At 66.4% G+C, this 56,359-nt stretch carries 49 protein-coding genes, 1 tRNA gene, 1 pseudogene and 1 riboswitch (1 of these 52 cut by a window edge); of the genes and pseudogenes, 32 read left to right on the top strand and 19 right to left on the bottom strand.

Annotated elements, in window-relative coordinates:
* The 3 genes from OEJ36_RS24900 to OEJ36_RS24890 form a co-directional block, all read right to left on the bottom strand.
* Window positions 1-618, bottom strand: the 5' portion of a protein-coding gene (locus OEJ36_RS24900; RefSeq protein WP_411861051.1) for an aldo/keto reductase. 213 nt of this gene lie to the left of the window's left edge; only the first 618 of its 831 coding nucleotides appear in the window; the start codon lies at window positions 616-618; its stop codon lies beyond the left edge, outside the window.
* Window positions 600-1,772, bottom strand: a complete 1,173-nt coding sequence (locus OEJ36_RS24895; protein WP_263403799.1) for an NAD(P)/FAD-dependent oxidoreductase — start codon at window positions 1,770-1,772, stop codon at window positions 600-602. The genes OEJ36_RS24900 and OEJ36_RS24895 overlap by 19 nt, the downstream gene beginning before the upstream one ends.
* Before the next feature lie 65 nt (window positions 1,773-1,837).
* Window positions 1,838-2,170, bottom strand: a complete 333-nt coding sequence (locus tag OEJ36_RS24890) for a DMT family transporter (RefSeq protein WP_021219791.1) — start codon at window positions 2,168-2,170, stop codon at window positions 1,838-1,840.
* An 86-nt stretch (window positions 2,171-2,256) separates the two neighbouring features.
* On the opposite strand from OEJ36_RS24890, the gene OEJ36_RS24885 reads away from it, so the two are divergent.
* Both OEJ36_RS24885 and waaA read left to right on the top strand, forming a co-directional pair.
* The gene (locus OEJ36_RS24885; protein ID WP_021219790.1) at window positions 2,257-3,141 is read left to right on the top strand and encodes a LysR family transcriptional regulator; all 885 of its coding nucleotides are present in this window, start codon (window positions 2,257-2,259) and stop codon (window positions 3,139-3,141) included.
* A 33-nt stretch (window positions 3,142-3,174) separates the two neighbouring features.
* Window positions 3,175-4,443: a lipid IV(A) 3-deoxy-D-manno-octulosonic acid transferase gene (gene waaA, locus OEJ36_RS24880; RefSeq protein WP_263403798.1), complete on the top strand. Its 1,269-nt coding sequence runs from the start codon at window positions 3,175-3,177 to the stop codon at window positions 4,441-4,443.
* An 18-nt stretch (window positions 4,444-4,461) separates the two neighbouring features.
* On the opposite strand, the gene OEJ36_RS24875 is transcribed toward waaA, so the two are convergent.
* Window positions 4,462-5,058 (bottom strand): cupin domain-containing protein, encoded by a 597-nt coding sequence (locus tag OEJ36_RS24875; protein ID WP_263403797.1) that lies wholly within the window; start codon window positions 5,056-5,058, stop codon window positions 4,462-4,464.
* An 83-nt stretch (window positions 5,059-5,141) separates the two neighbouring features.
* Window positions 5,142-7,091: an FAD-dependent oxidoreductase gene (locus OEJ36_RS24870; protein WP_263403796.1), complete on the bottom strand. Its 1,950-nt coding sequence runs from the start codon at window positions 7,089-7,091 to the stop codon at window positions 5,142-5,144.
* A 155-nt stretch (window positions 7,092-7,246) separates the two neighbouring features.
* On the opposite strand from OEJ36_RS24870, the gene OEJ36_RS24865 reads away from it, so the two are divergent.
* Both OEJ36_RS24865 and OEJ36_RS24860 read left to right on the top strand, forming a co-directional pair.
* Window positions 7,247-8,317 carry an ABC transporter substrate-binding protein gene (locus OEJ36_RS24865; protein ID WP_263403795.1) on the top strand — a complete coding sequence of 357 codons (1,071 nt, stop codon included), beginning with the start codon at window positions 7,247-7,249 and terminating at the stop codon, window positions 8,315-8,317.
* A gap of 69 nt (window positions 8,318-8,386) precedes the next feature.
* Window positions 8,387-9,178 (top strand): class II aldolase/adducin family protein, encoded by a 792-nt coding sequence (locus tag OEJ36_RS24860; RefSeq protein ID WP_263403794.1) that lies wholly within the window; start codon window positions 8,387-8,389, stop codon window positions 9,176-9,178.
* Here OEJ36_RS24860 and OEJ36_RS24855 read toward each other — a convergent pair whose 3' ends face one another.
* From OEJ36_RS24855 to OEJ36_RS24845, 3 genes and pseudogenes are all read right to left on the bottom strand, one after another.
* A complete protein-coding gene (locus OEJ36_RS24855) occupies window positions 9,179-9,511 on the bottom strand; it encodes a type II toxin-antitoxin system HicB family antitoxin (RefSeq protein ID WP_263403793.1) in 333 nt (110 codons plus the stop codon).
* Window positions 9,508-9,761 (bottom strand): annotated as a pseudogene (locus OEJ36_RS30735) (type II toxin-antitoxin system HicA family toxin). The gene OEJ36_RS24855 and the pseudogene OEJ36_RS30735 overlap by 4 nt, the downstream one beginning before the upstream one ends.
* A 128-nt stretch (window positions 9,762-9,889) precedes the next feature.
* Window positions 9,890-11,329, bottom strand: coding sequence for a TolC family outer membrane protein (locus OEJ36_RS24845; RefSeq protein WP_263403792.1), 1,440 nt, complete (start codon window positions 11,327-11,329; stop codon window positions 9,890-9,892).
* A 218-nt stretch (window positions 11,330-11,547) separates the two neighbouring features.
* Window positions 11,548-11,654, top strand: a riboswitch (TPP riboswitch).
* A 93-nt stretch (window positions 11,655-11,747) separates the two neighbouring features.
* On the opposite strand from OEJ36_RS24845, the gene thiC reads away from it, so the two are divergent.
* Together thiC and cytX are read left to right on the top strand one after the other, a co-directional pair.
* Complete coding sequence (thiC, locus tag OEJ36_RS24840) at window positions 11,748-13,631, top strand: phosphomethylpyrimidine synthase ThiC (protein ID WP_263403791.1); 1,884 nt, start codon at window positions 11,748-11,750, stop codon at window positions 13,629-13,631.
* A gap of 79 nt (window positions 13,632-13,710) precedes the next feature.
* The gene (cytX, locus tag OEJ36_RS24835) at window positions 13,711-15,009 is read left to right on the top strand and encodes a putative hydroxymethylpyrimidine transporter CytX (RefSeq protein ID WP_263403790.1); all 1,299 of its coding nucleotides are present in this window, start codon (window positions 13,711-13,713) and stop codon (window positions 15,007-15,009) included.
* On the opposite strand, the gene OEJ36_RS24830 is transcribed toward cytX, so the two are convergent.
* Complete coding sequence (locus OEJ36_RS24830; RefSeq protein ID WP_411861053.1) at window positions 14,966-15,688, bottom strand: RsiV family protein; 723 nt, start codon at window positions 15,686-15,688, stop codon at window positions 14,966-14,968. The two genes, cytX and OEJ36_RS24830, sit on opposite strands and share 44 nt — an antisense overlap.
* A 200-nt stretch (window positions 15,689-15,888) precedes the next feature.
* On the opposite strand from OEJ36_RS24830, the gene OEJ36_RS24825 reads away from it, so the two are divergent.
* The 9 genes from OEJ36_RS24825 to OEJ36_RS24785 all read left to right on the top strand — a co-directional run bounded on the left by OEJ36_RS24825 (window position 15,889) and on the right by OEJ36_RS24785 (window position 25,116).
* On the top strand, window positions 15,889-16,506 hold the full coding sequence (locus tag OEJ36_RS24825; RefSeq protein WP_263403788.1) for an NUDIX domain-containing protein: 618 nt from the start codon (window positions 15,889-15,891) through the stop codon (window positions 16,504-16,506).
* Complete coding sequence (locus OEJ36_RS24820) at window positions 16,497-16,949, top strand: DUF1249 domain-containing protein (RefSeq protein WP_021219768.1); 453 nt, start codon at window positions 16,497-16,499, stop codon at window positions 16,947-16,949. The genes OEJ36_RS24825 and OEJ36_RS24820 overlap by 10 nt, the downstream gene beginning before the upstream one ends.
* A 95-nt stretch (window positions 16,950-17,044) precedes the next feature.
* Entirely contained in the window at window positions 17,045-17,884 is an 840-nt protein-coding gene (cpdA, locus tag OEJ36_RS24815) for a 3',5'-cyclic-AMP phosphodiesterase (protein WP_184490550.1), read from the top strand.
* 45 nt (window positions 17,885-17,929) lie between these two features.
* Window positions 17,930-18,562: a YqiA/YcfP family alpha/beta fold hydrolase gene (locus OEJ36_RS24810; protein WP_263403787.1), complete on the top strand. Its 633-nt coding sequence runs from the start codon at window positions 17,930-17,932 to the stop codon at window positions 18,560-18,562.
* A 12-nt stretch (window positions 18,563-18,574) separates the two neighbouring features.
* Window positions 18,575-20,473, top strand: coding sequence for a DNA topoisomerase IV subunit B (gene parE / locus OEJ36_RS24805; protein WP_263403786.1), 1,899 nt, complete (start codon window positions 18,575-18,577; stop codon window positions 20,471-20,473).
* Window positions 20,470-21,453, top strand: coding sequence for an esterase-like activity of phytase family protein (locus tag OEJ36_RS24800; protein WP_263403785.1), 984 nt, complete (start codon window positions 20,470-20,472; stop codon window positions 21,451-21,453). Before parE ends, OEJ36_RS24800 begins: the two co-directional genes overlap by 4 nt.
* Entirely contained in the window at window positions 21,450-21,974 is a 525-nt protein-coding gene (locus tag OEJ36_RS24795; protein WP_263403784.1) for a TIGR02281 family clan AA aspartic protease, read from the top strand. The genes OEJ36_RS24800 and OEJ36_RS24795 overlap by 4 nt, the downstream gene beginning before the upstream one ends.
* Before the next feature lie 7 nt (window positions 21,975-21,981).
* A complete protein-coding gene (gene parC, locus OEJ36_RS24790; protein WP_263403783.1) occupies window positions 21,982-24,246 on the top strand; it encodes a DNA topoisomerase IV subunit A in 2,265 nt (754 codons plus the stop codon).
* 165 nt (window positions 24,247-24,411) lie between these two features.
* Window positions 24,412-25,116 (top strand): PqiC family protein, encoded by a 705-nt coding sequence (locus OEJ36_RS24785; RefSeq protein WP_031287800.1) that lies wholly within the window; start codon window positions 24,412-24,414, stop codon window positions 25,114-25,116.
* A 77-nt stretch (window positions 25,117-25,193) separates the two neighbouring features.
* On the opposite strand, the gene OEJ36_RS24780 is transcribed toward OEJ36_RS24785, so the two are convergent.
* Window positions 25,194-25,733 carry a metal-dependent hydrolase gene (locus OEJ36_RS24780; RefSeq protein ID WP_263403782.1) on the bottom strand — a complete coding sequence of 180 codons (540 nt, stop codon included), beginning with the start codon at window positions 25,731-25,733 and terminating at the stop codon, window positions 25,194-25,196.
* Between the two features lie 24 nt (window positions 25,734-25,757).
* Entirely contained in the window at window positions 25,758-27,296 is a 1,539-nt protein-coding gene (locus tag OEJ36_RS24775) for an AhpA/YtjB family protein (protein WP_263403781.1), read from the bottom strand.
* A 133-nt stretch (window positions 27,297-27,429) separates the two neighbouring features.
* Between OEJ36_RS24775 and serB the strand changes: the two genes are divergently transcribed.
* The gene (serB, locus tag OEJ36_RS24770) at window positions 27,430-28,644 is read left to right on the top strand and encodes a phosphoserine phosphatase SerB (protein ID WP_263403780.1); all 1,215 of its coding nucleotides are present in this window, start codon (window positions 27,430-27,432) and stop codon (window positions 28,642-28,644) included.
* Between the two features lie 63 nt (window positions 28,645-28,707).
* Here serB and OEJ36_RS24765 read toward each other — a convergent pair whose 3' ends face one another.
* From OEJ36_RS24765 to OEJ36_RS24745, 5 genes are all read right to left on the bottom strand, one after another.
* Window positions 28,708-30,777 (bottom strand): EAL domain-containing protein, encoded by a 2,070-nt coding sequence (locus OEJ36_RS24765; protein WP_263403779.1) that lies wholly within the window; start codon window positions 30,775-30,777, stop codon window positions 28,708-28,710.
* Between the two features lie 63 nt (window positions 30,778-30,840).
* On the bottom strand, window positions 30,841-32,664 hold the full coding sequence (locus OEJ36_RS24760) for a molecular chaperone (RefSeq protein ID WP_263403778.1): 1,824 nt from the start codon (window positions 32,662-32,664) through the stop codon (window positions 30,841-30,843).
* A gap of 201 nt (window positions 32,665-32,865) precedes the next feature.
* Complete coding sequence (asd, locus tag OEJ36_RS24755) at window positions 32,866-33,729, bottom strand: archaetidylserine decarboxylase (RefSeq protein ID WP_263403777.1); 864 nt, start codon at window positions 33,727-33,729, stop codon at window positions 32,866-32,868.
* 24 nt (window positions 33,730-33,753) lie between these two features.
* Window positions 33,754-34,569 carry a thiosulfate sulfurtransferase gene (gene rhdA / locus OEJ36_RS24750; protein WP_263403776.1) on the bottom strand — a complete coding sequence of 272 codons (816 nt, stop codon included), beginning with the start codon at window positions 34,567-34,569 and terminating at the stop codon, window positions 33,754-33,756.
* A 46-nt stretch (window positions 34,570-34,615) separates the two neighbouring features.
* Entirely contained in the window at window positions 34,616-36,139 is a 1,524-nt protein-coding gene (locus OEJ36_RS24745; protein ID WP_263403775.1) for an HDOD domain-containing protein, read from the bottom strand.
* Between the two features lie 115 nt (window positions 36,140-36,254).
* Here OEJ36_RS24745 and motA point away from each other — a divergent pair, with 115 nt between their 5' ends.
* Both motA and motB read left to right on the top strand, forming a co-directional pair.
* The gene (motA, locus tag OEJ36_RS24740) at window positions 36,255-37,106 is read left to right on the top strand and encodes a flagellar motor stator protein MotA (protein ID WP_263403774.1); all 852 of its coding nucleotides are present in this window, start codon (window positions 36,255-36,257) and stop codon (window positions 37,104-37,106) included.
* Window positions 37,107-37,119: 13 nt separating this feature from the next.
* On the top strand, window positions 37,120-38,190 hold the full coding sequence (motB, locus tag OEJ36_RS24735; RefSeq protein ID WP_263403773.1) for a flagellar motor protein MotB: 1,071 nt from the start codon (window positions 37,120-37,122) through the stop codon (window positions 38,188-38,190).
* A gap of 63 nt (window positions 38,191-38,253) precedes the next feature.
* Here motB and rsgA read toward each other — a convergent pair whose 3' ends face one another.
* The gene (gene rsgA, locus OEJ36_RS24730; RefSeq protein ID WP_263403772.1) at window positions 38,254-39,285 is read right to left on the bottom strand and encodes a small ribosomal subunit biogenesis GTPase RsgA; all 1,032 of its coding nucleotides are present in this window, start codon (window positions 39,283-39,285) and stop codon (window positions 38,254-38,256) included.
* Window positions 39,286-39,383: 98 nt separating this feature from the next.
* Here rsgA and orn point away from each other — a divergent pair, with 98 nt between their 5' ends.
* The gene (orn, locus tag OEJ36_RS24725; RefSeq protein ID WP_021219749.1) at window positions 39,384-39,926 is read left to right on the top strand and encodes an oligoribonuclease; all 543 of its coding nucleotides are present in this window, start codon (window positions 39,384-39,386) and stop codon (window positions 39,924-39,926) included.
* 6 nt (window positions 39,927-39,932) lie between these two features.
* Here orn and queG read toward each other — a convergent pair whose 3' ends face one another.
* The gene (gene queG / locus OEJ36_RS24720) at window positions 39,933-40,997 is read right to left on the bottom strand and encodes a tRNA epoxyqueuosine(34) reductase QueG (protein WP_263403771.1); all 1,065 of its coding nucleotides are present in this window, start codon (window positions 40,995-40,997) and stop codon (window positions 39,933-39,935) included.
* A gap of 66 nt (window positions 40,998-41,063) precedes the next feature.
* Here queG and OEJ36_RS24715 point away from each other — a divergent pair, with 66 nt between their 5' ends.
* From OEJ36_RS24715 to OEJ36_RS24655, 13 genes are all read left to right on the top strand, one after another.
* Window positions 41,064-42,563, top strand: a complete 1,500-nt coding sequence (locus tag OEJ36_RS24715; protein ID WP_263403770.1) for an NAD(P)H-hydrate dehydratase — start codon at window positions 41,064-41,066, stop codon at window positions 42,561-42,563.
* 26 nt (window positions 42,564-42,589) lie between these two features.
* Window positions 42,590-43,018: a tRNA (adenosine(37)-N6)-threonylcarbamoyltransferase complex ATPase subunit type 1 TsaE gene (tsaE, locus tag OEJ36_RS24710; RefSeq protein ID WP_411861052.1), complete on the top strand. Its 429-nt coding sequence runs from the start codon at window positions 42,590-42,592 to the stop codon at window positions 43,016-43,018.
* Window positions 43,019-43,026: 8 nt separating this feature from the next.
* Window positions 43,027-44,463, top strand: coding sequence for an N-acetylmuramoyl-L-alanine amidase (locus OEJ36_RS24705; protein WP_263403834.1), 1,437 nt, complete (start codon window positions 43,027-43,029; stop codon window positions 44,461-44,463).
* The gene (gene mutL, locus OEJ36_RS24700; RefSeq protein ID WP_184490533.1) at window positions 44,460-46,346 is read left to right on the top strand and encodes a DNA mismatch repair endonuclease MutL; all 1,887 of its coding nucleotides are present in this window, start codon (window positions 44,460-44,462) and stop codon (window positions 46,344-46,346) included. Before OEJ36_RS24705 ends, mutL begins: the two co-directional genes overlap by 4 nt.
* A 1-nt stretch (window position 46,347) precedes the next feature.
* Entirely contained in the window at window positions 46,348-47,322 is a 975-nt protein-coding gene (gene miaA, locus OEJ36_RS24695) for a tRNA (adenosine(37)-N6)-dimethylallyltransferase MiaA (RefSeq protein ID WP_263403768.1), read from the top strand.
* A 98-nt stretch (window positions 47,323-47,420) separates the two neighbouring features.
* Window positions 47,421-47,675: an RNA chaperone Hfq gene (gene hfq, locus OEJ36_RS24690; RefSeq protein ID WP_031287790.1), complete on the top strand. Its 255-nt coding sequence runs from the start codon at window positions 47,421-47,423 to the stop codon at window positions 47,673-47,675.
* Between the two features lie 12 nt (window positions 47,676-47,687).
* Window positions 47,688-48,989: a ribosome rescue GTPase HflX gene (gene hflX, locus OEJ36_RS24685; protein ID WP_263403767.1), complete on the top strand. Its 1,302-nt coding sequence runs from the start codon at window positions 47,688-47,690 to the stop codon at window positions 48,987-48,989.
* A gap of 98 nt (window positions 48,990-49,087) precedes the next feature.
* Window positions 49,088-50,245 carry an FtsH protease activity modulator HflK gene (hflK, locus tag OEJ36_RS24680; RefSeq protein ID WP_021219740.1) on the top strand — a complete coding sequence of 386 codons (1,158 nt, stop codon included), beginning with the start codon at window positions 49,088-49,090 and terminating at the stop codon, window positions 50,243-50,245.
* Entirely contained in the window at window positions 50,245-51,111 is an 867-nt protein-coding gene (gene hflC, locus OEJ36_RS24675; protein WP_263403766.1) for a protease modulator HflC, read from the top strand. The genes hflK and hflC overlap by 1 nt, the downstream gene beginning before the upstream one ends.
* 105 nt (window positions 51,112-51,216) lie before the next feature.
* On the top strand, window positions 51,217-51,402 hold the full coding sequence (locus OEJ36_RS24670; protein ID WP_031287789.1) for a DUF2065 domain-containing protein: 186 nt from the start codon (window positions 51,217-51,219) through the stop codon (window positions 51,400-51,402).
* Window positions 51,403-51,436: 34 nt separating this feature from the next.
* The gene (locus OEJ36_RS24665) at window positions 51,437-52,624 is read left to right on the top strand and encodes an ATP phosphoribosyltransferase regulatory subunit (protein WP_263403765.1); all 1,188 of its coding nucleotides are present in this window, start codon (window positions 51,437-51,439) and stop codon (window positions 52,622-52,624) included.
* Window positions 52,625-52,676: 52 nt separating this feature from the next.
* Entirely contained in the window at window positions 52,677-53,972 is a 1,296-nt protein-coding gene (locus tag OEJ36_RS24660; RefSeq protein ID WP_263403764.1) for an adenylosuccinate synthase, read from the top strand.
* 139 nt (window positions 53,973-54,111) lie between these two features.
* Window positions 54,112-56,046: a methyl-accepting chemotaxis protein gene (locus OEJ36_RS24655; RefSeq protein ID WP_263403763.1), complete on the top strand. Its 1,935-nt coding sequence runs from the start codon at window positions 54,112-54,114 to the stop codon at window positions 56,044-56,046.
* 55 nt (window positions 56,047-56,101) lie between these two features.
* Here the strand turns inward: OEJ36_RS24655 and OEJ36_RS24650 are convergent.
* Window positions 56,102-56,188 (bottom strand) — tRNA-Leu (locus tag OEJ36_RS24650).
* Between the last annotated feature and the right edge of the window lie 171 nt (window positions 56,189-56,359).

The following is a 56,359-nucleotide window of genomic DNA, read 5'->3' as shown; positions in this document are numbered from 1 at the left end:
GTCCAGCACCGGCTTCTCGCCCTGCTCGGCGAGGTTGTAGGTGACCATGGCGCAGTCGCCGCGCTCCAGCGCCAGCAGGCCGCCTGCCACGGTCTTGCCGGAGAGGCCGAAGGCGCGGATCTTGCCCTCGCGCTTGAGCTCGGCGAGCGTCTCGTAGGCGCCGCTGTCCTGCAGGATGCGCAGGTCGTCGCCGTCGGAATGCAGCAGCAGCAGGTCGATGTAATCGGTCTCCAGGCGCTTGAGGCTGCGCTCCACCGAGCGGCGCGTGTGCGCCGGGCTGAAGTCGTGGCTGGACTGGCCCGCCTCGAACTCCTCGCCGCTCTTGCTGACGATCACCCAGTCCTGGCGCTGGCCGCGCAGCAGCGGGCCGAGGCGTTCCTCGCTGCGGCCATAGGCCGGCGCGGTGTCGATCAGGTTGATGCCCAGCTCGCGGGCCAGGCCAATCAGGCGGCCGGCTTCGTCGTCATCGGGGATGGTGAAGCCGGACGGGTATTTGACGCCCTGGTCGCGGCCCAGCTTGACGGTGCCCAGGCCCAGCGGCGAGACCACCAGGCCGGTGTCGCCCAGGGGGCGGTGCAGGTGATGCAGGCTGCTCTGGCTCACAGCAGTTCCTCCCATACCGGTTGCGCCAGGTTCGGGCGCGGCAGTTCGGGCAGGGGCGGCTGCTGTGTCGGTTGCACCCCGTCGCGCTCCAGGGCGGCGATCACCCGGTCGGCGAAGTCCGGGGCCAGCGCCAGCTTGGTCGGCCAGCCCACCAGCAGGCGGCCCTGGTCGGCGAGGAAGGCGTTGTCCGGGCGCACCAGGCCGGATTGGCTCGGTTCGGCGCGGTCCACCCGCAGGGTCGCCCACTGGGCCGCGGAAAGGTCGATCCAGGGCAGCAGGTCGCGCAGTTCCTTCTCGGCGGCGGCGATCTGCTCGGCTTCGTTGCGCGCCACGCCATCGGCTTCGGCGATGTCGCCGCCCAGGTACCAGACCCACTGGCCATCGGCGGCAGGGTGGGTGGTGACGGTGACGCGCGGCTTGGGGCCGCCACCGAGGCAGTGGGCGTAGAGCGGCTTCAGGCTGGGCGCCTTGACCATCACCATGTGCAGCGGGCGGCGTTGCATGCCGGGCTGCTGGATGCCCAGGGCTTGCAGCAGCGCCTCGTTACCGGCGCCGGCACTGAGCACGATGCGCTGGGCGCGGATGGCGCGGCCATCGACCACCAGGCCGACCAGCTCGTCACCCTCGCGCAACGGTTCGATGGTGTGCCCGGCCAGCAGGCCATCGCCGGCGAGGTCCGCCAGGCGCTGGATCAGGCTCGGCACGTCGAGCACCAGTTCGGCGAGGCGATAGACCTTGCCCTTGAATTTCGGGTGTTGCAGCGCCGGCGGCAGGGCCTCGCCCTTGACCTGGTCGACGCGGCCGCGCACCGCCTTGCTGGCGAAAAAGCTGGTGATGTTGCCGGCCAGCGAGCCGGGCGACCACAGGTAATGGGCGTCGGACAGCAGGCGCACCGGGCGCAGGTCTAGCTCGCCGTCACCGGCCAGGGCCTCGCGCCAGCGGCGGGGCATGTCGGCGATGGCTTCCGAGGCGCCGGTCAGCGCGCCATGCAGGGCGTACTTGGCGCCGCCGTGGATGATGCCCTGGGACTTCACGCTCTGGCCGCCGCCGAGGCTGGCGTTCTCCACCAGCAGGGTGGAGTAACCCTGGCTGCGCAGGCGTGCGGCGAGCCAGAGACCGGCGACGCCGCCGCCGACGATGAGGACGTCGGTGCTGAGAACCTGGGACATGGAAGCTGCCTCGAAGAAAACCGGCGCGCAGTATAACGCGCGCCGTGAGGCGGGGCCGACGTGGATCAGTGGCCGGTGCTGTTGGAGAACAGCTGGATCACCACCACGCCGGAGACGATCAGGCCCATGCCGAGCATGGCCGGGAGGTCCAGCTTCTGCTGGTAGAGGAAGACCGCGGCGATGCTCACCAGAACGATGCCCAGGCCCGCCCAGATCGCATAGGCGATGCCCACGGGAATGCTTTTCACCACCAGGCTAAGCATCCAGAAGGAGATGCTGTAGCCGATCACCACCAGCAGCAGCGGAACGGGTTTGCTGAAGCCGTCGAGGGCCTTCATCGAGGTGGTGGCGATCACTTCGGCGGTGATGGCGATGGCGAGGTACAGATAGCCGGTCATGATGGCCTCCTTTGAAATCAGGCTGCCGATTCTAGTCATCTGGATGATGGGATAAAGTGATTACCTATCTGAATAGGAGATAGGTCATGCAGTGGAACCTGGAGCAGATCCGCCTGTTCGTCAGCGTTGCCGAGGGCCACTCGTTCTCCTCGGCGGCGCGCCAGCTCAACCGCGTGCAGTCGGCGGTCAGCAGCGCCATCGCCCTGCTGGAGGCGGATCTCGGCGTCACCTTGTTCGAGCGCAGCAGCGGGCGCCAGCCACGCCTGACGGCTGCCGGCAGCACCCTGCTGGAGGAGGCGCGGGAAGTGTTGCGCCAGTGCGAGCGCCTGGAGGGCCGAGCGCTGGGGCTGGTGCGCGGTGAGGAGGTGCGCCTGCGCCTGGCCCAGGACGAAGCCATGCCCTACCAGCCGGTGCTCGACAGCCTGGAGGCCCTGGCCCAGGCCTTCCCCCTGCTGGAGGTGCAACTGGCCAGCGGTGCCCAGGGCGATGTGGCGCGCAAGCTGCTGGAGCGCCGCGCCGACCTGGGCCTGCTGTTCCACCATGAGCAGATGCCCGAGGCACTGGAGCGCCAGCGCCTGGGCACCATCGAGATGGTCACCGTGTGTGGCGTCGGCCATCCCCTGGCGGGCGTCGGCCATGTCGACCGCCGCGAGCTGGCCCGTCATCGCCAGTTGCTGATGGCGCCCCAGGACAGCCGCTACCCCGGCGGCGAGCAGCTCAGCCCGTCGATCTGGCGCACCGACAGCTTCTACACCATGGCCGAGCTGCTGATGCGCAACCTCGGCTGGGCCTGGCTGCCACGCCACGTGGTGCAGTACCCGACCTACCAGAACCAGCTGGTGGAGCTGAGCAGCGACTGGACGCCGCCGCCGCTGGTGGTGGAGCTGGTGTGCCGCCGCGACGAGGCGCTGGGCCCGGCGGCGCTGTGGCTGGCCGACTGCTTCGCCGAGCACCTCAAGGCCGTCGGCTGATCCCGGGCCCGTGCTCTGATAAGCTCCGCGCCCATGAATCGCACCCTCTATACCCTGCTGTTCCACCTCGGCCTGCCCCTCATCGCCCTGCGCCTGGCCTGGCGGGCCTGGCGCGCGCCGGCCTATGCCCGGCGCATCGCCGAGCGCTTCGCCTTCGGCCTGCCGCCCCTGCAACCGGGCGGCATCTGGGTCCATGCGGTATCCGTGGGCGAGAGCATCGCCGCGGCGCCGATGATCCGCGCCCTGCGCGAACGCCACCCGCAACTGCCGATCACCGTCACCTGCATGACCCCCACCGGCTCCGAACGCATCCGCGCGATGTTCGGCGACCAGGTGCAGCACTGCTACCTGCCCTATGACCTGCCCTGGGCGGCGGCGCGCTTCCAGCGCCTGCTCAAGCCGAAGCTGGCGGTGATCATGGAAACCGAGCTGTGGCCCAACCATATCCACCAGTGCCACAAGCGCGGCGTGCCGGTTGTGCTGGCCAATGCGCGGTTGTCCGAGCGTTCCGCCCGTGGCTACGCACGCTTCCACAAGCTGACGGCGCCCATGCTCGCCGAGCTGAGCTGGCTCGCGGTGCAGACCGAAGCCGAGGCCGAGCGCTTCCGCACCCTCGGAGCCCGCCCCGAAGCGGTGACGGTGACCGGCTCGATCAAGTTCGACCTGCGCATCGACCCCGAGCTGCCCTTCCGCGCCGCCGACCTGCGCCAGCAATGGGCCGCCGAGCGACGCCCGGTCTGGATCGCCGCCAGCACCCACGCAGGGGAGGACGAGATCATCCTCGCCGCCCATCGCCAACTGCTGGCCGAACGCCCCGATGCGCTGCTGGTCCTGGTGCCCCGTCACCCGGAACGCTTCAACCCGGTATTCGAACTGTGCCGCCGCGAAGGTTTCGCTGCGGTGCGTCGCTCCACCGGCGAGCCGGTGACCGCCGCGACTTCGGTGCTGGTGGGCGACACCATGGGCGAGCTGCTGTTCCTCTTCGCCCTGGCCGACATCGCCTTCGTCGGTGGCAGCCTGGTGCCCAATGGCGGGCACAACCTGCTGGAGCCCGCGGCGCTGGGCAAGCCCGTGCTCAGCGGCCCGCACCTGTTCAACTTCCTCGATATCGCCGCGCAGCTGCGCGACAACGGCGCCCTGATCGAAGTGGCCGACGCCGAAGCGCTGCAGAGCGCCGTCGCCAGCCTCTGGCGCGACAGCGCCGCCGCGGCCCGCATGCACGATGCCGGGCTGGCGGTGCTGAGGGCCAACCAGGGCGCGCTGGAGCGGTTGCTCGCGGGGCTCGCCCGCCTGCTGGGGTGAGCCCGGGCCAGGCCCGCCTCAGAAGGTCGGCGGGGTGATGATCCAGAGGATCAGCGTGTCCTTGTCGCCGGGGTTGCCGTAGCGGTGGGGCTCCTGGCTGGAGAAGGCGAAGCTGTCGCCTTCACCCAGCAGGAAGTGGCGTTCGCCGACCCAGAGCTCGAATTCACCGCTGAGTACATAACCCGCTTCTTCGCCTTCGTGGCTGTAGCTCTCTTCGCTGTAGGTGCCCGGGGGGAATCGCGAGTGGAGGATTTCCAGCGAGCGGCTCGGCTGCGGGCTGAGCAGCTCGTCGGTGATGCCGTCGTCGTAGTGCAGGCTCATGCGGCTGTTCTTGCGCACCACATAGCCTTTGTCCGCTTCGGCGGTGGGGGCTTCGCTGGCGAAGAACCATTGGATGGTCACGCCCAGACTGCGGGCGATATTGAACAGCGCGGGGATCGAGGGATAGGCCAGGTTGCGTTCCAGCTGGCTGATGTAGCCGGCGGTCAGCGAACTCTGTTCGGCCAGCTCGGCGAGGGTCATGTCGCGGCGCTTGCGCAGGGCGCGGATGCGCGTACCGAGGAACTGGCTCTCGGGCGCATTGGCGGTGCCGGGCGGCGGCAGGCTGGGGCTCATGATCCCTCCGGTCCTTGGGGCTGGGCGGAGGGCTGGCCCTGCGCGAACGCGGCATTGTAAAGCAGGCGCGGGCCTGTCGCGCCCTAGATTTCCCAGGCCGCCTGCAACCCCTCGAATATGGCTTCCTCCGCCGTGCGTGCGGCCAGGCAATCACCGATGCGCTGGAAGGGCACCAGGCCTTCCAGGGTCGCCCCCAGCTCATCCAGCGGCTGGTGGCCCTGGCACAGCACCAGGGTATCCACGGCCTCGAACAGCATGGGTTCGCCGCTGGCGGTGTGCATCATGTAGACGGTGTCGTCATCGCAGCCATAGAGCCGTGCGTAAGGCGTGATGGGGATGCTGAGGCGGTGCAGCTCGCCCACCATCTGGTCGCGCACATAGAGGGGCAGGCTTTCGCCGCAGTGGGTGCCATTCACCGCCAGGCGCACCTGGTGGCCGTTGCGCGCCAGGTGCTCGGCGATGCCGGGGCCGATCCAGTCGCAGCGCCAGTCGGCGACCACCACCGAAGGGCCGAGCTGCACCTCGCCCCTCAGCACCTGCCAGGCATCCACCACCTGCAGCGCACCGCCGCGCTCGAAATCCGGCCAGTAAGGCGTGGCGCCCGTGGCGATGATCACCCGGTCCGGGCGCTCGCGCTCCACCAGGGCACGGTCGACGCGGGTGTTGCGCACCACCTTCACACCGGCCAGTTCCATTTCCCGCTGCAGGTTGGTGGCGGCACCGCCGAACTCACTGCGCCGGGGCAGCAATTGCGCCAGCAGTACCTGGCCGCCGAGCTGCGCAGCCGCTTCGAACAGGGTCACCTCATGGCCACGCTGCGCGGCCACGGCGGCGGCTTTCATGCCGGCCGGGCCGCCGCCGACCACCATGATCCGCTGCGCCCGCGTGGCCCTGGCCGGCTGGCCATAACGTAGCTCGCGGCCGGTTTCCGGGTGCTGGATGCAGGAGATCGGGTAGCCCTTGTGGAAGTGGCCGATGCAGGCCTGGTTGCAGGCGATGCAGGCGCGCACGTCCTCGACGCGGCCGTCGACGGTTTTCTCCGGCATCAGCGGGTCGCAGATCAGGGCGCGGGTCATGCCGCAGACATCGGCCTGGCCGTTGGCGATGATCTGCTCCGCTTCCTGGGGCTGGTTGATGCGCCCGGTGACGAACAGGGGGATGTGCAGTCGTGCCTTGAACCCGGCCGCAGTGGGGGCGAGGTAGGCTGCCGCGATGGCCATGGGCGGCGCGATGTGCACGGCGCCACCGAGGGAGGCGGAGGTACCGGCTACCAGGTGCACGTAGTCCAGTTCGCCTTCCAGGGCGAGCACGGCCTGCAGCGATTCATCCTCGCTGAGCCCCTGCGGATCGCGCTCGTCGGCGGAGATGCGCAGGCCGACGATGAAGTCCTCGCCGCCGGCCTGGCGAACGGCCGCCAGCACCTCGCGGAGAAAGCGCAGGCGCGCGTCGAGGTCGCCGTTGTAGCCGTCCTCGCGGTGGTTGACCCGGGGGTTGAGGAACTGGGCGGGCAGGTAGCCGTGGCTGGCCACCACTTCCACGCCATCGAGGCCGGCCTGGCGCAGACGGCGGGTGGCGGCGCCGTAGCCGGCGACTATCTCGTCGATCATCCGCTGGTCGAGTGCTCGGGGCATCACCCGGAAGCGCTCGTTGGGGCTGACCGAGGGCGCATAGGCCACCGCCAGCAGGCCACTGGCGGTCTCCATGATTTCCCGCCCGGGGTGGAACAGTTGCGACAGCACCAGGGTGCCGTGGGCCTGGCAGGCTTCGGCCAGTTCGCGGTAGCCCTCGATACAGGTGTCGTCGGTGGCCATCAGTACGTGCGAGGTGTAGCGGGCGCTGTCGTGCACACCGGCCACCTGCAGCACGATCAGCCCGACGCCGCCTTCGGCTCGGATGCGCTGGTAGGCGATCAGCGCGTCGTTGACCCGGTTGTCGGTGGGCAGGCTGGTGTCGTGGCCGCTGGACATGATGCGGTTCTTCAAGCGCTTGCCACGGATGTGCAGGGGTTCGAACAGGTGCGGGAAGGCGTGCATGGCAATCCTCGTCGGGGCTGCTGGAATTCTTATTAATCCATTACTGATTTACCCATAGTAAAAAATCAACTTGTTTTTTAACTGAGCGACAACTAGCGTGATGCGTGCCCCCTGACGGGCCATCCCTGCACAACAAGAACAATGGGAGAACCTCAATGCGACACGACTACTCTTCGCGCCCTTCGCGCGGCTTCTCGAACCTGCCTCTCATTACCCTGCTGGCCGCGCTGATTCCCGCTGTGGCGGCCCAGGGCGCACCCGACATGGTGGTGGTCGGCTACGGCGGTGACGGCCAGAAGGCCCAGGACGAGGCCTTCTTCAAACCCTTTGTGGCCGAGGACGGCAAGCCGCTGATCCAGAGCGAATACAACGGCGAAATGGCGCGCATCCGGGTGATGGCCGATACCGGCCACGTTGATTGGGACCTGGTGCAGATCGAAGGGCCGGACCTGGTTCGGGGCTGCGAAAGCGGGATGTTCGAGCGGTTGGACTGGCAACGCATGGGCGGCAGTGAGCGGCTGATCGAGGATGCCGCCCAGGAGTGCGGCTCGGCCGCGCTGGTGTGGGGTGTCGCCCTGGCCTATGACGCCGAACGGCTGAAGGCTGCGCCCACGTCCTGGGCCGATTTCTGGGACCTGGAGAAATTCCCTGGCAAGCGCGGGTTGCGCAAGCGTGCGGTGTACAACCTCGAGTTCGCCCTGCTGGCCGACGGCGTGCCGGTGGCCGACGTGTACAAGGTGCTCGCCAGCCCAGGCGGCGTGGACCGTGCTTTCGCCAAGCTCGACCAGATCAAGCCGCAGATCCAGTGGTGGGAGGCGGGCGCCCAGCCGACCCAGTGGCTCGCCGCCGGTGACGTGGTGATGACCTCGTCCTATTCCGGGCGCGTGGCGGCGGCCCACCAGGCCGGGCGCAACCTCGACCTGGTACTGCCGGGCAGCCTGTACGGCATGGACTACTGGGCGATCATCAAGGGCTCCCGGCATGCGCAGCAGGCCGAGCGGCTGATCGCCTTCGCCAACCGCAAGGCGCCGCAGCTGGAGTACATCCGCCGTATCCCCTACGGGCCGACCAACCGCGATGCCGCCGCCGCGCTGGACGCCGAACAGGCCCGCTGGATCCCGGTGACGCCCGATGCGCTGGCGGCGAGCCTGCCGATGGATGTGGAGTTCTGGGTTGATCATGGGGAGGAGCTGGAGGAACGTTTCAATGCCTGGGCGGTTCGCTGATAGGGTGCCCATTGCCCGGCCCACCTCGGCGGTGGGCCGCTTCCTCTTCGATCGACCCTGGAGCCTTCCATGACGCCGCTGCACGCCCCGCTGCCCCCTTCGTCCTGCTCCCCCGAGGAGCGCGCCCTGCGCCAGCAACTGGCCGCCTGCTACCGGCTGATCGCTCACTTCCGCATGACCGACCTGATCTTCACCCACATCTCGGTGCGGCTACCCGGGCCGGAGCATCACTTCCTGATCAACCCCTACGGGCTGATGTTCGACGAGATCCGCGCCGGCGACCTGGTGAAGATCGACCTGCAGGGCAAGGCGGTGGAGCCCACCCGCTACAAGGTCAACCCGGCGGGCTTCGTCATCCACAGCGCCATCCATGCCGCCCGCGAAGATGCCCAATGCGTGTTGCATACCCACACCCGTGCGGGCTGCGCCGTGGCCGCGCAGCCGGCGGGGCTGCTGCCGGTGAACCAGATTTCCATGGAGTTCTACGGCCGCGTCGCCTACCACGACTACGAAGGCGTGGCGCTCAACCTCGATGAGCAGAAGCGCCTGGTGGCGGACCTGGGCGACAAGCCGGTGATGATCCTGCGCAACCACGGCCTGCTCACCGTCGGCGAGACGCCGGCACAGGCCTTCCTGCGCATGTACTACCTGGAGAAGGCCTGCGACATCCAGGTGGCGGCCCAGGCCGGCGGCGAATTGCTGTTGCCGCCCCACGAGGTCTGTGAGCACACCCAGCGCCAGTTCAACGAGCCCGCGCAACCGGCCGGGGAGGGCGAGCTGACCGACCCGGATGCGATGGACCTGGCCTGGCAGGCGCTATTGAGGCTGCTGGAGCGGGTGGCGCCGGATTATCGGGATTGATCAGTCCTGGGCGGCGCGCCTGACCGTGTCGGCGATCCACTGGTTGATGCTCATGTCGGCCAGCGCGGCCTTGGTCGCGATGCTGGCGTGGACGTCCGGCTCGATGCGCAGGCTGAGTTTCCCCGAGTAGGGTTTCTGCGGTTCGCGCCCGAGCTTCGCGCAAGTGGCGAGGTAGTCCTCGACGGCTTCGCGGAAGGCTGCGCGCAGCTCCTGGACCGACTCGCCATGAAAGCCCACGACGTCGCGGATGCCGGCGATGTGGCCGATGAACAGGCTGTCTTCGTCGCTGTACTCGATGCGGGCGGAGTAGCCGTTGCAGTTCATCACGTTCATGGGGTCACTCCTGCTTGCTCGAGAAAGAGGCGGGCGTCGCGAACCTGGTAAGGCTTGGCTTCCTTCTTCGGATGCGGCCTGTGGAAGCTAGCGATCACGCCATTCAGCTCGAAGCGCACACGGGAACCGTTGCCTTCGATGGCTTGGGCGCCGAGGGCGAGAAAAAGCGATTCGATGCGGACCCATTCCAGTGTTCGAGCCGTGGGCGGGCGAAGATCGCTTCGAGGGTGCCGCGTTGTTTGCTGTTCATGGTATCAGGGTCTGATACCAGTCGCGGGCCGCCAATCGGCAGATGTGGATGGCGTTCGTCAGGTCATGCCGAGAGCGCCCATGAAAAAGCCCGGCACGAGCCGGGCTTTTTCATGGGGCGGTGACGACTCAGTAGTCGGCCTTGTTCTTCAGGCTGGCTTCTGCGGCCTTGGCCAGGTCCGGGGGCAGGAAGTCCTTGTCCGGGTCGTAGTCGGATTTGAGGAAGCTGGCGAGGGCTTCCAGGTCCGACGGGCTCAGGGTGCCGGCGGCCTGTTTCAGGCGCAGGTTGTCGAGGATGTAGTCGTAGCGCGCGTTGTTGTAGTCGCGCACCGAGCTGTACAGCTGGCGCTGGGCATCGAGCACGTCGACGATGTTGCGGGTACCGACCTGGTAGCCGATCTCGGTGGCTTCCAGGGCGCTCTGGTTGGAGATGATCGACTGCTTGCGGGCCTTCACCTGCTCCACGTCGGTGTTCACCGCGCGGTGGTAGTTGCGGGTGTTCTGCACCACCTGGCGACGCAGGCTTTCGCGCTGCTGCTCGGTCTGGCTCAGGCGCTGGTAGGACTCGCGCACCTGGGAGCTGGTCAGGCCGCCGCTGTAGATCGGGATGTTCAACTGCAGGCCGATGGTGCGCTGCTCGACGTCGCTGCCGTAGCGCACGGGGCTGGCGCCGCTGTTGGTGAAGCCGAGGCTGTCGTTGTCGCCTTTCTGGTACTGGGCGACGGCGTCCAGGGTCGGCGCGTGGCCGGCCTTGCGCTGGCGCAGGGTCTCTTCGGCGGCGTCGACGGCGTAGTTGCTGGCCTGCAGGTTGAGGTTCTGCTGGGCGGCGGTGTCGACCCAGGCCTTGGCGTCGTTCGGCGCGGGCACCACCACCGGCAGGGTGTGCTGGATGCCTTCGATGGAGGCGTATTCGCGGTTGGTCAGGGTGACCAGGGCCTGGAAGGCGTCATCCACGTTGCGCTCGGCGATGATGCGGTTGGCGCGGGCGGTGTCGAAGCCGGCCTGGGCCTCCAGCACGTCGGTCTTGTCGGAGAGGCCGACGTCGAAGCGCTCGTTGGCCTGGTCGAGCTGGCGTTTGAACGCCGCTTCCTCAGCCTTGGTGGACGCCAGGTTGTCCTGGGCGCGGAGCACGGCGAAGTAGCCTTCGGCGGTCTGCAGGATCAGGTTCTGCTGGGTCGCGGAGAATTCCAGGGAGGCCTGCTCGGTGCTGGCCTCGGCGGCCTGCAGCTGGAACCAGCGGTCGGCGCGGAAGATCGGCTGGCTCAGGCTGGCCTGGTAGGCGATGCCGCTGCGGGAGCTGGTGGCCGACGGCTCGTCGAGCTTGGTGCGGGTGTCGTTGGCGGTGGCGCCACCATTGATCTGCGGCAGCAGGCCGGAACGTGCCTGGGGCACGGCTTCGCGCACGGCTTCGAAGTTGGCGCGCGCGGCGGCGAGATCGGCGTTGTTGTCTACGGCGTCCTTGTAGACGGTCACGAGGTCCGTCTTGGCTGACAGCGGGGCCTCTGCTGCCCAGGCGCTACCCGCGAAAGCGGAGGCCACGGCAACAGCCAGTGAGAGTCTGCGCAGCATGATCAATCCTAGATTCAGTGAAGTCGGGCAAGGCTACGGCTGCCGTGGTACGCGGTCAAGACGGCCCCATGGCGGAGTCAGTGTAGTTTGCAACACGTTTTGTTGCTTGGTCGGAACAATGAATGAGTGACCGGCTCCAGGCGTCAGTTTCAGACGGGCTGGTCATTTATTTCTGACCTTGGGGTTGGTTTTGTTCGGGGGGCTTGTTTAGACTGGCCGCGTTCTTGTCGGGGTGCCTCGAATCGGAGGCTGAGATCGGAAAGTTCCGGATCCCGTTGAACCTGATCAGGTTAAGGCCTGCGTAGGGAACAAGATGCGCCTCCCCCGCCTTGCAGCATTCTTGGGAGGTTCCTCTCGGCACCGGTCCCGGTGCACTCTGCCTTTCAGGTTCGCTCCGACATCACCCAGGAGCTAGCCGATGACTGCAAAACAACAAGCGAACCTGAGCGAGAGCGCCCAGGTCGACCAGCAATCCATCCAGCCTTTCCCCCGTTCCCAGAAGATCTACGTGCAAGGTTCGCGCCCGGACATCCGCGTGCCGATGCGCGAGATCAGCCTGGACGTGACTCCCACTGCCTTCGGCGGCGAGATCAACGCCCCGGTGATGGTCTACGACACCTCCGGCCCCTACACCGATCCGAGCGTGACCATCGACGTGCGCAAGGGCCTGGCCGACGTCCGCTCGAAATGGATCGATGACCGTGGCGACACCGAGCTGCTCGCCGGCCTGTCTTCCAGCTTCGGCCAGGAGCGCCTGGCCAGCCCCGAGCTGACCGCCATGCGCTTCGCCCACGTGCGCAACCCGCGCCGGGCCAAGGCCGGGCGCAACGTCAGCCAGATGCACTATGCCCGCCAGGGGATCATCACCCCGGAGATGGAGTTCGTCGCCATCCGCGAGAACATGAAGCTGGCCGAGGCGCGCGCCGCCGGCCTGCTCAAGGAGCAGCACGCCGGCCACAGTTTCGGCGCCAGTATCCCTGCGGTGATCACCCCCGAGTTCGTGCGTGACGAGATCGCCCGCGGCCGCGCCATCATCCCGGCCAACATCAACCACACCGAGCTGGAGCCGATGATCATCGGCCGCAACTTCCTGGTGAAGATCAACGGCAACATCGGCAACTCGGCCCTGGGCTCCTCCATCGAGGAAGAAGTGGCCAAGCTGACCTGGGGCATTCGCTGGGGCTCGGACACGGTGATGGACCTGTCCACCGGCAAGCACATCCACGAGACCCGCGAGTGGATCATCCGCAACTCACCGGTGCCCATCGGCACCGTGCCGATCTACCAGGCGCTGGAGAAGGTCGGCGGCATCGCCGAGAACCTGACCTGGGAGCTGTTCCGCGACACGCTGATCGAGCAGGCCGAGCAGGGCGTCGACTACTTCACCATCCATGCCGGCGTGCTGCTGCGCTATGTGCCGCTGACCGCCAAGCGCGTCACCGGCATCGTGTCCCGTGGCGGCTCGATCATGGCCAAGTGGTGCCTGGCGCATCACCAGGAGAACTTCCTCTATACCCACTTCGAGGAAATCTGCGAAATCATGAAGGCCTACGACGTCAGCTTCTCGCTGGGCGACGGCCTGCGTCCGGGCTCCATCGCCGACGCCAACGACGCCGCGCAGTTCGGTGAGCTGGAGACCCTCGGCGAGCTGACCAAGATCGCCTGGAAGCACGACGTGCAGTGCATGATCGAAGGCCCCGGCCACGTGCCCATGCAGCTGATCAAGGAGAACATGGACAAGCAGTTGGAGTGCTGCGACGAGGCGCCGTTCTACACCCTCGGCCCGCTGACCACCGACATCGCTCCCGGCTACGACCACATCACCAGCGGCATCGGCGCCGCCATGATCGGCTGGTTCGGTTGCGCCATGCTCTGCTACGTCACGCCCAAGGAGCACCTGGGCCTGCCGAACAAGGATGACGTGAAGACCGGGATCATCACCTACAAGATCGCCGCCCATGCCGCCGACCTCGCCAAGGGCCACCCGGGCGCGCAGATCCGCGACAACGCCCTGAGCAAGGCGCGCTTCGAGTTCCGCTGGGAAGACCAGTTCAACCTCGGCCTCGACCCGGACACCGCCCGCGCCTTCCACGACGAAACCCTGCCGAAGGACTCGGCCAAGGTGGCGCACTTCTGCTCCATGTGCGGGCCGAAGTTCTGCTCCATGAAGATCACCCAGGAGGTGCGCGACTACGCCAAGGAGAATGGCCTCTCCGAGGAAAGCCGCGCCATCGAGGCGGGCTTCCAGGAGCAGGCGGCGCGCTTCAAGGACGAAGGCTCGGTGATCTACAAGCAGGTCTGACCGACCTCGCGGCTACAGCCAACGGGCCCGGCGCAATGCGCCGGGCCTTCTGCGTTCAACCTTCAGGGCCTTCGTCATCGTGACCACTCCCAGCTACTCGCCGACCCTGCCGGTTCCCGCCGGCCAGCGCGTATTCGGCGCGCGTGATCTGTTCTCCCTCTGGTTCTCCCTCGGCGTCGGCCTGATGGTGCTGCAGCTCGGCGCACTGCTGGCGCCGGGGCTCGGCCTGGCCGGCTCGCTGGCGGCCATCGCCTGCGGTACCGCTGTCGGCGTGTTGTTGCTGGGCGCTGCGGCGGTGATCGGCAGCGACACCGGCCTCTCCGCCATGGGCACCCTCGGTCTCGCCCTGGGCAAGCGTGGCGCGGTGCTGCCGGCGCTGCTCAACCTCCTGCAGCTGGTGGGTTGGGGCGCATTCGAAATCATCGTCATGCGCGATGCCGCCAGCCTGCTGGCCACCCGTGCCTGGGGCGAGGGCAGCGCCTTGGCCTCGCCGGCACTCTGGACCCTGTTCTTCGGGGCGTTGGCGACGTTGCTGGCGGTGACCGGCCCGCTCACCTTCGTGCGCCGCGTGCTGCGCAAGTGGGGCATCTGGCTGCTGCTGGGCGCCTGCATCTGGCTGACCTGGAACCTGTTCGACAAGGCCGACCTGGGCGCCATCTGGGCCCGTGGCGGCGACGGCTCGCTGCCCTTCGCACTGGGCTTCGACATCGCCATCGCCATGCCGCTGTCCTGGCTGCCGCTGATCGCCGACTACTCGCGCTTCGGCAAGCGCGCACGCAATGTGTTCGGTGGCACCGCCCTGGGCTTCTTCCTCGGCAACTTCTGGCTGATGAGCCTGGGCGTCGCCTACACCCTGGCTTTCGCTCCGAGCGGCGAGGTCAACGCGCTGTTGCTGGCACTGGCCGGTGCTGGCCTGGGTATCCCGCTGCTGCTGATCCTGCTGGACGAGTCGGAGAACGCCTTCGCCGACATCCATTCGGCGGCGGTTTCCAGCGGCATCCTGGTGCCGGTGAAGGTGGAACACCTGGCCCTGGCCATCGGCGCGCTGTGCACCTTGATCGCCTGGTTCGCGCCGCTGGCCGAGTACCAGAACTTCCTGCTGCTGATCGGCTCGGTGTTCGCGCCGCTGTTCGGCGTGGTGCTGGTGGACCACTTCGTGCTGCGCCGCCGCCGCGAGGAGCTGGCTCCGCGCCGGGCCCTGCGTTGGGACACGCTGACCGCCTGGGCCTGCGGGGTGACCGTCTACCACCTGCTGGCGAACTTCATGCCCGAGGTGGGCGCCACCCTGCCGGCCTTGCTGCTGGCCGGCGGGTTGCAGTTCGTGCTGGGCTCCCTCAGCCGCGGCCGGGGAAGTATTGCGGCTTCAGTATCCCGTTGAGTTGCGGGTAGGGAATGGTCAGCTCCGGGTGCCCGCCGGCGTAGGGCGCGATGCTGTAGACGTCGTACTTGAGCAGCAGCGCGCCACGGCCGAGGGCGATGTGCTCGGTGCGCTGGAAGGGCCAGGTGCTCGCGTATTCCGGATCCTGGTCCAGCTTGTTGGCAACCAGCCAGCGCTGGTGGGCCTGCTCGGCGAGCTTCCAGAACTCGGCTTCCTGGCCGGGGATGAGCATGTCGCGCAGGGTCAGCACCTTGTCCAGCGTGCGGTCGTAGTTGATCAGGCCGCGCCCGGGCATGCCGTGGGCGCCGCCGGTGGCCAGGTAGCTGGACAGTTCGATGACGGTCAATTGGTCACGTTGTTCACGCACCTTGGCTTGCAGGTAGCTGGCCCAGCCCGGCTCGGCGCGCTGCAGGAAGTCCTTCTCGTAGGACTGCAGGGAGGCCGGCAGCGGTGCGTCCGGTGCGTCGGCGGTCATGCGCAGCAGGCGCTGGGTCACCAGTTCGCTGAGCTGCGGGTGATCGGGAAAGCTGATGACGTCGATGTTCACCAGCGGGCAGCTGTCGCCCTGGCAACCGGGCTTGAGGTGCTCCCAGGCGTCGCGCTTGACGGCCAGGCCGCTGTCGCCGGGCGTCAGGGCCTGGCAGGCGCCGAGGAGGAGGGCGAAGCCGAGAAGGAGCAGTTTCTTGTGCATCGGGATTGAATTCGTCATCGGGTGGGGAGTCGTTATGGATTGCGAGCTTCGACTGCCTGGGGCGGTTCGAGTTCGCTCGCGGGGGGCCATGATCCCAGCCGCGAATCCATCTGCAAAGAGGCTGCGCAAGGCGAGTCGCCAGAGTAGGATGCGCGAAAAGCGGGACCATCAGATCGAGTGAGACGCAGATGATAGATACCTTCAAACCCGGACCGGACGCGGTCGAGATCATCAAGCGCGAAGAATGCTTCCGTGGCTTCTATCGCCTGGATCGCCTGCACCTGCGTCATCGCCAGTTCTCCGGGGAGATGGGGCCGACCCTCAGCCGCGAACTCTTCGTGCGCCACGATGCCGTGTGCGTGCTGCCCTACGACCCGCAACGCGACCAGGTGGTGCTGATCGAGCAGTTCCGCGTCGGCGCCATGCAGAAGAGCGCCAACCCCTGGATGCTGGAGCTGGTGGCCGGGCTGATCGACAAGGACGAGGAGCCGGACGAGGTGGCCCGCCGTGAGGCCGTCGAGGAAGCCGACCTGACGCTGACGTCGTTGTGGCCGATCACCGCCTATTATCCTTCTCCAGGGGGATCGGACGAATTCGTGCATCTCTACGTCGGGCGCTGCGACAGCGGCACTGCCGGTGGCGTGCACGGTCTGGCGGAAGAGGGCGAGGACATCCGCGTCCACGTGCTGTCCTTCGCCGATGCCCTGGCCGCGCTGCGCGACGGCCGGATCATCAACGCCGCCGCCATCATCGCCCTGCAATGGCTGGCACTGAACCGGGATGAAGTTCGGGGGATGTGGACGTGAATCTGCTGCGCGATCGCTACCGGGTGGACCTCGTCGGGCTGCAAGCGGCCTGCGAGGCGAACTATGCCCGGCTGATGCGATTGCTGCCGCACATGCGCGAAGCCCAGTCTTCGCGCCGCGTGGCCCTCAGCCAGGGCGAACGCCTGGTGGGTGTGCTGGCGCTGGACGTGGTCGAAGCCTGCCCCTACACCACCACGCTCAAGGTGCGCCAGGAGCTCAGCCTGCCCTGGCTGCCGTCCCCGCAGCTGGAGGTGCGCGTCTACCACGATGCGCGCATGGCCGAGGTGGTCAGCGCCGAGAATGCCCGGCGCCTGCGCAGCTTCTACCCCTACCCGAACGCCGATATGCACCAGCCCGACGAGAAGAGCCAGCTCAACCTCTTCCTCGGTGAATGGCTCAGCCATTGCCTGGCCTGTGGCCACGAACTGGAACCCGTGCTTTAGAAAATCCGCCCCCTGCCGATTTCCTGGCGCTCGCTAATGTGATCCAGTCCCGGTTCTCGGGTTTACCGTTTCACGCCTGAACCACCATAATTCACATGATTTCGCCCAAGGAGACCGCCTTGTCGAGCGCGTCCACTCTCGCCATTGATTCATCGGTGCTGCTGGTGCAGCTTTCCGATAGTCATCTATTTGCCGAAGAGGACGGACGACTCCTGGGCATGAATACCTCCGACAGCCTGCAGCGGGTGATCGAGCGGGTACTGGAAGAACAGCCACGCATCGACCTGGTGCTGGCCACCGGCGACCTGTCCCAGGACGGCAGCATCGAGTCTTACGAGCGTTTTCGCGACCTGTGCTCGGTGATTCCCGCCAACAGCCGCTGGTTCCCCGGCAACCATGATGAAGTCCAGGTGATGGAACAGGTCTGTGCCGGCACCGACCTGCTCGAGCCGATCATCGACTTCCCGGCGTGGCGCGTGGTGCTGCTGGATTCCACCATAAGCGGTGCGGTGCCCGGGCACATGCCGCCGGAACAGCTGGAGCTGCTGGAGCGCGCCGTGAGCGAGGCGCCGGACAAGCACGTGCTGATCAGCTTCCATCATCACCCGGTGCCCATCGGCTGCCGCTGGATGGACCCGATCGGCGTACGCAACCCGGACGCCCTGTTCACCGTGCTGGATCGCTTCCCCCAGGTACGTGCCGTGCTCTGGGGCCATGTGCACCAGGAGTTCGACCAGATGCGCAAGGGCGTGCGCCTGCTGGCGTCGCCCTCCACCTGCGTGCAGTTCGCGCCGGGCAGCGAGGAGTTCCAGGTCGACACCGAGGCGCCGGGCTACCGCTGGCTGCGCCTGCGGGACGACGGCGTGCTGGAAACCGGCGTATCACGGGTGACCGGTATCGACTTCGAAGTGGATTACAGCGTCAAAGGTTATTGACCTTAGCGCTGCGGCACGGCAAGAAGTACAGCTTGCCCGCCAGACTTGCCAGGATGCCGCGTGTCGACCGAACAGCCCTCCCTTCTCTATATCCACGGCTTCAATAGCTCGCCCGAGTCGCAGAAGGCGCGCCAGCTCAGCGCGCTCATGCAGCGCCTGGGCCTGGCTGAGCGGCTGCGTGTACCGGCCCTGCACCACCAGCCGCGCGAGGCCATCGCACAGCTCGAGGAGGCCCTGGCCGCGCTGGGTCGGCCGACGCTGGTAGGCAGCTCCCTGGGCGGCTACTATGCGACCCACCTGGCCGAGCGGCACGGGCTCAGGGCCATCCTGATCAACCCGGCGGTGGCCCCGCACCGGTTGTTCGATGGCCAGTTGGGACCGCAGAAGAACTATTACAGCGGCGAGACCTGGGAGCTGACGCAGGCGCATGTGGATGCCCTGGCCGAGCTCGAGGTGCCGCCCCCGCAGGACCCGGCCCGCTACCAGGTGTGGTTGCAGACGGCCGACGAAACCCTGGACTACCGCCATGCCGAGCGCTACTACCGCGCCTGCGCCCTGCGCATCGAGGCCGGTGGCGACCATGGTTTCCAGCAGTTCCCTGCCCACCTGCCGGCCTTGCTGGCGTACGCTGGTTTTCCCGCCCAGTTATGGCGTGATATCGACTTTTCCACCCTTTGACGAAGAGACCCCATGGCCCAGCAGAACGCTTACAACGCAGACGCCATCGAAGTCCTTTCCGGCCTCGACCCGGTGCGCAAGCGCCCGGGCATGTACACCGACACCAGCCGGCCCAACCACCTGGCCCAGGAAGTCATCGACAACAGCGTCGACGAAGCGCTGGCCGGGCACGCCAAGAGCGTGCAGGTGATCCTCCATGAGGACAACTCGCTGGAAGTGATCGACGACGGCCGTGGCATGCCGGTGGACATCCACCCCGAAGAAGGCGTGCCCGGTGTCGAGCTGATCCTCACCAAGCTTCACGCGGGCGGCAAGTTCTCCAACAAGAACTACCAGTTCTCCGGCGGCCTGCACGGCGTGGGCATCTCGGTGGTGAACGCCCTGTCGACCCTCGTCGAGGTGCGGGTCAAGCGCGATGGCAGCGAATACCGCATGACCTTCGCCGACGGCTTCAAGTCCAGCGACCTGGAAGTGATCGGCAGCGTCGGCAAGCGCAACACCGGCACCAGCGTGCACTTCTGGCCCGACGCCAAGTACTTCGATTCGCACAAGTTCTCCGTCAGCCGCCTCAAGCACGTGCTCAAGGCCAAGGCCGTGCTCTGCCCGGGCCTGTTGGTGAGCTTCGAGGACAAGGCCAGCGGCGAACGCATCGAGTGGCACTACGAAGACGGCCTGCGCTCCTACCTGGTGGACGCCGTCAGCGAATTCGAACGCCTGCCGGCCGAGCCGTTCTGCGGCAGCCTGGCGGGTAACAAGGAAGCGGTGGACTGGGCCCTGCTGTGGCTGCCCGAAGGCGGCGACAGCGTCCAGGAAAGCTACGTCAACCTGATCCCCACGGCCCAGGGCGGCACCCACGTCAATGGCTTGCGCCAGGGCCTGCTGGATGCCATGCGCGAGTTCTGCGAGTTCCGCAACCTGTTGCCCCGTGGCCTGAAACTGGCCCCGGAAGACGTCTGGGAGCGCATTGCCTTCGTCCTCTCGATGAAGATGCAGGACGCCCAGTTCTCCGGCCAGACCAAGGAGCGCCTGTCCTCCCGCGAGGCTGCGGCCTTCGTCGGTGGCGTGGTCAAGGATGCCTTCAGCCTGTGGCTCAACGCCCACCCGGAGCTGGGGCTGCAACTGGCCGAGCTGGCCATCAGCAACGCCGGCCGCCGTCTCAAGGCGGGCAAGAAGGTCGAGCGCAAGAAGATCACCCAGGGCCCGGCATTGCCGGGCAAGCTGGCCGATTGTGCCGGCCAGGACCCGATGCGCTCGGAGCTGTTCCTGGTGGAGGGTGACTCCGCCGGCGGCTCGGCCAAGCAGGCGCGGGACAAGGAATTCCAGGCGATCCTGCCGCTGCGCGGCAAGATCCTCAACACCTGGGAAGTGGACGGCAGCGAAGTCCTGGCCAGCCAGGAAGTGCACAACATCGCCGTGGCCATCGGGGTCGACCCGGGTGCCGAGGACATGAGCCAGCTGCGCTACGGCAAGATTTGCATCCTCGCCGACGCCGACTCCGACGGCCTGCACATCGCCACCTTGCTCTGTGCCCTGTTCGTCCAGCACTTCCGCCCGCTGGTGGATGCCGGCCACGTCTACGTCGCCATGCCGCCGCTGTACCGCATCGACCTGGGCAAGGAAATCTACTACGCCCTGGATGAAGCCGAGCGTGACGGCATTCTCGACCGCCTGGTGGCGGAGAAGAAACGCGGCAAGCCGCAGGTCACCCGATTCAAGGGGCTGGGTGAAATGAACCCGCCGCAACTGCGCGAGACCACCATGGACCCGAACACCCGGCGCCTGGTGCAGTTGACCCTGGAAGACGTCGAGGCCACCGCGGAAATCATGGACATGCTGCTGGCGAAGAAACGCGCCGGTGACCGCAAGTCCTGGCTGGAATCCAAGGGCAACCTGGCCGAGGTCCTGGTGTGAAGGCGAGTTTCCTTCTCGCCCTGCTGCTGGTCGTCTCGCCCCTCTGGGCCGCAGCGCCCATCGAGGAGCTCAAGCTCAGTGCCGAGTACCCGGTGGAGGGTGTCGCCGAAGGCAACCTCTCCGGCATCGCGCTCTGCGGCAAGGAGCTGCTGGTGGTGTCCGACCGGCTCGACGATCGCCTGTTCCACCTGACGGCGGTCGATGGCGTGATGCATGCCGAGGCCGAGCTTTTCGCCGCGCCGCCGCCGCCCGAAAGCGGTTTGCCCTGGGGCGTGCGTGCACGCACCTGGGCGATGAGCATGATGCGTGGCAACGAACTGGATTTCGAAGGCATCACCTGCGATGCCGCCGGCAATCGCTACCTGGTCAGCGAGGCCCACGCCGCCGTGCTGCAGGTGAATGCCATGGGCAGCGCCGAGTGGCTGCGCATTTCCGCAAGCCTGGTACGCCAGGCGCGCGCCAGCGGCATGTTGCTGCACTTCAACGCGCTCCTGGAAGGCATTGCCATCGACCCCAGCGGCGAGCGCCTGTGGCTGGCGGCCGAGCGTGAGCGCCGCGGCCTGATGGTGCTGCACAAGAAACCCTCCACCTGGGCATGCGCGGGCGGTTGCGTGCTGTTCAGCGAGGCCGGCGAGGATATCCCGCCGCCCGACCTGGGCCGCGCCGTACCGATGCCCAAGGACTTCTCCGACCTGGCCGTGCACAAGGGCAAGCTGTTCACCCTGGAGCGCCATGCCCACCGTATCTGCCGCCGCGACCCGGCCAAGGGCAGTGTCGAGCGCTGCTGGTCCTTCGCTGCCGAGGCGCTCACCCCGCCCCGTCGCTACGAGGCCGATTGGGGCCTGGCGGAAGGGCTGTGGGTGGACGCCGACGGTGCCTGGATCGTTCTCGACAACGGCGGCATGGCCCGCGCCGATGGCGAGCAGCGGCCCATCGTCTGGCGTTTCGCCAAGCCCGCTGGAGGCTGGGACGCGCCATGAGCGAACAAGCGCCGGGCAAGCGCGCGGGGAGGGTCATGCTGATCCTCGCCTGGGGCATCGCCATGCTCCTGGCCACGCACTTCTTCGGCCGCTGGGAAGATGGCCAGCGCAACCCCAATCAGGTGCCCGAGTCGGTACGCGGCGACGGCTTCGTGGAAGTGCGTCTGGCCAGCAGCCGCCAGGGGCACTACCTGATGAACGGGCGCATCGACGGCCAGCAGGTGACCTTCCTGCTGGATACCGGCGCCACTGCCGTGGCGGTACCCGAAGCCCTGGCCGGCGAACTGGGCCTGGAGCCCGGTGAACCCATCACCCTGAGCACCGCGAATGGCCGCAGCAGCGGTCATCGCACCCGGCTGCGCGAGCTGCAGCTGGGGGAGATCGTCCTCGCCGATGTGCCCGCGATCATCGCCCCGGGCATGGACGGCGACGAGGTGCTGCTCGGCATGAGCGCCCTCAAACAACTCGAATTCACCCAGCGCGACGGCACCCTGGTGCTGCGCCAACACCTGTCACCGTGAGGCACGCATGAGCGAACCCCTCGATCTGAGCCTGGATGGCGTGGAGCGTCGCTCCCTCGCCGAATTCACCGAACAGGCTTATCTCAACTATTCCATGTACGTGATCATGGACCGCGCCCTGCCGCACATCGGCGACGGCCTCAAGCCCGTCCAGCGGCGCATCGTCTATGCCATGAGCGAACTGGGCCTGGATGCCGACTCCAAGCACAAGAAGTCGGCGCGTACCGTCGGCGACGTGCTTGGCAAGTTCCACCCCCATGGCGACTCCGCCTGCTACGAAGCCATGGTGCTGATGGCCCAGCCCTTCAGCTACCGCTACACGCTGGTGGATGGCCAGGGCAACTGGGGTGCGCCGGACGACCCCAAATCCTTCGCCGCCATGCGTTATACCGAGGCGCGGCTGTCGCGCTATTCCGAAGTGCTGCTCAGCGAGCTGGGCCAGGGCACCGTGGATTGGGGCCCGAACTTCGACGGCACCCTGAACGAGCCGCTGGTGCTGCCGGCGCGCCTGCCGAACATCCTGCTCAACGGCACCACCGGCATCGCCGTGGGCATGGCCACCGACGTGCCGCCGCACAACCTGCGCGAGGTCGCTGCCGCCTGCGTGCAGCTGCTGGACGAGCCCAAGGCCACCATCGAGCAGCTGTGCGAGCACATTGCCGGGCCGGACTACCCGACCGAGGCGGAGATCATCACGCCGCGCGCCGACCTGTTGAAAATCTACGAGACCGGCCGTGGCTCGGTGCGCATGCGCGCCGTGTACCAGATCGAGGATGGCGACATCGTCGTCACCGCGCTGCCGCACCAGGTCTCCGGTGCCAAGGTGCTGGAGCAGATCGCCGCGATGATGCAGGCCAAGCCTTCCAAGGCGCCGCAGATCGCCGACTTGCGTGACGAGTCCGATCACGAGAACCCCTGCCGCATCGTGATCATCCCTACCAACAGCCGTGTCGATCACGAAGCGCTGATGCAGCACCTGTTCGCCAGCACCGACCTTGAGTCCACCTACCGGGTGAACATCAACATCATCGGCCTGGACGGCAGGCCCCAGGTCAAGGACCTGCGCACCCTGCTCACCGAGTGGCTGACCTTCCGCGTCGGCACCGTGCGCCGGCGCCTGCAGTTCCGCCTGGACAAGGTGGAGCATCGCCTGCACCTGCTGGAAGGCCGCCTGATCGCCTTCCTCAACCTCGATGAAGTGATCCGCATCATCCGTACCGAGGACCAGCCCAAGCCGGTGCTGATGGAGCGCTTCGGCCTCACCGAGATCCAGGCCGAATACATCCTCGAGACCCGCTTGCGCCAACTGGCCCGCCTGGAAGAGATGCAGATCCGTGGCGAGCAGGAAGAGCTGGCCAAGGAACGTGACAAGCTGCTGGCCCTGCTGGGCAGCGAAGCCAAGCTGAAGAAGCTGGTGCGCAAGGAAATCCTCGAGGACGCCGAGAAGTACGGCGACGACCGTCGCTCGCCCATCGTCGCTCGCGCCGAAGCCAAGGCGCTGACCGAGCACGACCTGCTGCCGAACGAGAAGGTCACCGTGGTGCTGTCGGAGAAGGGCTGGGTCCGCTCCGCCAAGGGCCACGAGATCGACGCCACCAGCCTGTCCTATAAGGCCGGTGATGGCTTCAAGGTTGCCGCACCGGGGCGTTCCAACCAGTACGCCGTGTTCATCGACTCCACTGGCCGCAGCTACTCGCTGGCGGCCCATACCCTGCCGTCTGCCCGTGGCCAGGGCGAGCCGCTCACCGGCCGCCTGACCCCGCCGCCGGGGGCGACCTTCGAATGCGTGCTGCTGCCCGAGGACGATGCGCTCTACGTGATCGCCTCGGACGCCGGCTACGGCTTCGTGGTCAAGGGCGAGGACCTGCAGGCCAAGAACAAGGCCGGCAAGGCCCTGGTCAGCCTGCCCGCCGGTGCTCGAGTGGTCGCGCCGCGCCCGCTCACCAGCCTAGAGGAAGACTGGCTGGCAGCGGTGACCACCGAAGGTCGCCTGCTGCTGTTCAAGGTCGCCGACCTGCCGCAGCTGGCCAAGGGCAAGGGCAACAAGATCATCGGCATCCCCGGTGATCGCGTGGCAAGCCGCGAGGAATACCTGACCGACCTGGCAGTTTTGCCGGCCGGCGCTACGCTGGTGCTCCAGGCCGGCAAGCGCACCCTTTCGCTCAAGGCCGACGACCTGGAGCACTACAAGGGTGAGCGTGGCCGTCGTGGCAACAAGCTGCCACGCGGCTTCCAGCGCGTCGATGCGCTGCTGGTCGAGGTGCCGGCCTAAGCCTGCACCTGCCGCTCGTCGGCTGCCATTCGACGCACGAGGCTGGAGTCATCCGCCACATTGGCGGATGATATGTCCCCTCGGGCCGAACGCGGTTGTGGCGGGCGCCCCGAACATCAATGAATCCGACTGCGGGTCGCCGTGCGGCGGCCCTGGGTGAGAAAGATGAAGCGTCTTCCCTTGTTAGCGCTGCTGACCGGCCTTCTGGGCCTGGGCGGTTGCGTTCACAACGCGCCGGTACCCATGTACCAGCTCGACAGCGGCACCGCCGAACTGCCGGACCAGTCCGCCGGCATGGCCGTGCTGCTCGGGCCGGTTTCGGTTGCCGACTACCTGCAGCGCGAAACCCTCCTGCAACGCCAGCCCGATGGCAGCCTGACTGCCTCCACCGATGGCCGCTGGGCCGGCAGTCTGGCCGGTGATATCGACCAGTTGCTGCTGCGCCAGCTGTCGTGGCGCCTGGACAGCCAGCGTCTGGTCCTGGCCCCTGCCAACCCCGGCTTCACGCCCGAGATCCAGGTACTGCTGAGCATCAGTCGCCTCGATTCCGGCCCCCAGCGCCCTGCGGTGCTGGAAGCCCAGTGGCGCGTGCTCGACAAGGCCGGTCAGCTGCGTGACAGCCGTCTGGTGCGCCTGGAACAGCCCCACAGCGGCACCGCCGCTGATCAGGTGCGGGCCCAGAGCCAACTGCTGCAACAACTGGCCGAGCAACTGGCCGGTGCGGTCAAGCCCCTCTCTGGCCAGCCTGCCGCTGCCGCCGAGGAGCCGCGCAAGGCCACCGCCGCCCCGGCGCGTGCCCGTGAGCCTGTGCCGCCGAAGATTCCCATGGCCGCCCCGGTGCGCACCGATGTGGAAGTGTTCCGCTTCTGATCGCCGCAGATACACGAAAAAGCCCGCTTGATGCGGGCTTTTTCATGGGCTGCGAATTCTATCGATCGACCTGGCGTTCACTCGGCCCGGCGCTTGCCGAACAGGCGTCGCAGGCCGAAGCCGCCAAGAGCCAGGACCAGGCAGGGCAGGCCTACCCAGCGGGCTTCGGAGAGCAGCACATCCAGGCCGCGCTGGGTGAAGAAACCTCCGATGAAGGGCGACACCTCGATGGGACGCCAGGGCAGGAAGTAGCGCTGCAGGTCCCAGGGCCAGAACCAGGCCACGCCCAGGCCGCCGTCGGTCAGGGCATCCAGCAGGCTGTGGCTGAGGGTCGAGAGCCCGACGAACAGGCCGGCCTTCAGCGGGCCGCAGCGCAGCAGCGGAGCGATCAGGGCGCCGAACAGGGCGCAGCAGCCGGCGAACAGCAGTGAATGGCTGAAGCCCCTGTGGCCGAAGGCGTCGGCGTAGGCGATGCCCAGCTTGAAGGCGGCGACGTCGGCGTCCGGCAGGCAGGCGAAGAACAGCCCGGCCAGGAGCAGGCGCGGCGGGATCACGCGGCTGCCGAGGGCGATGCCCACCGCGAGGACGGGCAGGGGATGGGTGATCAGGGTGGTCATGGCGCCTTCCTTGGCGCCGGGGGCTCAGCGGCGCCCGGCGTCGTGCATGCGGGCCAGCTGGCGTTCCAGCAACGAGGGGTAGGGGTCCAGCAGGCGTTCGACGCAGCAGGCGCCTTCCGGGCTGGCGATGGGGCGTACGCGGGCACGCTGGCGCACCAGGCCGTCGTCGGCGATGGCGCGTTCCACCAGCAGCAGGTTGCGGCTGTGCTGGCTCAACGCCAGGGCGTTCTGGGTGGTGTCATCCAGCAGCAGGTCGCCCTGGCCGAGGCCGGCGAGGCTGTCGCCGAGGGTCAGGCCGAGCTGCAGCTGCAAGGTGATGCCACTGTCGGCCACTTCGATCTGCAGGGCGTGGCCGAGGGCACGCAGCAGCTCGCCGCAGCAGAGCGCGTGGGTCAGGTGGTCCTCACCGCTGTCCGCGCTGTGGAACAGCATCAGACTGCTGCCATCGTTGAGGGTGTGCAGTTCGCTCTGATAGAGCTGGGCGGCCTGGTCGAGGCAGTCACGGTAGCGTTGCAGCAGGTCCAGCAGGCGGGTGCGGGGCAGGCGGCGCAGCTGGTCCTGGGCGCCCAGCTGGACGGCCAGCACGGCGCTGCGATGCAGCTCGTCGCGCGCTTCGGGTACGGCTTCCGGCTCTGGAGCCACTACGGCGGGTGGTGCTTCCTCGCGCGGACGCAGGTCGGCGAAGGGATCGTCCTCGTCGGGGGTGAACAGGCGGCTGGGGCGCTCTTCCTCGACGGCGTCGCTGTCGTAGCTGTCATCGCGCAGGTCGCGGATCTCGAAGGCCGGCTCGTCGTCCTGCTCTTCGGGGAAGTCTTCTTCCTCGTCCAGGTACTGTTCTTCGATCTCGGGTTCCGGCTCGGGTTCGGGCTTCTCCGGCACCAGGCGTGCCTGCAGCTGGCGGGCGAGGTCGCCGATTTCGTCCTGGCGGCCAGCGCCGGGCGCGGGGTCGTCCGGGTCACGCAGCCACACCCGCAGTTGCAGCAGCGGCGTGGAGATGTGCCGGCCGAGGCGCAGGCTGAGGGACAGCGCCAGAGCCAGGAGGATGAGGCTGAGCAGGCCCATGCTTTGCAGGCTGATGGTCATGGGCTGCTGGAACTGCTGCATGTCCAGGCTCAGGCGCAGGTGCCCGGCTATCACTTCCTGGAAGGTGATGGGCGTGGAGTACAGGCCCTCGACCTCACCGAGCAGGCCCTGCTTCGGGCGCGAGCCGGCCTCGGCAAGGATGCGGTTGTCCACGCTGTAGATGGCCGCATGGGCCACCAGGGGGTTCTTCACCAGATTGTTGAGCAGCACGTTGAGGCTAAGGATGTCGTTGGACACCAGCAGCTCGGTGGCGGAAGCGGCGGTCTGCGCGGTCAGGCTCTGGCCCAGGGCGTCGGCTTGCTGCTGCATCGCCTGCTTGAACTGCATGCCCATCACCCAGGCGTAGATCACCAGGGCCAGGGCTACGAGCAGGAGGCTGTGGCTGGCGATGCGCAAGGCGATCGGCACACGGCGCTGGCGCAGGGCGTGGAAGATCAGCAGGAAGAAGTTGTCGGGTTTGACGGGCGTAGGCCGGTTCACAGAGCTCGGCTCTTCTCGGACGGAATTGTGGCGCAGTATAACGGCGCCCCCTAGCAGGGCAAAGCGCCCGGCATGCTCGTCAGACCGTGAAAGTGGGTAGAATGTGCGCCTTTTCCACTGCGGGAGGTGCGCCTTGCGCGAAATAGTCCTGATCAACATCACCGGGGAAGACCGTCCCGGCCTGACCGCCGCGATTACCGGCGTACTCGCACAGGGCGGGGTGAACATCCTCGATATCGGCCAGGCGGTCATCCACGACACGCTGTCGTTCGGCATCCTGGTGGAAATTCCCGGCACCGAGCAGGCCTCCTCCGTGCTCAAGGACGTGCTCTTCACCGCTTACAAGCTGGACCAGCAGGTGCGTTTCACCCCGGTTTCCGAGGCGGACTACCAGGTGTGGGTCGGTGGCCAGGGCAAGCCCCGGCACATGGTGACCCTGCTGACCCGCAAGGTCACTGCCGAGCAGCTGCAGCGCGTGAGTGCCATCACCGCCAAGTACGGCCTGAACATCGACCATATCGATCGCCTGTCCGGGCGCATGCCGCTGGACATGCCGGCGAGCCAGGGCAAGGGCTGCATCGAGTTTTCCGTGCGCGGCGAGCCGGCCGACCCGGTGGCGCTGCGCGCCGAGTTCCTCAGTGTGGCCCAGGAGCTGAACGTCGACATCGCCTTCCAGCGCGACTCGGTGTTCCGCCGCAACCGTCGCCTGGCGGTGTTCGACATGGATTCCACGCTGATCGAAGCCGAAGTGATCGACGAGCTGGCCAAGGCCGCTGGCGTCGGCGAGCAGGTGGCCGAGATCACCGAGCGCACCATGCGCGGCGAACTGGATTTCCGCGCCAGCTTCAAGGAGCGCCTGGCGCTGCTCAAGGGCCTCTCCGAGGACGTGCTGGAAGAGATCGGTGCCTCGCTGCGCCTGACCGAAGGTGCCGAGACCCTGTTCGCCGAGCTCAAACGCCTTGGCTACAAGACCGCGATTCTCTCCGGTGGCTTCAGCTACTTCGCCAAGCAGCTGCAGGCCAAACTGGGCATCGACTACGTATTCGCCAACGAACTGCAGATCGAAGACGGCAAGCTCACCGGCGTGGCCGTCGAGCCGATCGTCGACGCCCAGCGCAAGGCCGACCTGCTGCGTGAGCTGGCGGAGAAGGAAGGGCTGCGCCTGGAGCAGACCATCGCCGTGGGCGACGGTGCCAACGACCTGCCGATGCTGGCCCTGGCCGGCCTGGGCGTGGCCTTCCGTGCCAAGCCGCTGGTCAAGCAGTCGGCCAAGCAGGCCATTTCCACCCTGGGGCTGGATGGCATCCTCTACCTGCTGGGCTTCCGCGACCGCGACGGCCTGGAGTGAGTGACGCTTGAACGAGAAAGCCGCCCGAGGGCGGCTTTTTCTTTGGGCGGTTGGAAAGGCGGCTTATTCGTCGCCGGACGAGAAGTCGTAGTCCATCGACTGGCTCGGGCCCTGCAGGTAGTAACCCTGGATGTAGTTGACCCCGGCCTGCCAGAGGGTGGCCAGGACGCTGGCGCTCTCGACATAGGGCACGATGGTCAGCTTGGCCTGGGAGTGCAGGCTGGCGAGCAGGGTCTTCAGCGCTTCCTGGCTTTCCGCCTTGCTCAGGTCCTGGGTGAAGGAGCCATCCACTTTCACGAAGTCGATGTTCAGGTGCTTGAGCGTGTTGAACGGGTTGAGCGCGCAGCCGAACTGGCTCAGGGCGACCTGGCAGTGCAGCTCGGCGAGGCCTTGGGTCAGGGCCTTGGCCTGCTTCAGGTAGGCGATGGCGTCCGGCTCGCTGAACTGGAAGATCAGCGCATCGGACGGCAGGCGTGCGGCCTTGAGGGCGACGCTGAGCCATGGCAGCAGGGTCTGGTCCTGCAGGCTGACGCCGGACAGGTGCACGAACAGGCGCGTGCTGTGGCCCTTGGAGCGGTGCTCGGACAGCAGCTTGATGGAGTTGAGGATCACCCAGCGGTCGATCTTCTCGGCCAGCCCGGCTTCCCGTGCCGCGCCGAGGAAGTCGGCCGGCGGTACTTCTTCGCCCTGGGGGCTGAGCAGGCGCAGGAGGACTTCGTAGTGCTCGAAGTTGTCGCCGCGCAGGCTGATGATCGGCTGGAACAGCAGGCGGAAGCTGTTGTTCTCCAGGGCCTGCTGGACCATGGCCACCAGGCTGCCGCGGTTGGCGGCGGCGGCCAGTTCGCTGGCCGGGTTGTACAGGCGCACTTCATTGCCGTCGGTGATCTCGTCCGCGCAGCGATGGGCGCGATCGATCACTTCCTGGGCCTTGGGCGTGGTTTCGTTGAGGCCGGCGACACCGATGGACAGGCTGAACTGCACGGTGCGGCCGCTGACGTCGAACAGGTGGCCTTCGACCTTCTTCAGCAGCGTACCCAGGCCTTCGCGGGCCTGTTCCGGGGTGATGCCCGGCTGCAGCACGCTGAACACGTCGTCACCGAAGCGCGCCAATTGCGCGTCGGCCGGGAAGTGGGCGCGCAGCAGGTTGGCCAGGTCGGTGAGCAGCAGGTCGCTGCCGGCGATGCCGACGTCCGCCTGCAGGCCGGAGTAGCGGTCGACGCGGATGTAGGCGAGGGAGGCGGGCTGGCCGGCATTCACCGCGCGGTCGGCGGCGGCGTCCATCAGCTCGCTGAAGTGGTTGCGGTTGTACAGGCCGGTGACCAGGTCCTGGCTGCTGATCTCGCGCAGCTTCTCTTCCAGCTCGGCGCTGGCCGTTTCCGCGCGGATCACCACCTGGATGCACGGCTCGCCGTCATAGGTGGCGGGGGAGAAGCTCATGCGGGCCTGGAAGCTCTGGCCGTCGACCTTGGCGCCCGAGCAGGTCAGCTCGGCGCTGCCGTCGCCACTGCGGTAGTTCTTGAGGAAGTCCTTGAACACCACTTGGTCGCAACTGGCGATCAGGTCGATCATCGGCATGCCTTCCAGCTCTTCCGCATCCTCGTAGCCGAACATCTCGACATAGGCGCGGTTGGCGTAGATGTGCATGCCGTCGTGGACGTAGGTGATGGCGTCCACCGAGCTGTCCAGCAGCAACTGGCAGCGTTTCTCGGCTTCGCGCAGGCTCACTTCGGCGGCGCGGCGGGAGCGGCGTTCTTCGAGGTTGGCCAGTTCGCGGTTGGCGACCAGCACCAGGCGCTCGTCCTCGCCCTGGGGCAGGGCGTCCTGGGCGCCGAGGGCCAGCGCCTCGGTGATCAGGTCCGAGTCGTTCTCCGTCACCAATTGGATGAAGGGAATGTCCTTGGCCTGGCGGCGGATGGCGTTGAGGGCTTCGCCAGGGGAGAGGTTGTCACTCTCGGGGGCGGCGATGAGCAGGTCCCAGCTCTGCTGGAGGACCTCGGCGAGGTCATCGCTGGAGACCAGGCGATGCACGCGGGTCGCGCGACCCGAGTTGCGAAACAGGCTGACCAGGCGCTCGGCTTCGTTCTGCGAGTCTTCCAGGATCAGCAGACGGATGGTTTTCTTTTCGATTGCCATGGCGTGTGCTTAGACCGCGCCGAACGGGCGCTAATAGGCGACAAATGGTGATGGCACGGGAATCTACAGCGACTTCCAGAGGGAGTCAAAATCTTCCTCCCCGGCAGCGCTTCGCTCGCTGGAAGCTGTGACGGGCTTCCCGGGATTCTCGCTTTCCTGCTCGAACGCGCGGTATTCGAACTGGTTGAAACTGCCGGTGGTGGTCTGGCGACTGGTGAGCACGGCGCGACGTTCCTTGCCATGGATGTTGATCTGTACCTTGTTGCCTTCCTGGAAGGGCAGGCGCGGGGTGATCAGGGTGGCCGGGCGCGAGATGGCGCTGATTTCCGGCAGCAGCAGTGCGCGCAGGTAATGGCTGTGCTGGTCGGCCTTGCGCAGCAGTTGCAGGCCACAGGCCTGGGCGTGGGGGGCGATCAGTTCGATGCCCATCTGCGTGCCGCCACCGCGGACCTGGCGGATCCAGCGCACCACGGCAACGCTCCAGCCTTGGCCGGGGGCGTCCTGGATGCCCAGGAGTTCTCCGGCCTGCAACTGGCTGGGGACTTCCTTGGGCCAGCTCAGGCAGTAACCGCCCGGACTGTGGTTGACGATGGTGAGGGCGAAGGTCGGGTAGCTCTCCGCGCTGGGCGCGGCGGCAGCGTGCTGCGGCGAGGTGTCGCCACTGACCACGGGCTTGCTGTATTGGATCTCTTCGTAGGGCAGGCCGGCTTCCCAGTTCTGGTTGGGCTGGGCGTCGAAGGCGTTGCCCCAGATATCGCCCTCGTCCTTGTTGATCGGTTTGAACACCGCCTGGCCGACCTCGACCGGAAGCTTGAGGATTTCACTGAACGGCTTGCTGCCGGAGATGAAGAAGTGCAGGGCGCTCATGCCGATGCACAGGGTCAGGGTGCCGCGGCCCGGGTTGCGCTGGAAGGTGCGCTCGGAAATGTCGCCCCAGGCGGAGCTCAGGTGTTGCAGCAAGTCCAGGGTGATGCCATCGGGAACCTGCAGACGTGCCTTGTCGCGGTTCTCGTTGGGCAGTAGCAGGTATTCCTTGATCGCGTCCACCAGGGGCAGCGGATCGATGCCCAGCAGATTGGGCAGCTCGCTGTCCTGGAACAGCGACTTGTACCTCGGCGGGCCATCTACCTGGGTGGCAACGGCGAACAGCGTCGATGGCTCGTTGCCGCGCTGCAGCCTTACCAGGCCACTCCAGGGCTCCAGTACTTCGGCGAGGCGAGCGATGTTGTTCTGGCGCATCTGGTTGCAGCGCGAGCAGCCTAGCAGCAGGGCCACGAGGTAAGTCTGCTCGACGCTCAGGCCTTCGGTGTGACGGGCCAGGTTGTCGCGAATGATGGCGCGCTGGACCTGGCGGGATACGGCGATCTGGTAGAGCTGATGCAGCTCCAGCCACAGGCCTTCGGGCACGGGGCAGTACAGCTGGCTGGCGCGGATCAGCGCGCCGTTGAGGCTGTGCATGGCCCGTTGCAGGGCGATGGTCAGCAGTTGCGCGCCTTCCTTGGACTGGCGGGACGATTCCTGGGCGACGATCTGCTTGTAGCCGATGGACAGGTGGTTCTGCAGGGCCTGGCAGAGGTTGGCGACCTTGCGCGGGCGCTCGTCGAGGACGATGGCCTGGTTGAGGAAGTGGCGCTCCAGGTGCTGGCAGACGTAGTAGACCTCGGGGCGCAGCAGTTCGAGCAACTGCAGGCGGTTGTCGCTGGCGGTGACGAGTTGGTTGAGTTCCACCAAGGCCTGGTAGAGCTGGCGCGCGGTCTCGCCGAGGTTGGCTTTGGGCAGTCCGGAGATCCAGCGTTTCAGATCACGCGGGGAGGCGTCGCAGAAGGACAGGCTCTGCTTGTTCGGAGTAGGAACACGCAATAACAGGTGGGGACTCTGTTTGTCCATGTAGCTCGAATACTCCAACTGCAGCGGGCAAGACGTGCGGAAATTTCACTCGCACTCTAGCAGCATCCCTTGCGGCCCGCAGCCCATCGCGGGGCTGGTGTGGCAAAGTGCTGCTACGGAATGGACGGCGAGCCGGGCGGCTGCACTGCAAGGTTGGACATTCGGTCGCAGCCTTGCGTTCAACCCGGCCCGCCCGGTTTATCAGGCCTGTGCGGGCTGTGCCAGCAGTTCGCCCATGCTCACCGCGCTGCCGGCGGCAAGGCCTTCGGCCCAGCGGATCTGCTGCGGGCCGAAGAGCACGATGGCGGTGGAGCCCAGCTTGAAGCGGCCCAGCTCGGCGCCTTTCTCCAGGGTGATCGGCGCACGTGCGGCTTCGTCGTAGCGGAAGGTCTTCAGCTCGCGCTTGGGCGGCGTTACCAGGCCGGCCCAGACGGTCTCGATGGAGGCGACGATCATCGCGCCCACCAGTACCACGGCCATCGGGCCGCGCTCGGTGTCGAACAGGCAGACCACGCGCTCGTTGCGGGCGAAGAGTTCGGGCACGTTCTCGGCGGTGCTCTGGTTCACCGAGAACAGGCGGCCGGGCACGTAGACCATTTCACGCAGGGTGCCGCCCAAGGGGGCGTGCACGCGGTGGTAGTCGCGGGGCGACAGGTAGATGGTGGCGAAGTCACCGCCCATGAAGGGGGCGGCGCGCTCGGCGTCACCGCCCAGCAGTTCCAGCACGCTGAAGCTGTGGCCCTTGGCCTGGAAGATACGACCGTGCTCGATGGGGCCGAGCTGGCTGACCGCACCGTCTGCCGGGCAGAGGATGGCGCCGGGCGTCGGGTCGAGCGGGCGCGCACCGTCTTTCAGGGCGCGGGTGAAGAAGGCGTTGAAGTGCTCGTAGGCGGTGAGGTCCTCGACCAGGGCTTCGTTCATATTCACCTGGTAGCGGCGGGCGAACCAGGCGGTGAAGGCGTTCTTGAACCAGCGCACGCGACACTCCGCCACGCAGCCGGCCAGGCGCGAGAGCAGGTGATGAGGCAGCAGGTATTGGCTGATGATGAACAGGCGTTCTTTCATGGGTGTTCCTTGTTTACCGGAGGCTCAAGCCTCGACAGGGGTATCCGGGTGGTTGCCCCACTCCGACCAGGAGCCGGCGTAGCCCTTGACGCGGGGGTAGCCCAGCGCCTTGGCCACCAGGTAGGTGAAGCCGGAGCGGTGGTGGGTCTGGCAGTGGGTAACGATTTCCTTGTCCGGGGTGATGCCGAGCGATTGCAGGATCTCGGCGATGTCTTCGCGGATGCGTAATGCGCGCTGAGGGTCCATGCCGGCGGTCCATTCGAAGTTCACCGCGCCGGGGATGTGCCCGCCCTTGGCTGCCAGCACCTTGGTGCCGGCGTACTCTCCGGGGCCGCGCGCGTCCCAGATGGCCAGGTCGGCGGCGCCGAGGCGGCTCTGCAGGTACTCGCGGGTGGCGGTGGGCTCGTCATGGATCACCAGCGGCAGCGGGCCGCCAGCCGGGGCTGGAGTCTCGGTCGCGGTGGCGCGGCCATCGGCCAGCCAGGCGTGCAGGCCACCGTTCAGGTAGTGATAGCGGCCGTGGCCGATCACATCCAGCAGCCAGATGAAGCGCCCGGCCCAGCCACCGCCCTCGTCGTCATAGACCACATAGGTGGCGTCACTGCGCTGGCCCAGTTCGCCGAACAGGGTTTCGAGATCAACCTTGGCGGGCAGCAGGCCGGGAGCCGGTGCCTGGCCGAGCTGGGTGCGCTTGGGGTCGACGAAGCGGGCGCCGGGAATGTGGCCTTCGGCGTAGCGCGCGGCGCTGGTCAGGTCCACCAGGATCAGGTCGGGCGCATCGAGTCGAGCGGCCAGGTCGGCCGGTTCGATGACCAGTGGCAGGCCGGAAAAGGCGGACATTGAACACTCCGGAAGAGAATGGAAGAGGCGGATTGTAGCGGAAAGGTCAGCGCCCGCGCGTGGCAAAGCTGGCCAGGGCGCGCTCGATGCATTGCACGGTCTTTCCGAAGGCCTGGAGGCTGACGTCGGCGAAGGGTTGGCCGCCCTGGTCGGCGATCAGCAGCAGGGCGACGCGACCGTTGGCAGGGATGGAGCGCAGCAGCACGTGGTCGGCCGGGAACAGTGCCTTGAGGTTGCCGGGTATCAGCGCCGAGTACTGCGCGGCGTTCTCCGGCGTCAGGCGCAGTTGGCCGGGTTGCGCGAGCAGGCGGCGCAGCACCTGGCTCTGGGCCGGGTCCAGCTGCAGGCCGGCCGCTTCCTTGGGCAGCCCGGCGCTTTGCTGCACCGCCAGCCGGCTCTGGGTGCGGTCGGTGAGCAGGATCAGGCAGCGGCGCATGCCGCAGGCCGTGAGGGCGTCGCGGGCACAGCCGGTGAGCTGGACGATGTTGGCGAAGGGGCTGGGTTCCTTCAGCAGTTGGCTGCAATGCTGGCGCCATTCGCTGAGTGCGGCGGCGGGAGGCGGAGTCGGCTTCACTTCCTCGGTCGGCCAGCGGCTGCAATCCCAGGGCCAGATCAACGCCTGGGCCGGGTGCCAGAGGTCGCTGCGCGCGTGCTTGCGGGCGCTGTCGGCAGCGTGCTGGTGGATCAGCTGCTGCAGCTCGGTCAGCGGCAGTTGCATGTAGAGGCCGGTGAGGCGCTGCCAGCGCAGGCTGTGGTCGCAGGCCCAGGAGTCGTGGGCGGAGACCGCCAGCCCGTTGGCCAGCAATACCGTATTGCCCGGCTGGGTGAGCCAGCGGCGCAGGGCCGGGTCGGCATCGAGCATCTGCTGCTGGTGCAGGGGATGTTCGTTGTCACGGGCGATGTGCAGGGCCTTCACCAGCATGCGCCGGTCGGCGTTGAGCAGGCGGTAGCCGTAGGTGATCCAGTCCGGCAGCTTCCAGTGCTCGGCCAGGGCCTGACACAGGCGCAGCAGTGGCACGCCGAGCAGTTCGAGCTCCACCTTGCGTGCCGGCTCACCACGGACGATAACGCGGGTTTCCCAGGCGGCGAACAGCTGCGGGTGCAGGGCCAGCAACGGCCATAGCGGGGACAGGAACAGCAGGCTGTTCCAGTGGATTTCCTGCCACAGGCGCGCCAGACGGGCCGCGAACAGGCCACTGGCCTGTTGCGAGGCGTGCTGGCTGATCAGTTGCAGTTGGCGCAGTGCCAGAGGGATATCGGCTTCATTGACGGCGGGCAGGCGGTTGAGCAGCTCTTCCGAGCGCTTCAGGCCGAGGCGGGTCAGTGCCACTTCCAGGCTTTCCGCCGGGCTGTCGAGGGCGGAGCCGGCGCGGTTCGCCTCACGCATGATGCTCAGTGCCAGGCCGGGACTATCCTGAATCAGGTCAGCGATCTCGCGCATCGAACGGCGGCTGTCGCCCAAGGCGCGGCGCACCCGTTCATGGCTTTCCGCCGGAATCGGGAGGCGGACGCCATCGAGTTGTTTGATCCAGGCGTCGAGGCTGCTGGGTAGGGGCATCTGCGTCTTCATGAGGTTTGAGCCAAACTGGCTTTTCGCCTTAACTGGCTATAGTCTGGCGCATAAGTTCCGATAATTAGAAGGGTTGTTTTCATAACCCTATTACTGACCCTTCAAGTCTCACTTTATGGCAAAAATAATCGGCATCATCGTCGTATTCGCCACCGTTCTCGGCGGATATGTCCTTTCCCACGGCAAGATCGGTGCCCTGATACAGCCTTTCGAGGTGTTGATCATCGGCGGCGCGGCGCTCGGGGCCTTCCTCCAGGCCAACCCGGGCAGCACCTTCATGCACGTGCTGAAAAAGTCGCTGAAGATGTTCGGCTCGCGCTTCACCCATGCCTTCTACCTGGAAGTGCTGCGCCTGCTCTACGAGATTCTCAACAAGAGCCGCCGCGAAGGGATGATGGCCATCGAGGCCGATATCGAAGACCCGGCCGCCAGCCCGATCTTCAGCAAGTACCCTGGCATCCTCAAGGATGCCGGGATGGTCGCGTACATCAGCGACTACTTGCGCATCATGTCCTCCGGCAACATGGCACCCCATGAACTCGAAGGCCTGTTCGACATGGAGCTGAACAGCCTGAAGGAAGAACTGGAACACCCCTCCCACGCCGTTACCCGCATCGCCGATGGCTTGCCGGGCTTCGGTATCGTCGCGGCGGTACTGGGTATCGTGGTGACCATGGCGCTGCTCGGCCAGGTCGAGCAATCCGCGCTGGGGCAGCACGTGGGCGCGGCCCTGGTGGGTACTTTCCTCGGTATTCTCGCGGCCTACGGCTTCTTCGGTCCCCTGGCCGTCTGCCTGGAGCACGACGCCAAGGAAGAACTCAACGTCTACGAAGCCATCAAGGCCTGCCTGGTCGCTTCGGCCTCCGGGATGCCGCCGTCGCTGGCGGTGGAGTTCGGGCGCAAGGTCCTGTTCCCCGCCCATCGCCCGAGCTTCAGCGAGCTCGAGCAGGCCGTTCGCGGTAGCTGACCGGGACTGAGCCATGGACAACAACCAGCCGATCATCGTCAAGCGGGTCAAGAAGATCGCCGCTGGGCACCACGGCGGTGCCTGGAAGATCGCCTTCGCCGACTTCGCCACTGCGATGATGGCGTTCTTCCTGGTGCTCTGGCTGATGTCCTCGGCCACGCCCGAGCAGAAGAAGGCCATTTCCGGCTACTTCCAGGACCCCATCGGTTTCACCGAAAGCGCCAGCCCCTATGTGATCGATCTCGGCGGTACGCCGACGCCGGCGCCGGACCGTACGCTCAACCCCGAGCTGAAGGACGCCCCTGACGCCCAGGAGGCGGCGATCGACTCGACCAACAAGCAGGTCGACGCCAAGCAGGTGGAAACCCTGGCCGACCAGATCGAGAAGGAACGCCTCGAGATGCTGCTGCAGGAGCTGCAGAACAAGGTCGACGAGAACCCCGAGCTGCGCAAATTCAAGGATCAGATCCTGTTCGAGATCACCCAGGATGGCTTGCGCATCCAGATCATGGATGCCGCCAACAGGCCCATGTTCGACCTCGGTAGCGCGCGCCTGCAGCCCTATTTCGAAGACATCCTGCTGATCATGGCCGAGACCATCAAGGCCGTGCCGAACAAGATCAGCATCAGCGGCCACACCGATGCCAAGCCCTTCGCCGGGGCCGGCGAATTCGGCAACTGGGAGCTTTCCGCCGGCCGCGCCAACGCCGCCCGTCGAACCCTGGTCGCAGGCGGTTACCCCGATGATCAGGTCGCGCGGGTGGTGGGCTACGCCTCCTCGGCGCTGTTCGATCGCGAGGACCCCTTCAACCCGGTCAACCGGCGCATCGATATCATCGTGCTGACCAAGAAGGCCCAGCGCGATATCGAAGGCTCCCATGGCGATCAGAACGCACCCGCTGAAGAGGGTGCGCCGCCGGCTACGCCTGCCAGCGGCACTCAGCCGGCCATCCCGGGCGCGGCTTCGGGAACCCAGGCCACGCCGCCGGGCGCCGCCGCGCCGCTGCAACCCCAGGAACTGCAGCAGAAGCTGAACATCTTCGAGGACGGCGTGCTGAAGATGGACGAGAACAAACAGCCCTGACGGCAGCCCGACCCGAATGAAAAAGGCCACGCGATTGCGTGGCCTTTTCGTTGGCGGCGCCTGTCAGTACTCGGGTTCCGGCAGGCTTTCGAGGATGTGCCGGTAGCTCGACATGCGCTGGGGCTGCACGCGGCCGTCCTCCAGCGCCTTGAGCAGGGCGCAGCCGGGCTCGCGGTCGTGCTTGCAGTCGCGGAAGCGGCAGGTGCCGAGCAGGTCGCGGAACTCGATGAAGCCGGCTTCCACATCGTGGCGGCTGACGTGGCCAAGGCCGAATTCGCGGATGCCGGGGGAGTCGATCAGCTCGCCGCCACCGGGGAAATGGAACAGCCGCGCGGTGGTGGTGGTGTGGGTGCCCTTGCCGGTCAGCTCGGAGAGCGGGCCGACGCGGGTGTCGACGCCGGGCAGCAGGCTGTTGACCAGGGACGATTTGCCGACGCCGGACTGGCCGACGAACACGCTGACGTGGCCGTCGAGGCGCGTCTGCAGGTCCTGCATCCCGCCGCCACCGTGTGCCGAGACTTCCAGCAGCGGGTAACCCAGCTGTCGATAGACGCCCAGCAGCGAGTCGAGCATCGCGCTGTTGTCCTCGTCCACCAGGTCGGCCTTGTTCAGCAGCAGCAGCGGCTGGATGCCGGCATGCTCGGCGGCCACCAGGTAGCGGTCGATGAGGTTGGCGTGTGGGTGGGGCAGGGGGGCGAAGACGATGACGATCAGGTCGACGTTGGCCGCCACCGGCTTGAGCAGGCCGCGCATGTCCGGGCGGCACAGCTCGCTGGTACGCGGCAATTGCGCGACGATCACGCCGCTGCCCTGGTTGCCCGAGCGCCAGACCACGCGATCGCCGGTAACCAGCGCTGGCAGGTTGGCACGCAGGTGGCAGCGGAATACCTGGCCGGCGATCTCGCCTTCCAGCGCCTCGACCTCGACCTGCACGCCGAAGTGGGCGATCACCAGGCCGGTCTGTTCGGGGCCGAGATCGCCGCCTTCCAGCTCGTCGAGCGCGCGTGATTCGCGCTTGGCCGCACGGGCGGCGCGCTCTTCCTGGATCTTCTCGATGCGCCAGCTTTGCCGGCGGCTGAGGTGGCGTTTGGCCATGGAACTTCCACTGATTGAAAACGGCGGCGAGTTTAGCACGGGCAGCCCGGCGGACCGGGCTCTAAGCTAGAATGCGCGCCTTGCCTTGGAGAGCGAACATGCAGAACGCACAGAACCTGATCTGGATCGACCTGGAAATGACCGGCCTCGATCCCGACAACGACGTCATCATCGAAATGGCCACCATCGTCACCGACAGCGACCTCAACGTGCTCGCCGAAGGCCCGACCATCGCCGTGCACCAGAGCGACGAGATCCTCGCCGGCATGGACGAGTGGAACACCCGCCAGCACGGCCAGAGCGGCCTGACCCAGCGCGTGCGCGAAAGCCGCATCAGCGCCGCTGAAGCCGAGGCGCAGACCCTGGCCTTCCTGGAGCAATGGGTGCCGAAGGGCAAGTCACCGATCTGCGGCAACAGCATCTGCCAGGACCGCCGCTTCCTCTATCGCCACATGCCCAAGCTGGAGGGCTACTTCCACTACCGCAACCTGGACGTCTCCACCCTCAAGGAACTGGCCGCGCGCTGGGCGCCCCATGTGCGTGACGGCTTCAAGAAAAGCAGCACCCACCTGGCCCTGGACGACATCCGCGACTCCATCGCCGAGCTGCGTCACTACCGTGAGCACTTCATCAAGGTCTGAGCCGTTTCAGGCTGCCTGGTGTCGGGCGAGGGCCCACTCCACGTGTTCGCGCACCAGCTCCGAGGGGTACTCGCGCCTGGCACGCAGGGCCTCCAGCACCGGGATGGTCGAGGGGGCGTTGCCCAGGCCGACCGCCAGGTTGCGCAGCCAGCGCTCGTAGCCGGCGCGGCGTAGCGGCGAGCCTTCGGTGCGGGCAAGGAACTCCTCCTCGTTCCAGCCGAACAGCTCCGCCAGGGCCGCATTGTCCAGGCCGTGGCGGGGCTGGAAGTCGCCCTGGTCGGTGGGGCGGGCGAAGCGGTTCCAGGGGCAGACCATCTGGCAATCATCGCAACCGAACACGCGATTACCGATCAGCGGGCGCAGCTCTTCCGGGATCGAACCCTTGAGCTCGATGGTCAGGTAGGAGATGCAGCGCCGCGCGTCCAGCTGGTAGGGCGCGACGAAGGCGGCGGTGGGGCAGATGTCCATGCACGCCGAGCAGCGCCCGCAGTGTTCGCTGCCGTGGGGTGCATCCACCGGCAGCGGCATGTCGACGAAGAGTTCGCCGAGGAAGAAGTAGCTGCCGGCCTTGCGGTTGAGCACCAGGGTGTTCTTGCCGATCCAGCCGAGGCCCGCCTGTTCGGCGATGGCCTTCTCCAGTACCGGTGCGCTGTCGACGAAGGCGCGATAGCCGAAGGGGCCGATGGCCTGCTGGACCCGCTCGGCCAGTTGCTGCAGGCGCTTGCGGATCAGCTTGTGGTAGTCGCGGCCCAGCGCGTAGCGCGAGACGTAGGCCTTCTCCGGCTGCCCCAGTACCTGCGCCATGCGTGTGTCACCGGGCAGGTAGTCCATGCGCAGAGAGACCACCCGCAGCGTGCCGGGGACCAGTTCGTCCGGGTGGGAGCGCTTGCTGCCGTGGGCGGCCATGTAATCCATCTCGCCCTGGTAGCCCGCGTCCAGCCAGCGCTGCAGGTGCGCCTCGTGCTCGCCCAGCTCCACCCCGGTGATGCCCACTTGCTGGAAGCCGAGTTCGCGTCCCCAGTCCTTGATGGACTGCGCGAGGTCGGCGAGTTGTTCGGGAGTTAGGGACATGCTGGAGGGAAACCGGAATCGAGGTGCGTATAATTCTGCCAGACCTAGCCCTGAACACCGAATCGCATGCCCGACCCAATCGATGACCTGCCGCTCGCCCTCTATTCATCTGCCCAGGTGCGCGAGCTGGATGCACGCCTGATCGCCGCCGGTACGCCGGGGTTCGAGTTGATGCAGCGTGCCGCCCATGCCGCCTGGCGTGCCCTGCGTCGCCGCTGGCCGAACGTCGGCGAACTGACGGTGCTGGCCGGCCGTGGCAATAACGCTGGGGATGGTTACCTGATCGCTGCGCTGGCCTTGCGCGCGGGGTGGCGCGCCCAGGTGCTGGCCGTGGGTGATGCTGCTGCACTTGAAGGCGACGCCGCGCTGGCGCGGGATGAGGCGCTGAGCGCCGGTGTGCCCATCCTGCCGTGGGACGAGACGGCGGACCTCCAGGGCGTCGTGGTGGATGCGTTGCTGGGAACCGGACTCGTCGGTGAGGTTCGCGAGCCTTATGCCGAGGCCATCCATTGCATCAATGCCAGCCACCTGCCGGTGCTCGCGGTGGATGTCCCTTCCGGCCTCTGCGCCGATACCGGTCGCGTGCTTGGCGTTGCGGTGCGCGCCGACCTCACCGTGACCTTCATCGGCCTCAAGCTGGGCTTGTTTACCGGCGCGGCACCCGATCGGGCCGGCGAGCTGGTTTTCGACGGCCTGCAGGCGGACGAAGCGATCGTTGCCAGCCAGCTTTTCGTCGCCCGGCGCCTGGCCGTCGATGGGCTCGACCTCCTGGCCTCGCGCCCGGCGACTGCTCACAAGGGGCGCTACGGCCGCCTGCTGGTGGTGGGCGGTGACCTGGGTACCGGTGGTGCGGCCTTGCTCAGCGCCGAAAGCGCGCTGCGCAGCGGGGCCGGCATGGTGTCGCTGGCCACCCGGGGCGAGCACGTTGGCGCTGCGCTGTCGCGCATGCCTGAAGTGATGAGCGTGGGGGTCGCGTCCGCCAATCAGCTGCGTGGCCTGGCCACTGCGTCCAGCGTATTGGTGGTCGGCCCAGGGCTCGGCCAGGGCGCCTGGGGGCGCAGCCTGCTGAGCGCCGTGATTGCGCACGAGGTGCCCCAGGTCTGGGATGCCGATGCCCTCAATCTATTGGCAGCGGGTGGGGTCGTTTTACCCGAGGGTTGCGTGATCACGCCGCACCCGGGGGAGGCCGCGCGGCTGCTGGGTGCCAGCATCGCCGAAGTCCAGAAGGATCGTCCCGCCGCCGCTCTCGCGCTTGCCCGTCGCTATCGCACCACCGTGGTGTTGAAGGGCGCCGGCAGCCTGATCGCGGGCGCGGATGGCCGCCTGGCGCTCTGTGATCGCGGCCATCCCGCCATGGCCGGCGCCGGGCTGGGGGATGTGCTCGCGGGCGTTATCGGTGCCCTGCTGGCCCAGGGCATGGCGCCGTTCGAGGCTGCCTGTCTGGGCGTCTGGCTGCATGCCAGCGCTGGCCAACTGCTAGGCGCCCAGGGGCGCGGGCTCGCAGCCAGTGACCTGATTCCTACCATTCGTCAGCTGCTCGAGGAGTGCTCGCCGTGCCTGAGTTGAATCTTTTTGCCGACGGCGAAGACGCCATGCTGGCGCTGGGCGCGCGCCTGGCGCAGGCGACCGGAGGCCGCGGCATCATCTACCTGCACGGCGATCTCGGGGCCGGCAAGACCACGCTGTCGCGCGGCATCCTGCGTGGCCTGGGCCATGGCGGTTCGGTGAAGAGCCCCACCTTCACCCTGGTGGAGCCCTACGAGATCAGCGAGTTGCGTGCGTTCCACTTCGACCTGTATCGCCTGGCCGACCCGGAAGAGCTTGAATTCCTGGGTATCCGTGACTATTTCGAGGGCGATGCGCTGTGCCTGATCGAGTGGCCCCAGAGGGGCACCGGCATTTTGCCAAAGGCCGACATGGACATTACCATTAGCCCCCATGCAGGCGGCCGTACGCTGCATCTGTCGCCGCATACCGAGCGTGGCGAGTCCTGGTGCGCCGCCTTGGCCACGGGAGTATGAACAAGAGAATGGGGTGGGGTATGCGCTCGCGCGCGCTGTTTGCCGGGATTGGGGTTCTGCTTGCGGTGTTTGCCGCTGATGTCCTGGCCGCTGCGGAGGTTCGTGGCGTTAGGCTTTGGCGCGCCCCTGACAATACCCGGCTGGTGTTCGACCTGTCTGGCCCCGTGCAGCACAGCGTGTTCACGCTGGCGGCACCCAATCGCATCGTCATCGACATCAGCGGCGCTCAGCTGGCCACCAAGCTGGAGCAACTGTCGCTGAGCAATACGCCCATCACCAGCGTGCGCTCCGCCCAGCGCAGCCCCACCGAGCTGCGGGTGGTGATCGACGTATCCGCCGCCGTCGTACCCAAGAGCTTCTCCCTGGCGCCGAACCAGCAGTACGGCAACCGCCTGGTGGTGGACCTGTTCGACCAGGAAGCCGCTGCCAATGAGGCTTCAACGCCCCAGGTGGCCGTGGCGCCGAGCACGCCGCAGCCGCCGGTATCGCCGACCCAGCCCGCCACCAGCAAGCTGCCGCCGGTACCCGGTGGTAACCGCGACATCATCATCGCCATCGACGCCGGCCACGGCGGCGAAGACCCGGGCGCCCTCGGGCCCAAGGGGCAGCATGAGAAGGACGTGACCCTGGCCATCGCCAAGGAGTTGCAGCGCCAGATCAACCAGGAAAAAGGCTTCCGGGCCGAGCTGGTGCGTACCGGCGACTACTTCATCCCGCTGCGCAAGCGCACCGAGATCGCCCGCAAGAAGGGCGCGGACCTGTTCGTTTCCATCCACGCCGACGCCGCGCCCAGCCGCAGCGCCTTCGGTGCCTCGGTATTCGCCCTGTCGGACCGTGGCGCCACCTCGGAGACCGCCCGCTGGCTGGCCGACAACGAAAACCGTTCCGACCTGATCGGCGGTGTCGGCAGCGTTAGCCTGGATGACAAGGACCGCATGCTCGCAGGGGTGCTGCTGGACCTGTCGATGACCGCGTCGCTGTCCTCCAGCCTCAACGTCGGGCAGAAGGTGCTGACCAACATCAGCCGCGTCACGCCGCTGCACAAGCGCCGCGTCGAGCAGGCCGGCTTCATGGTGCTGAAGTCTCCGGACATTCCCTCGATCCTGGTGGAAACCGGCTTCATCTCCAACCACAACGAATCGCAGAAGTTGGCCAGTGCCGGTCACCAGCAGGCCCTGGCGCGCTCCATCCAGGGCGGCATCAAGCAGTTCTTCCAGCAGAACCCGCCGCCCGGCACCTACATCGCTTCCCAGCGTGACCAGGGCAAGATCGCCGCCGGCCCGCGTGAGCACCTGGTCACCTCCGGTGAAAGCCTGGCGCTCATCGCCCAGCGCTACCAGGTGAGCCTTGCGGCCCTGCGCAGCGCCAACGGCCTGAAAAGCGACAACATCAAGGTCGGCCAGACCCTGGACATTCCCGCCACTGCCCTGGCTGCCCAGCCATGAGCGAGCTGCGCCGCATCCAGCTATTGAGCCCACGCCTGGCGAACCAGATCGCCGCCGGCGAGGTGGTCGAGCGCCCGGCCTCGGTGATCAAGGAGCTGCTGGAGAACAGCCTCGACGCGGGCGCCCGGCGCATCGACGTCGAGGTCGAGCAGGGCGGCATCAAGCTGCTGCGGGTGCGCGACGACGGCGGCGGCATTCCGGCCGACGACCTGCCGCTGGCCCTGGCACGCCACGCCACCAGCAAGATCCGTGACCTCGAAGACCTCGAGCGGGTGATGAGCCTGGGCTTCCGTGGTGAAGCGCTGGCGTCCATCAGTTCCGTGGCGCGGTTGACCATGACCTCGCGTACCGCCGATGCCGAACAGGCCTGGCAGGTGGAGACCGAGGGGCGTGACATGGAGGCCCGTGTACAGCCTGCAGCGCACCCGGTGGGCACCTCGGTGGAAGTGCGCGACCTGTTCTTCAACACCCCGGCGCGGCGCAAGTTCCTGCGTGCCGAGAAGACCGAGTTCGACCATCTGCAGGAAGTGATCCGGCGGCTGGCCCTGGCTCGCTTCGATGTCGCCTTCCACCTGCGACACAACAACAAGACGGTCTTCGCCCTGCACGAGGCGAAGGACGAGATCACCCGCGCGCGGCGCGTGGCCAGCGTGTGCGGCCCGGCCTTCCTCGAGCAGGCGTTGCCGATCGAGGTGGAGCGCAACGGCTTGCACCTGTGGGGCTGGGTCGGCCTGCCGACCTTCTCCCGTAGCCAGGCGGACCTGCAGTACTTCTACGTGAATGGCCGCATGGTGCGTGACAAGCTGGTGGTGCACGCGGTGCGCCAGGCCTACCGCGATGTGCTCTACAACGGTCGGCACCCGACCTTCGTGCTGTTCCTGGAGGTGGACCCGGCCGTGGTGGACGTCAACGTGCACCCGACCAAGCATGAAGTGCGCTTCCGCGAAAGCCGCATGGTCCATGACTTCCTCTACGGCACGCTGCACCGTGCGCTGGGCGAGGTGCGGCCCGAAGATCACCTGGCTGCACCCGCGGCCGTGGGTGGCATGGTCCGGGCTACCGGGGCCGAGGCGGGCGAATTCGGCCCTCAAGGTGAAATGAGCCTGGCCGCGACCGTTCTGGAACAGCCCGTCAGCCAGCCCGCCTGGACGCCGTCGTTCGGTGGCGCAGGGGCCGGTTACCAGGCGCCACGCCCCTCACCGGTGCTGGGCACCGCCGAGGCGCAGGGTGCCTACCGTGAATATTTCGCGCCCATGACGGGCCAGCCCGCTGCCGCATTGCCGGACAGCCAGGGCGATATCCCGCCGCTGGGCTATGCCCTGGCGCAGCTCAAGGGCATCTACATCCTCGCCGAGAACGCCCAGGGGCTGGTGCTGGTGGACATGCACGCGGCCCATGAACGCATCACCTACGAGCGCCTGAAGGTCGCCATGGCCAGTGAAGGGCTCAAGGGGCAACCGTTGCTGGTGCCCGAGTCGTTGGCCGTGAGCCAGCGTGAAGCCGACTGTGCCGAGGAACACGGCAACTGGTTCCAGCGCCTGGGCTTCGAACTGCAGCGTCTCGGGCCCGAAACCCTGGCCATCCGCCAGACGCCCGCATTGCTCAAGCAGGCCGAGGCGACCCAACTGGTGCGCGACGTGCTCTCCGATCTGCTGGAGTACGGCACCAGTGATCGCATCCAGGCCCACCTGAACGAGCTGTTGGGCACCATGGCCTGTCACGGCGCCGTACGTGCCAACCGCCGCCTTACCCAGCCCGAAATGAATGGCCTGTTGCGCGACATGGAACACACCGAGCGCAGCGGCCAGTGCAACCATGGCCGCCCCACCTGGACGCAGCTGGGTATGGACGATCTGGACAAGCTCTTCCTGCGTGGCCGCTGAGATGGGGCAGCCCCTGCCACCGGCCATCTTCCTGATGGGCCCCACTGCCGCCGGCAAGACCGACCTTGCCCTGGACCTGGCGCGCCACCTGCCTTGCGAACTCATCAGCGTCGACTCGGCGCTGGTCTATCGCGGCATGGACATCGGCACGGCCAAGCCCGAGAAGTCCGTTCTTGAGGCATTCCCCCATCGTTTGATCGATATCCGCGACCCGGCGCAGAGCTACTCTGCAGCCGAGTTCCGCACCGATGCGCTGGCCGCGATGGCCGAGATCACCGCCAAGGGGCGTATCCCCCTACTGGTCGGCGGCACCATGCTCTACTACAAGGCGCTGCTGGAAGGCCTGGCGGACATGCCCAGCGCCGACCCGGCCGTGCGCGCGGAGCTGGAGGCGCGTGCCGAGCAAGAGGGTTGGGAGGCGCTGCATCGCGAGCTGGCGGAGATGGACCCGGAGTCCGCTGCGCGCATCCACCCGAACGACCCCCAGCGGCTCACCCGCGCCCTGGAGGTGTACCGGGTGAGCGGGATGACGATGACCGCACATCGTCAGCGACAGGCGTTGCAAAATCCCGACTCGGGCCCCTCTGGCCGGGGGCATTTGCCTTATACTGTGGCCCACTTGGCGATCGCTCCGACGCAGCGCCAGGTGTTGCACGCGCGAATCGCGCAACGATTTCGTCTGATGCTGGAACAGGGCTTTGTCGAAGAGGTCGAAGCTCTGCGCGAAAGACGTGACTTGCACGCCGGACTGCCGTCTATAAGAGCTGTCGGTTATCGCCAGGTATGGGAATACCTGGACGGCGACCTGACCCGGGCCGAAATGGAAGAGCGAGGCATCATTGCAACGCGCCAATTGGCCAAGCGGCAGTTCACCTGGTTACGTAGTTGGGCTGATATACATTGGCTGGACAGCCTGGCTTGCGACAATCTGCCGCGCACCTTGAAATACCTGGCGTCGGTCTCCATATTGGGCTGAGACCTCACCAGTTACCGTCTATCCTTGGGGGTAGGGCGGCTTAACTTTCTCGTCATTTGACAACTAAATCGATTTATATCCCTACAGGAGTGCGGCATATGTCAAAAGGGCATTCGCTACAAGACCCTTACCTGAATACCTTGCGTAAGGAACGCGTACCGGTTTCCATCTATCTGGTTAACGGCATCAAGCTGCAAGGCCAGATCGAATCCTTCGACCAGTTCGTGATTTTGCTGAAGAACACTGTCAGCCAGATGGTCTACAAGCACGCAATCTCCACCGTGGTACCGAGCCGCCCCGTGCGTCTGCCGAGTGCCACCGAGCAAGAAAACCCCGAGCCTGGTAACGCCTGATAGGAGTCTGCATTGTTTTTCGAACGCCCTGGTGGTGGTGAACGGGCCATCCTGGTTCATCTGGACGGCCAAAATCCCGAGGCGCGAGAAGACCCGCAGGAATTCCAGGAGCTGGCTCGGTCGGCTGGCGCCGACACGGCGGCATTCATTTCCGTGTCGCGCCACCAGCCGACGGCAAAGTATCTGATCGGCACTGGCAAGGTCGAAGAGCTGCATGACCTGGTCAAGGCCGAGCAGGTCGAACTGGTCATCTTCAACCACACCCTTTCGCCCAGTCAGGAGCGCAACCTCGAGCGAGCGCTCGAATGCCGCGTTCTCGATCGCACCGGCCTGATCCTCGATATCTTCGCCCAGCGCGCCCGCACCCATGAGGGCAAGCTGCAGGTGGAGCTCGCCCAGCTCGAACACATGAGCACGCGGCTGATTCGCGGCTGGACCCACCTCGAGCGACAGAAAGGTGGTATCGGCCTGCGTGGGCCGGGTGAAACCCAGCTCGAAACCGACCGCCGTCTGCTGCGTGTGCGCATACGCCAGATCAAGCAGCGTCTCGACAAGGTGCGCAGCCAGCGCGAGCAGGCTCGTCGCGGGCGCAAGCGTGCCGATATCCCCTCCGTTTCCCTGGTTGGCTACACCAACGCCGGCAAGTCCACGCTGTTCAATGCCGTGACCTCGTCCGAGGTCTATGCTGCGGACCAGTTGTTCGCCACGCTCGACCCGACGTTGCGTCGCCTGGAACTGAACGATTTCGGCCCCATCGTGCTGGCCGATACCGTGGGCTTCATCCGTCACCTGCCGCACAAGCTAGTCGAGGCCTTCCGGGCTACCCTTGAGGAGTCCAGCAACTCCGACCTGCTGCTGCACGTGATCGACGCCCATGAGCCTGAGCGCATGGCGCAGATCGAGCAGGTCATGGCGGTGCTGCATGAAATCGGTGCGGATGGCTTGCCGATGCTCGAGGTGTACAACAAGATCGACCTGCTCGATGGCATGGAGCCGCAGATCCAGCGGGACGCAGATGGCAAGCCTGAACGGGTCTGGCTGTCGGCACGTGATGGTCTCGGGCTCGATCTGCTCAAGCAGGCGATTGCCGAGTTGCTGGGGGATGATCTGTTCGTCGGTACCCTGAGGCTGCCGCAGAAGCTGGGCAGGCTCAGGGCGCAGTTCTTTTCCCTTGGCGCGGTGCAGAGCGAGCAGCACGATGAGGCGGGTGACTTCCTCCTGGCGCTGCGTGTACCGCGTGTGGAGCTCAATCGTCTGGTCAGCCGTGAAGGCTGGAAGCCGCAGGAGTTCCTGGAGCAACACACTTTGCAATAAAGCCCGCGGGTGCGCTTTTTGCCGCGGGTGGCGGGCTTTCGGTAGCATTGGCGGGCGTGCCGTGGGTGCGTCTTTGCTTTATCAGTATGGAGAGCGCTATGGCTTGGAATGAGCCGGGTGGCAACTCGAACAATCAGGATCCCTGGGGTGGACGCCGTGGTGGCGATCGCAAGGGGCCGCCAGATCTGGACGAAGCCTTCCGCAAACTGCAGGACAGTCTCAATGGGCTGTTCGGCGGCAAGAAACGTGGTGGTGGCGAAAGTGGTGGCAAGGGCGGCGGCTTCGGCCTGGTCGGCATTGCCCTGTTCCTTCTCGCCATGGTCTGGCTCTACAGCGCCGTGTACGTGGTCGATGAGCAGGAGCAGGCCGTGGTGTTGCGCTTCGGTAAGTACTACGACACCGTCGGCCCGGGCCTGAACATCTATTTCCCGCCCATCGATCGCAAGTACCAGGAAAACGTCACCCGCGAGCGTGCCTATAGCAAGCAGGGGCAGATGCTCACCGAAGACGAGAACATCGTCGAGGTGCCGCTCACCGTCCAGTACAAGATCACTGATCTGCAGAAGTTCGTACTGAACGTCGACCAGCCTGAAGTCAGCCTGCAGCATGCCACCGAAAGCGCGCTGCGCCATGTGGTCGGCTCCACCGAGATGGACCAGGTCCTGACCGAGGGGCGTGAGCTGATGGCCAGCGAGATCAAGGAGCGCCTGCAGCGGTTCCTCGATACCTACGGCACCGGCATCACCGTCACCCAGGTGAACGTGCAGAGCGCAGCCGCCCCGCGTGAGGTGCAGGAAGCGTTCGACGACGTGATCCGCGCCCGTGAAGACGAACAGCGTGCCAAGAACCAGGCCGAAGCCTACGCCAACGGCGTGATCCCCGAGGCCCGTGGCCAGGCGCAGCGCATCATCGAGGACGCCAACGGGTACCGCGATGAAGTCATCTCCCGTGCCAAGGGTGAGGCGGATCGCTTCACCAAGCTGGTGGCCGAGTACCGCAAGGCGCCGGAGGTCACGCGTCAGCGTCTGTACCTCGACACCATGCAGGAAGTCTTCAGCAACACCAGCAAGGTGCTGCTGACCGGCGACAAGGGGCAGAACAACCTGCTCTATCTGCCGCTGGACAAGATGATCGACAACCGTGGTGGTAGCGGCAGTGCCGTTCCCGGTGCGGCTGCCAGTGGCGCCGCCGACCTTGGCGCGCGCGTCACCACCGATCTGCAGCAGCGCGATCTGCGTTCTAGGGAGAGTCGCTGATGGGTAACAAATCGCTGATCGCCCTGATCGGAGCCGTTGTCCTCGCCTTGGTGGCCTGGAGCAGCTTCTACATAGTGGCGCAGACCGAGCGTGCGGTACTCCTGCAGTTCGGTCGTATCGTCGAAGCCGACGTCAAGCCGGGTCTCCATGTGAAGATTCCGTACGTCAACCAGGTGCGTAAGTTCGACGCTCGCCTGCTGACCCTGGACTCTCCGACCCAGCGCTTCCTGACCCAGGAAAAGAAAGCGGTCATGGTGGATGCCTACGCCAAATGGCGCGTGGCGGATGCCGAGCGCTTCTACACCGCGACTTCCGGCCTCAAGCAGATCGCCGACGAGCGCCTGTCGCGCCGCCTGGAAGCGGGCCTGCGTGACCAGTTCGGCAAGCGCACCCTGCATGAAGTGGTTTCCGGTGAGCGTGACGGCCTGATGGCTGATATCACCCGCTCGCTGAACACCATGGCCAGCAAGGAGCTGGGCATCGAGGTGGTGGACGTCCGCGTCAAGGCCATCGACCTGCCCAAGGAAGTGAACCGCAGCGTGTTCGAGCGCATGAGCACCGAGCGTGAGCGTGAAGCCCGTGAACACCGCGCCAAGGGTAGCGAGCTGGCCGAGGGTATCCGCGCGGATGCCGACCGTCAGCGCCGCGTGCTGTTGGCCGAGGCTTATCGCGAATCGGAAGAGGCTCGTGGTGATGGTGACGCCCAGGCGGCTGCCATCTACTCCAAGGCGTACAGCCAGGATCAGGAGTTCTACAGCTTCTACCGCAGCCTCAAGGCCTACCGCGAGAGCTTCTCGAGCAAGGGCGACGTGATGGTTCTGGACCCGAGCAGCGAGTTCTTCCAGTTCCTCAACAAGGCCAAGTGATGGTCTTCCCCGGCGGACGGTCCTGTCCGCCGGGGTGACCCGCCGGGAAAACGTGGTATCATGCGTCAGCCGGGAAATCCCGGCTTTTTTGCGTCCGCGAGAATCATGTGGCAGGAAATCGGCATAGCGTTTTGTTTCGTGCTGGTGCTGGAAGGCATCCTGCCCTTCCTCTATCCGCGCCGTTGGCGCGCCGCGGTGCACGGGTTGGCAGGGTTGAAAGACCGCCAGCTCCGCCTCATGGGCCTCGTCAGCATGTTGCTGGGGACCGGCCTCCTGTATCTGCTTCACTGAAGGCTTGCCGCCCGGCTGAGAGGGGAATGGCGTAATGGCAACGGTAGATCGCTGGCTGCTGCCAGATGGAATCGAAGAAGTACTGCCGCCCGAAGCGGCGCGCATCGAAGCAGCCCGCCGCCAGGTACTGGACCTGTTCCAGCGCTGGGGCTACGACTTCGTGGTCACCCCGCACATCGAATATCTCGAGTCACTGTTGACCGGTGCCGGCCAGGATCTGGACCTGCGCACCTTCAAGGTGACCGACCCGCAATCCGGTCGCCTCATGGGCTTCCGTGCCGACATCACCCCGCAGGTGGCGCGCATCGACGCCCACACCCTGCGCCGTGAAGGCCCCAATCGTCTGTGCTATGCCGGCAGCGTGCTGCATGCCATGCCGCGTGCGCTTTCCACGTCTCGCAGCCCGATCCAGCTGGGTGCCGAGCTCTATGGCGACGCCAGCCCGGCCAGTGACGTAGAGGTCATCAGCCTGATGCTGGAGATGCTCGAGCTGGCGGCCGTGCCGGATGTGCACATGGACCTCGGCCACGTCGGTATCTACCGCGGCCTGGCCCGTGCCGCCGAGCTGTCGGGCGAAGTGGAGCAGCAACTGTTCGATGCCCTGCAGCGCAAGGCCGTGGACGAAGTGGCCGAGCTGACCGAGTCCCTGCCCAGCGAACTGGCTTCCATGCTGCGCGCACTCGCCGAGCTGTGTGGCGACCGCCAGGTGCTTGAGCTGGCCCAGGGCGTGCTGATGGATGCGCCGGACGAGGTGCATGTCGCCCTCGACGAGCTGATCGCCATCGCCGACGAGCTGGAACTCCGCTATCCCGAACTGCCTCTGTATTTCGACCTGGGTGAATTGCGCGGCTATCACTACCACACGGGTGTGGTGTTCGCCGCCTTCGTACCGGGTGAGGGGCAGTCCATCGCTCAGGGCGGTCGCTATGACGATATCGGTGCCGACTTCGGTCGTGCCCGTCCGGCTACCGGCTTCTCCACCGACCTGAAGACCCTGGTCACCCTGGGGCGGATGGATCTTGACGAAATCCCGACCGGTATCTGGGCGCCCGACGTCCATGACGTCTACCTTTGGCAGGCTGTGAAACGGCTGCGCAGCGAAGGTCAGCGCGTGGTCCAGGCATTGCCGGGGCAGGATGTAGATAGCGCGCAGGAGGTCGGCTGCGATCGTCAACTGACCCTGCTTGACGGGCGCTGGCAGGTTGCGCCCCTGGTTTCCTAAGGTTTTCCCGCCGGCCGTTGCCGGCATCGAGCTTCCGAAGAGGACAAGTGTTATGGGTAAGAATGTCGTGGTCCTGGGCACCCAGTGGGGTGATGAGGGCAAAGGCAAGATCGTCGACCTGTTGACCGACCAGGCAGCCGCTGTCGTGCGCTACCAGGGCGGCCACAATGCCGGTCACACGCTGGTGATCGACGGCGAGAAGACCGTGCTCCACCTGATCCCGTCCGGCATCCTGCGCGAGAACGTGCAGTGCATGATCGGCAACGGCGTGGTCGTCGCGCCGGACGCGCTGATGCGCGAGATCACCAAGCTGGAAGAGAAGGGCGTGCCGGTTCGCGAGCGCCTGCTCATCAGCCCTTCCTGCACCCTGATCCTGCCGTACCACGTCGCCCTCGACCAGGCGCGTGAGAAGGCCCGTGGCGATGCCAAGATCGGCACCACCGGCCGTGGTATCGGCCCGGCGTACGAAGACAAGGTCGCCCGTCGTGGCCTGCGCATCGGTGACCTGTTCCACCGCGAGCGTTTCGCCGCCAAGCTCGGCGAGCTGCTGGACTACCACAACTTCGTCCTGCAGAACTATTACAAAGAGCCGGCCGTCGACTTCCAGAAGACCCTCGATGAAGCCCTGGGCTACGCCGAAGTGCTGGAGCCGATGATCACCGACGTCGCGGCCCGCCTGCACGAACTGCGCAAGCAGGGCGCCTATATCATGTTCGAAGGCGCGCAAGGCTCGTTGCTGGACATCGACCACGGCACCTACCCCTTCGTCACCAGCTCCAATACCACCGCTGGCGGCACCGCCACCGGTTCCGGTTTCGGCCCGCTGTACCTGGACTACATCCTCGGTATCACCAAGGCCTACACCACTCGCGTGGGCTCGGGTCCGTTCCCCACCGAGCTGTTCGACGAGACCGGCGCCTTCCTGGCCAAGCGTGGCCATGAGTTCGGCTCCACCACTGGTCGCGCCCGTCGTTGCGGCTGGTTCGACGCCGTCATCCTGCGTCGCGCCATCGAGATCAACAGCATCTCTGGCCTGTGCCTGACCAAGCTGGACGTACTGGACGGCCTCGAAACCATCCGTATCTGCGTCGGCTACAAGGACCAGAACGGTGACGTGCTGGTCGATGCGCCGACCGACGCCGACAGCTACATCGGCCTGCAGCCGGTTTACGAAGACATGCCGGGCTGGAGCGAATCCACCGTCGGCGTGAAGTCGCTCGATGAGCTGCCGGTCACTGCCCGCGCCTACATCAAGCGCATCGAGGAGCTGGTCGGTGCCCCCATCGACATCATCTCCACCGGCCCGGATCGCAACGAAACCATCGTCCTGCGCCACCCGTACGCCTGAGTCGACTGACTCGAAAAAGGGCCGCCTCGTGCGGCCCTTTTTCATGGGCGAAAGAAAATATTGCGGCACGGCCCTTGCTGGCGCTTTATAAATCCCTGAAGTCGCCGTTAAAGAAGAACGGTCGTAGAGGAGCATCGTCGTGTCCGCCATCCTTTCCCTGCTCAGAAGCCGCTTGCTGCGGCCTGTCTTCATCGCTCTCGGCGTCTCCCTGCTGGTGCAGGTGGTGGTGGCCGTTGCCCTGACTCGGGGCACGGTCGACTCGCTGGTCGAGGATCTCGGTCAGCGCCTGGGTGACGACACCCGCCGCCTGTCGGGCGAGCTGGAGCAGGCCGGGCAAGAGGTTTCCGGCAGCCTCTCCAGTCTTTCCAGCAAGACCCGTGAGCGCCTCAGTGCCTCCCTGTCCGAACGCCTCAAGGCGGAACAGGGTCAATTGCGTTCCACGCTGGAAGAGAACCTCAAGGCGTCCGCCACCGATCTCGCCCAGTTGCTCGCCGCGGTCGCGCCACGCGCCATGTGGGACAACGACATACCCACGCTCTCCGAATTCGCCCGCCGCGCCCAGCGCAATCCCAACGTGCTCTTCGTGGTGTATGACGATGCCCAGGGCCAGCACCTGACGCGTTACCTCAATCGCGAAAACGCCGCGATCAAGGCCCTGCTGGCCAAGGGGCAGGGTGAGCGTGCTTTGGACAAGGTACTCAATGCCGCCGCCAGCGACCCGTCCGTCTACATGGTCGAAGCCTCCATCAGCCCCAATGGCGTGGAGATCGGCAAGGTACGCCTGGGGGTCTCCACGGCCACCATCGAAGACCAGTTGAAGGCGCTGGACTCACGCTTCAGCGCGCTGATCGCCAGCGGCGGTGAGCTGGTGGGGCAGAGTCTTTCCGGTGCGGCGACCGATAGCACGGCGGTGCTGACGGCGCGGCTCAAGTCCGCCCAGGAGGCCGCCAATGGGATGAGCACCGGCACCCAGAAGACCGTAGAAGGTGCCGCCAATGAGTTGCGCTGGCGCATCGGCCTGGCCCTGGTACTGGTGGGGCTCGGTGTATTGCTGGTGCTGGCGGTGGTGCTCGGCCATCGCGTGGTCAATCGCCTGCGCCTGCTGATCGCCGCATTGAATGACCTGGCCGCCGGTGAGGGCGACCTGACCCGGCGCGTGCGTCTGGACAGCACTGATGAGTTGGGCGAGATGGCCACGGCGGTGAACCGCTTCATCGACAAGCTGCAGCCCATCGTCCGCGAGGCCGGGGATGTGGCGGTGCGCACGGGCAGTGAAATCCGCTCCTTGTCTGAGCGCAGCCTGGCGGCCGCGGCGGCTGCCGAGCGTCAGCGCAATGAGGTCGCCGGCAGTCTCGATGCGCTGGCGCAGATGACGGCCGAGGCCCAGGGCGAAAGCCAGGCCATGCAAACGGCCCTGCAGCAGGTTGGCGAGATCCGTCAGGCGACCCAGGACAATGCCGCCATCGCCCGCAAGGTCGGCGGCCTGATCGAGACCTTGGAAGAGCGCGTGCAGAACGGCGCTGAAGTGATCGAGCGCCTGGCGCGGCAAAGCGAGCAGATCGAAGTGGTGCTCTCGGTCATCCACGGCATTGCCGAGCAGACCAACCTCCTGGCGTTGAACGCGGCGATCGAAGCGGCGCGGGCGGGGGAGAGTGGTCGCGGGTTTGCGGTGGTGGCCGACGAGGTGCGTGCACTGGCCAGCAAGACCCAGCAATCCACCGGTGATATCCAGGCGCATATCGGTGCACTGCAGAAGGGCGCCAAGGAGGCGGTCGCGGCGATTGCCCAGGCGCGCGCGCGCGCAACCGAGGGGATCGATGCGCTACGGGACAGCGAGCGTCTGCAGCAGAGCGTGCAGCAGGCGGTGGAGGAAGTGCACGAGGCGGTGAGGGCGGCGGCGCGAGCGGCCGAACACCAGGCCGAGGGGGCGCATGCCGTGCGGGGCCGGGTCGACGTCATTCATTCCGAGGCGCGCCTGGCGGCGGACGCCGTGGCGGCAACCGTCAGCAGCGGGCGTGTGCTCGATGGCCTGGCGGCGCAACTGAAATCCAGCCTCGGCCAGTTCAAGGCCTGATGGCTGGATGCCAGAAAGCACAAAGCCGAGCAGAGCTCGGCTTTGTGTTGAAGAGTGGTGCCCAGGAGAAGACTCGAACTTCCACGGTGTTGCCACCGCTAGGACCTGAACCTAGTGCGTCTACCAATTCCGCCACCTGGGCACATTGCGATGATCGCTCACCGACTTTTTTTTGCTGCACTTGATCGACCGGCTCGACAGGGTGTGCTGCTACCCTTTGTACTGCAAACCAAGCCAAAGGCTCAGTCGCTTGAATAATGGTGCCCAGGAGAAGACTCGAACTTCCACGGTGTTGCCACCGCTAGGACCTGAA

This window comes from Pseudomonas sp. PDM13, from assembly GCF_025685765.1.
Lineage (GTDB): Bacteria > Pseudomonadota > Gammaproteobacteria > Pseudomonadales > Pseudomonadaceae > Metapseudomonas > Metapseudomonas solani.
Note: the sequence above shows the minus strand (reverse complement) of the source record. Positions and strands in the feature narration are given on the sequence as shown.

Bases quoted from the DNA above. Each gene is read 5' to 3' on its own strand.
- OEJ36_RS24885 (WP_021219790.1), top strand. From the start codon at position 2,257: ATGCAGTGGAACCTGGAGCAGATCCGCCTGTTCGTCAGCGTTGCCGAG.
- parE (WP_263403786.1), top strand. From the start codon at position 18,575: ATGGCCCAGCAGAACGCTTACAACGCAGACGCCATCGAAGTCCTTTCC.
- cpdA (WP_184490550.1), top strand. From the start codon at position 17,045: ATGATTTCGCCCAAGGAGACCGCCTTGTCGAGCGCGTCCACTCTCGCC.
- hflC (WP_263403766.1), top strand. From the start codon at position 50,245: ATGGGTAACAAATCGCTGATCGCCCTGATCGGAGCCGTTGTCCTCGCC.
- OEJ36_RS24785 (WP_031287800.1), top strand. From the start codon at position 24,412: ATGAAGCGTCTTCCCTTGTTAGCGCTGCTGACCGGCCTTCTGGGCCTG.
- OEJ36_RS24665 (WP_263403765.1), top strand. From the start codon at position 51,437: ATGGCAACGGTAGATCGCTGGCTGCTGCCAGATGGAATCGAAGAAGTA.
- waaA (WP_263403798.1), top strand. From the start codon at position 3,175: ATGAATCGCACCCTCTATACCCTGCTGTTCCACCTCGGCCTGCCCCTC.
- OEJ36_RS24760 (WP_263403778.1), bottom strand. From the start codon at position 32,664: ATGGACAAACAGAGTCCCCACCTGTTATTGCGTGTTCCTACTCCGAAC.
- OEJ36_RS24825 (WP_263403788.1), top strand. From the start codon at position 15,889: ATGATAGATACCTTCAAACCCGGACCGGACGCGGTCGAGATCATCAAG.
- miaA (WP_263403768.1), top strand. From the start codon at position 46,348: ATGGGGCAGCCCCTGCCACCGGCCATCTTCCTGATGGGCCCCACTGCC.
- hflK (WP_021219740.1), top strand. From the start codon at position 49,088: ATGGCTTGGAATGAGCCGGGTGGCAACTCGAACAATCAGGATCCCTGG.
- rhdA (WP_263403776.1), bottom strand. From the start codon at position 34,569: ATGTCCGCCTTTTCCGGCCTGCCACTGGTCATCGAACCGGCCGACCTG.
- mutL (WP_184490533.1), top strand. From the start codon at position 44,460: ATGAGCGAGCTGCGCCGCATCCAGCTATTGAGCCCACGCCTGGCGAAC.
- OEJ36_RS24875 (WP_263403797.1), bottom strand. From the start codon at position 5,058: ATGAGCCCCAGCCTGCCGCCGCCCGGCACCGCCAATGCGCCCGAGAGC.
- OEJ36_RS24745 (WP_263403775.1), bottom strand. From the start codon at position 36,139: ATGAAGACGCAGATGCCCCTACCCAGCAGCCTCGACGCCTGGATCAAA.
- OEJ36_RS24780 (WP_263403782.1), bottom strand. From the start codon at position 25,733: ATGACCACCCTGATCACCCATCCCCTGCCCGTCCTCGCGGTGGGCATC.
- tsaE (WP_411861052.1), top strand. From the start codon at position 42,590: ATGCTGGCGCTGGGCGCGCGCCTGGCGCAGGCGACCGGAGGCCGCGGC.
- OEJ36_RS24870 (WP_263403796.1), bottom strand. From the start codon at position 7,091: ATGCACGCCTTCCCGCACCTGTTCGAACCCCTGCACATCCGTGGCAAG.
- OEJ36_RS24860 (WP_263403794.1), top strand. From the start codon at position 8,387: ATGACGCCGCTGCACGCCCCGCTGCCCCCTTCGTCCTGCTCCCCCGAG.
- asd (WP_263403777.1), bottom strand. From the start codon at position 33,729: ATGAAAGAACGCCTGTTCATCATCAGCCAATACCTGCTGCCTCATCAC.
- motB (WP_263403773.1), top strand. From the start codon at position 37,120: ATGGACAACAACCAGCCGATCATCGTCAAGCGGGTCAAGAAGATCGCC.
- queG (WP_263403771.1), bottom strand. From the start codon at position 40,997: ATGTCCCTAACTCCCGAACAACTCGCCGACCTCGCGCAGTCCATCAAG.
- OEJ36_RS24890 (WP_021219791.1), bottom strand. From the start codon at position 2,170: ATGACCGGCTATCTGTACCTCGCCATCGCCATCACCGCCGAAGTGATC.
- rsgA (WP_263403772.1), bottom strand. From the start codon at position 39,285: ATGGCCAAACGCCACCTCAGCCGCCGGCAAAGCTGGCGCATCGAGAAG.
- parC (WP_263403783.1), top strand. From the start codon at position 21,982: ATGAGCGAACCCCTCGATCTGAGCCTGGATGGCGTGGAGCGTCGCTCC.
- OEJ36_RS24845 (WP_263403792.1), bottom strand. From the start codon at position 11,329: ATGCTGCGCAGACTCTCACTGGCTGTTGCCGTGGCCTCCGCTTTCGCG.
- thiC (WP_263403791.1), top strand. From the start codon at position 11,748: ATGACTGCAAAACAACAAGCGAACCTGAGCGAGAGCGCCCAGGTCGAC.
- OEJ36_RS24895 (WP_263403799.1), bottom strand. From the start codon at position 1,772: ATGTCCCAGGTTCTCAGCACCGACGTCCTCATCGTCGGCGGCGGCGTC.
- OEJ36_RS24765 (WP_263403779.1), bottom strand. From the start codon at position 30,777: ATGGCAATCGAAAAGAAAACCATCCGTCTGCTGATCCTGGAAGACTCG.
- OEJ36_RS24670 (WP_031287789.1), top strand. From the start codon at position 51,217: ATGTGGCAGGAAATCGGCATAGCGTTTTGTTTCGTGCTGGTGCTGGAA.
- OEJ36_RS24660 (WP_263403764.1), top strand. From the start codon at position 52,677: ATGGGTAAGAATGTCGTGGTCCTGGGCACCCAGTGGGGTGATGAGGGC.
- hfq (WP_031287790.1), top strand. From the start codon at position 47,421: ATGTCAAAAGGGCATTCGCTACAAGACCCTTACCTGAATACCTTGCGT.
- orn (WP_021219749.1), top strand. From the start codon at position 39,384: ATGCAGAACGCACAGAACCTGATCTGGATCGACCTGGAAATGACCGGC.
- OEJ36_RS24795 (WP_263403784.1), top strand. From the start codon at position 21,450: ATGAGCGAACAAGCGCCGGGCAAGCGCGCGGGGAGGGTCATGCTGATC.
- OEJ36_RS24855 (WP_263403793.1), bottom strand. From the start codon at position 9,511: ATGAACGTGATGAACTGCAACGGCTACTCCGCCCGCATCGAGTACAGC.
- OEJ36_RS24865 (WP_263403795.1), top strand. From the start codon at position 7,247: ATGCGACACGACTACTCTTCGCGCCCTTCGCGCGGCTTCTCGAACCTG.
- OEJ36_RS24715 (WP_263403770.1), top strand. From the start codon at position 41,064: ATGCCCGACCCAATCGATGACCTGCCGCTCGCCCTCTATTCATCTGCC.
- OEJ36_RS24705 (WP_263403834.1), top strand. From the start codon at position 43,027: ATGGGGTGGGGTATGCGCTCGCGCGCGCTGTTTGCCGGGATTGGGGTT.
- motA (WP_263403774.1), top strand. From the start codon at position 36,255: ATGGCAAAAATAATCGGCATCATCGTCGTATTCGCCACCGTTCTCGGC.